The sequence below is a fragment of the Gloeomargarita sp. SRBZ-1_bins_9 genome (assembly GCA_039794565.1).
In the GTDB taxonomy this organism is placed as follows: domain Bacteria; phylum Cyanobacteriota; class Cyanobacteriia; order Gloeomargaritales; family Gloeomargaritaceae; genus Gloeomargarita.
This window is the reverse complement of the sequence record JAUQVX010000003.1, coordinates 115344-173014: the sequence shown is the minus strand read 5'-3', so window position 1 is coordinate 173014 and position 57671 is coordinate 115344. Positions and strand designations below refer to the sequence as shown.

The following is a 57671-nucleotide window of genomic DNA, read 5'->3' as shown; positions in this document are numbered from 1 at the left end:
GGTAGCGATAGCGACTCTCACCCGCTACCTGACCAGACCCTCATTTTTTCCCGGCCCCAGCCTCCTCTAACGGTGGCAGAGACCGAGACGGAGGCAGAAACGATGCCTTTGCCGCAAACGGAGGTTGACGAAGCTGCAGCCTTTGATACCACGGATACCCTGTTGATGGAGGGGGACCGCCCAGGAGCCACCGCCGCGACGACCACCGATGAACAACCGGGGTTGTTTAGTTTTGGAGTTACGACATCGGCGCCGGAGACGGTTGATGCAACGGATGCCCTGGCGATGCAGACGGATCCGGTCGTGACACGTCCCAGCCTGAGGCCAACGCCAACCCCGGCAGCACCCGCTCCTGCTGCGCCACCAGCGCCTGTGCCCAAGTCGTCACCGGGGTTGCCTTCCTCCCTGGTCACCGGGGCAGTTGTGGCGGCTCTGGCGGGTGGGGCGGCTTTTTTGGTACCCAACAAACCCCTGGGTGCGGCGCTGGCAGCGGTCTTGGGGGGAGGCGCAGCCGCGATACTCGGCGGTGGGGGCAGCAGCATCAGGACTCAGCGGGTACGGCAGTTTTGCGAAGAGTTGCGCTTAAGCTGCGAGGCCATCGGGCGGGGGGAATTTCAGTCGGCCTTGAGCGTGGTGGGCCAGGATGAGTTTACCGAGGCGGCGGTGACCTTTAACCAAATGCTGGCTCAAGTTCAGGAGCGGTTCCAGCAGTTGCAGGAGACTGCTGCGGAGGTGGAACGGTCCCGGGAAGATTTGCAACGGCAGGTGATCCGGTTGTTGGATGATGTGGAGGGAGCGGCCCGGGGGGACCTGACGGTCCAGGCGGAGGTGACGGCTGATATCCTAGGGGCGGTGGCGGACTCGTTTAACCTGATCATCCAAAACATCCGTCAGATTGTGCAGCAGGTGAAGACCTCGGCCTTGCAGGTGGGGCGGGGGGCCATGGACAGTGAATACTTCGCCCGGGAGTTGTCGGCCAATGCCCTGCGGCAAGCCCAGGAGTTGGCCAGTACGTTGAACTCGGTGCAGATGATGACGGATTCGATCCAGCGGGTGGCCGAAAGCGCCCGGGAGGCGGCAGAAGTGGCCCGCAAGGCTTCAGAAACGGCACTGCGGGGTGGGGAGGCGGTGGACCAGACGGTGGCCGGGATTCAGAGCATTCGGGAGTCGGTGGCAGAAACCACCCGCAAAGTAAAACGTCTGGCGGAATCCTCCCAGGAGATTAACAAAATCGTGAACTCCATTGGCCAGATTGCCCAGCGGACGAACTTGTTGGCTCTCAATGCCAGTATTGAGGCGGCCAAGGCGGGGGAAGCGGGTCGGGGGTTTGCTATTGTGGCGGACGAGGTGCGGCAGTTGGCTGACCGGACCAGTCGGGCGTCGAAGGAAATTGAGCAGATTGTGTTGCAAATTCAGAGCGAAACGGGCCTGGTGATGACAGCCATGGAGGAGGGGACCCAGGCGGTGATCCGGGGGACCCGGGTGGCGGAACAGGCCAAGCGCGCTCTAGAGGAAATTATCCAGGTGTCGAAACAGATTGATGAGCTGGTGCAATCCATTACCGCTGACACGGTGCGGCAGACGGAGGTGTCCCGGAACGTCACCCAGGTGATGCAGTCGGTGGAACTCACCGCCCAGGAGACCTCCCAGGAGGCCCAACGGGTGTCGGTGTCGCTACAAAATCTGGTGGAAGTTTCCCGGGGCCTACAGGCTTCCGTAGAACGGTTCCGTTTAGGCACGACTGAACCCCTGACCTAGGAGTTGCGCCATGGATGCTGCACAGCGCCAACGAATTCTCGGCTACTTTCTCCAGGAGGCCCGGGAGTATTTGGCCGTCCTCCAGGAGGCCCTTGACGTTTTGGAGCGAGAACAACCGGCATTCCAGGCCTGGGAACAGGTGGCCGATTGGTTCCGGGCGGCCCATTCCCTCAAGGGGGGAGCGGCCATTTTGGAGCTGGAGGGAATACGGCAGTTGGCGTTGCGGCTGGAGAATTGTTTCAAGATTCTGCGGGATCAGGAATCCCGGGAACCGATAGCCCTTGACCCCACCATTGTGCAGCTGTTGCGACAAGGGGTGCAGGCCTTGGAGGGCTTGGTGCAGCAGGTGGAGCAGACGGGAGAGTTGCCGGACGAGATGGGTCAACAGGTGGTCTTGGCCAATGAACCGGCTTTTATCCAGTTGGAGGCGCTGTTACAAATTGCCGTCCAGGGGGCAGGGGTGATGACCACCTGGGAGAGCGTTGCACCGGCCCCAGAAGCACCCGCCGAGGCGGCCACGGCAGAAGATTTGAATTTGGAAGAATTGTTGGCCGAGTTGGAGGTTCCCCAGGCGGCTGTCCCGGAAGCGCCAGCCAACACGCCGGAAGAACTGGCTTCCTTGGCCGAGTTATTCGGGGCGACGGGGGGGGAAGAACCGGCAGGGCCACCTTCAACGGCTGAGGACTTGGGGGCCTTGGAGGACCTGTTCACCATGGCGGCGGAAACGGAGGCCCCCAACGGCATACTGGATGCCCAGTGGCCGCCTTTAGTGGAGGAGTCAGCAGCGCCACCGGAAGAGGTACCGGAGACGGAAGATGTGTCTACCCTGTTGGGGGATGGGGAACTGGGTGAGCTAGGGGAATGGGCCGATTGGGAGAGCTTGGTCGTTGGCGATGGGGATGTCAACGAGGCGACCGGCGAGGCATCACCACCGTCCACGGACCTGGAAATGGACTTGATGGCCTCCTTGGCTGCCCAAGGGGAGGAGCTGGGGGATGGGACGGCGGAGGGAACAGAAGCCGTTGCACCGGAAAGGGAAGACGCCTGGGTGATGGAAATGGAAACCGTCTCCCGTGAGTTGACTCAGGCGGAGGGGGGCGATCCCCTGGGGTTACCCAATCTTGAGGCTGGGGAAGCCGAGATCCCCGATTTGGCAGCACCCAACACGGCCTGGGAACTGGTCACTGATGAGGCAGGGTTGTTGGGGAACACGACGGCTGAGCTGGAGGCTGCTCTGGGGAGTTTTGCCCAAGGGGAGCCGGAAAGCGAACCCACGGAACCAGTGGCGGAACTGGGTGACCTGGATCTGGAACAGGCCTTGACCAACCTGGATGACCTGGTGGCAGCAACGACTCCGGAGGGCACGGAGGCGGAGGACTTTGACTGGGGGGACACGGGTGAATTGGAATTGGCCCTGGCGGCGGATGTTTCCCTACCGGGGGCAGAGGAGGAAGGGGAAGCGACTCCGCTCGAAGACCTGGCGGATTTGCTGGAGGATGTCGAGTTACCCTCGGACCTGCCAGACCTGGAGACCATGGCCCAGGAACTCGGCGCTGTGGCCCCTGATGAACCAGCATCAGCGCTAGCAGAAGAACCCACCAGCCCGATGGTCTTGATGGAACAAACCATGCGGGTGCCGGTGCGTCAGCTCGATAACCTGAGCAATCTGATCGGGGAGTTGGTGGTTTCCCGCAACACCTTGAACGAGGACCAGAACCGGTTGCGGCAGTTTTTAGAGAATTTGTTGCACCAGGCCCACCAGTTGAATGATTTGAGCCAGCGGATGCAGGATTTGTACGAACGGTCGTTACTGGAGGGAGCCTTGCGGGCTGGTCGCACACTAGGGGCCTCGGAGGCAGGGGGGCAACACAGTACGGGTGCGGAGTTCGATGCCCTGGAGATGGACCGGTTTACCGGCTTCCACATTCTGTCCCAGGAAATTGCTGAGCGGGTGCTGCGGGTGCGGGAGGCGGCGGCGGACATCGGCTTTATGGTGGAGGCCATTGATGAGGTGGTCCGCAGCTTCCAACGGATTACCACGGGTTTGCAGGAGGGGATCAACAGTGCCCGGATGGAGCCGTTTTCCCGGGTGACGGACCGGTTGCCGCGGGCGGTGCGCAATGTGGCCCTCAAATGCGGTAAGCAGGTGCAGTTGGAGATTGAGGGGCGGGAAACCCTGATCGACAAGATGATTTTGGAGAAGTTGGTGGACCCGATGACCCACCTGGTGAATAACGCCATTGTCCATGGGATTGGGACACCGGAGCAACGCCGGGCGGCGGGGCAATCCCCCACGGGCCGGATTGTGATTCGGGCGGGTCACCAGGGGAACCAGACGGTGATCACGGTCAGCGACGATGGGGTGGGGATCAATCCGGACCGGGTGAAGGCCAAGGCGATTGAGCGGGGGTTGATCACGCCGGAGCAGGCCCAGGCTATGAGCAAGCAGGAGGTTTACCAATTGCTGTTTATGCCGGGGTTTAGCACCCGGGACCAGACGGATGAATTTGCGGGCCGGGGGGTGGGCCTGGATGTGGTGCGCAAGAACCTGGCGGAAATCCGAGGCACGGTGGTGGTGGACTCGGAGGTGGGTAAGGGGACCACGTTTACTATCCGCCTGCCGTTGACGTTGAGCATTTCCAAGTCGTTGCCCTGCCTGGTGAGCCATGCGCGGGTGGCGTTCCCGATGGACGGGGTGGCAGATGTGCCGGTGGATGTGATGCCGGAGATGATCACCTTAGGGCCGGACGGCAAGCCCTTGCTGGAGTGGGCCGGTCAACGGATCCCCCTGCGGCGGTTGAGCGAGTTGCTGCACTACGGGCGGTTGTTGGGGCGGGGGAACATCTACGGCACCAGTACGCAGGAGGGCCTGGCGGTGGTGGTGGTGCATAGCCTGGGACGGTATGTGGCCTTCCAGGTGGACCAGGTGTTGAGCGAGCAGGAGGTGGTGATTAAGCAATTGAGCGGGCCGGTCCCGAAGCCGCTGGGGATTGCCGGGGCGACGATTTTGGGGGATGGCCGGATCATGATGATTGCCGACGTGTTGGAGTTGGTGGACCTGGCCCTGGGGCAGTTGCGGCCGCCGAGTATGCCCCTGTGGCAAGCGCCCACGATTGTCGAGCCGGAAACCACCGATGAGCCGACGGTGTTGATCGTGGACGATTCGATCACGGTGCGGGAGATGTTGTCCATGACCTTCAGCAACAAGGGGTATCGGGTGGAACAGGCACGGGATGGGTTGGAGGCCTGGGAAAAATTGCAGGACGGCCTGCCCTGCGATTTGATGTTCTGCGATATTGAGATGCCCCGGATGGACGGGCTGGAATTGCTCTCGAAGGTGCGCCGGGATCCCAAACTCAAGGACCTGCCGATTGCCATGCTGACATCCCGGGGGGCGGAACGGCACCGGCAAATGGCGATTCAATTGGGGGCTAACGCCTACTTCACCAAACCCTACCTGGAGGAAACGCTGCTGGAGGCGGCCCGGCGGCTGTTGCAAGGGGAAACTCTGGTGAAACCGAACCGCTAGGGTGTAGAATAGGCTCAATGAGAATCATTATCATAGGTAGGAACGGATGGGCCAAGGGATGGAGGTGACCTTACCCAAGCGGGGTTTGCCGGTGACGATTATCACGGGATTTTTGGGGAGCGGCAAGACGACGTTGCTCAATCACATCCTGCAGAACCGGCAGGATTTGAAGGTGGCGGTGCTGGTGAATGAATTTGGCGACATCAACATTGACAGCCAGTTGCTGGTGGCGGTGGAAGAGGGGATGATCGAGTTGAGCAACGGTTGTATTTGCTGCACCATCAACGACAGCTTGGTGGATGCGGTGTACAACGTGCTGGAGCGGCAGGAACAGGTGGATTATTTGGTGGTGGAAACCACGGGGGTGGCCGACCCGCTGCCCATCGCTCTGACGTTTTTGGGGACGGAATTACGGGATTTGACGCGCCTGGATTCGATTTTGACGGTGGTGGATGCCTCGGCCTTTGCCCCGGATTTATTCAACAGTGAGGCGGCCCTGAGCCAACTGACCTATGGGGATATTATTTTGCTGAATAAAACTGACCTGGTGTCTCCGGAACGGGTGCAGGAATTATCCCAGCGCATCAGCGAAATGAAGGCGGGGGCGCGGATTTTGCCCATGAGCTACGGAAAGGTGCCGCTGCCTTTAATTTTGGGGGTGGAAGCGCCCCATGACCAACTGCTGGCCCAGCCCTATCACCATCACGACCATGACCACGCCCATCATCACCATTCCCATCACCTGGAAAATGACGGTTTTGTGGCGGTGTCTTTTACGAGCGACCGGCCGTTTAACCTGGAGAAGTTTCAGTTTTTCTTGACGGACCAACTGCCGACCAATGTGTTTCGGGCTAAGGGAGTTCTGTGGTTTGACCGGAGTCAGTTGCGCTATATCTTTCAACTGAGCGGCAAACGCTACAGTTTAGATGTGGATGACCGGCCTATCCCGCCCCAAAACCAGTTGGTGTTTATCGGTCAGAACCTGGACCGGGAAGCGCTGTTGCGGGATGTAAACGCCTGTTTGGTTTAGGGGGCAGTTCCAGGGCGATTTGGCCCAGGTGGCCCTGGCGGAAGTCCTGGAGTAGGGTCTGGGCGCTGCGGTGCAGATTGCCGCGAAAGTGTTGTTCGGCCAGGGCGGCGAGGTATCCTTCGGGGGTGTGGGATTGGGGATCGAGGCGGTAGCGCCGTTGTAGGGCATCGGGGGGGTGGTGCGCTGCAGGGGGCAAGGTCCATAGGCGTTCCAGAAACGCCAGGGCCACCAGATAGGGGTCGTAGGCGGCCTCGCTGATGTCATCGCAGATGGCCAGGTGCAGGGCGGCCTGCTGGTCGTCTAAACGCGGGGGCAGGATGCCGGGCGTATCCAGTAGTTCTAAATCCGGGCTGATGCGCACCCATTGGCATTGCCGCGTTACACCAGCTTTGGCAGCACTAGCGACCACCCGCCGACCCAGTAGCCGGTTGATTAGGGCGGATTTGCCTACATTAGGACAACCGACAACAGCCACCCGCACCGCCCGGGGCAGCATGCCTCTTTGTCGGCGCCGTTGATTGACCCGTTCTCCCACTTGGGCTATGGCTTGGTGGAGGTGTCCCAGTCCCTGGCCTTGACGGGCTTCCGTGAGCAGGACCGGTCGTTCCGGGGTCTGGAGGGCCTGTTGCCACTGCTTGCCGATGGCTGGGGGGATTTGATCCCGTCGGTTTAACACAATCAGGCCGTTGGTGGCCCATTGCTGCAACAGGGGATGGGTGCTGCTGGCGGGAATGCGGGCGTCCCGGACTTCAATCACCACATCCACCCGTTGTAAGTGGGTGCGTAGGGCCTGCACTGCCCGCGCCATGTGACCGGGGTACCACTGCACAGGGGGCGACGGCATCGAACAGCAAGGATTTACAATAGACAAAAGCCTAACGCTGTCTATTATCGCGAATTCACACCGGGGGCATGAGTAACGACCGTATCCGCATCTACGACCTATCGCGAGAGCTGAATTTGGATAACAAATCGGTGCTGGAGCTGTGCGACCGTTTACAGGTGCCCTATAAGACCTGTAGCAGTACGATCAGCGAGCAGGATGCGGACCGGATTCGCCAGGCGGCTCGGCAGCAGCGCCCCAGTTCACCGCGTCCCGTGCCCCGTTCCCCAGCGACCAAAGCCCCCGAACCCACGCCCCCCAAGAGCAAAGAATTACAAATCCGTAGTTACAGCTACCGGCAGCAGCCCGAAACACCAACCACTCCTGCGCCCACTAAACCCGAAGCCCCGGTGCGGCGGGAAGGTCGAGACATGCCTCGGCCAACCCCTCCCCAGCGACCCCAACCCCAACGCCCTATCCTGAAGACGCCACCGGAGGCGCCCCGCAAGCCGGAAGCGCCGGTGCGCCGAGAGCCTCAGCCGGAACCGAGCACGGTGGAGGTGGTGGTGTTTCCGCCTAAGGCCAAAACCGACAGTAAGGCTCCTGTGAAGCGCAAGGGTCGGGAAGCGGACCTGATGGATGAGGAGAAGGAAAAGGCCAAGCTGGGGGCAGGTCTCAAGGGCAAGCGGCGGCAACGGGGACGGGATTTTGACGAGGATGACGAACTGGACCTGTTGGAATTGGAAACCAGTAGCAGTAGTAGTGCGGACTCGGCCAACAGCACCGCCAGCATTTACCTGATGCGCCCGCCCAAGCCCAAACCCAGTAGCCCGGTGACGGTGAAACCCCAGCAGCGGACCCAGCGACCCCGGCGGCCAGAACCGGCTCCCACCCGGGCAACGGAACCTGCTCCCCCAGAACCCACCAAGCCGGAATTCATTGAAGTGACCGGTAGTTTGACGGTGCAGCAGTTGGCGGAACAGTTGGCCGTGCCGGCAACCGAGGTCATTAAAACCCTATTCCTCAAGGGCAAGATGGTCACCGTAACCCAGACCCTTGACCTGCCCACCATCGAATTGGTCTGTAAAGAACTAGGGGTCGAGGTCATTACCTCGGAGACGGAGGCCAGCACTGCCGCCCGCAAGGAGGATATGTTGGAGGCGGCTGACTTAGAAAACTTGCAACGGCGGCCACCGGTGGTGACGGTCATGGGCCATGTGGACCACGGTAAAACCACCCTGCTGGATGCTATTCGCAAAACCCGGGTGGCGGCGGGGGAAGCCGGAGGAATCACCCAGCACATCGGGGCCTACCACGTGGATGTTCCCCACGAGGGCACCACTAAACGCATTGTGTTCCTGGATACGCCGGGCCACGAGGCTTTCACGGCCATGCGGGCACGGGGAGCTAAGGTAACGGATATTGCTATTCTGGTGGTGGCGGCGGACGATGGGGTGCGGCCCCAGACGATTGAGGCGATTCGCCATGCCCAGGCGGCTAAGGTGCCTATCATTGTGGCCATCAACAAAATTGACAAGGATGGGGCACAGCCGGAGCGGGTGAAAACGGAGTTGATGAACCACGGGTTGGTGGCGGAGGAATACGGCGGCGACACGATCATGGTGCCGGTGAGCGCCCTCAAGGGCCAAAACCTGGATACGTTGCTGGAGATGGTCCTGCTGGTGGCGGAAATGTCCGACTTGTACGCCAATCCGGACCGGCCCGCCAAGGGAACTGTCATTGAGGCCCATCTGGACCGGACGCGGGGACCGGTGGCCACCTTACTCGTCCAAAACGGCACGTTGCGGGTGGGGGATGTCCTGGTGGCGGGGTCGGTGTTTGGTAAAGTACGGGCGATGGTGGATGACCGGGGACAGCGGCTGGAAACGGCCCCCCCTTCGTCGGCGGTGGAGGTGTGGGGCCTGACGGAGGTGCCCGTCGCTGGGGATGAGTTTGAGGTGTATGCCGATGAGAAACAGGCCCGCGCCATTGCCGAAGAACGGGCTCAGCAGGAGCGCAGTCGGCAGTTGGCCCAGCGGCAGATCACTTTGGGTACGCTTTCGCAGCAGGCCCACGAAGGGAAACTGAAGGAGTTGAATTTGATCATCAAGGCGGATGTGCAGGGGTCGGTGGAGGCGATTGTCAACGCTCTGAAGCAACTGCCGCAACAGGAAGTGCAGTTGGGGATTTTGTTGGCGGCGCCGGGGGAAATCACGGAAACGGATGTGGACTTGGCGGCTGCCAGCAAGGCGGTGATCGTGGGGTTCAATACCACGTTGGCGCCGGGTGCCCGCAAGGCTGCTGACGCCGCAGGGGTGGACATTCGTGAGTACAACATCATTTACAACCTGCTGGAGGACATCCAGGCGGCCATGGAGGGGTTGCTGGAGCCGGAGTTGGTGGAGCAACCGTTGGGCCAGGCGGAGGTGCGGGCGGTGTTCCGGTTGGCCAAGGGGGTGGTGGCCGGGTGCTATGTGCTGTCGGGCAAGTTGCAGCGCAACTGTTTGATGCGGGTGCGGCGTAACGGGCAGGTGATTTGGGAGGGGACGTTGGATTCCCTGCGGCGGCTCAAGGATGACGTGCGGGAGGTGGCCGCGGGATTTGAGTGCGGGGTCGGGTGTCAGGAGTTCCAGGACTGGCAGGAAAAGGACATCATTGAGGCCTACACCCGGGTTACCCAGCGGCGGAAACTTACGGGCGCCCCTGCCTAGCCATGGGTTTGCCGTCTCCCCCCCAGCGTCATCCCCACCACCTGGCAGAAGTGATTGCCACTAGCACGACGGAGTTCTGCGCCCAGTGTCTGGAGCCGCCGGTGCTGGATTTCCCGGCTATGCCGCCGTTTGGGTGCTGGGTGCGGGCCGCCGATAACGAAACCCAAAACCAGATTTACGCTGTGGTCTATCACGTCAGCGCCAGCCCGGTGGACCAGGTGCACCGCACCCGCGCGTTGGGGTTGTCCCTGGAGGAATTGCGGGAGCAACAGCCCCAGATTTTTGCCATGTTGAAAACGGAGTTTCGGGCGGCGATTGTGGGGTTTCAGCCACCGGACCGCCGGGTTTTTTACCACTACCTGCCCCCGCGCCCGCCGCAAATTCACCAGGCAGTGTATCAGTGCACGCCGGAGGAGGTTATCGCCTTTAGCGAGCAGTTGGATTTTTTGCGGACGCTGCTGCAACTGAGCGGTGCGCCGGTGGATAACCTGGTGGGGGCGGTCCTGCGCTACATTTATCAGATTCGCGGGGCGGATACCCAGTGGTTGGTCCAAGCGGGGCGCAAGCTGAGTCTGTTGCTCAAGGATGACTACGACCGGCTGCGGGCCATTCTCGACCAGTGCGCCTATCAATAAGCCGGGCTAATTGCTAAAAGCGCTATGCTAGGGATGCGGGTTGAGGGGGCAGGATGCGGCTGTTGTTGATGACGGGCAAAGGGGGTGTGGGCAAGACGTCGGTGGCGGCGGCGACGGGGTTGCGTTGCGCCGAGTTGGGCTATCGGACGCTGGTGCTGAGTACGGACCCGGCTCATTCGTTGGCGGATAGTTTTGACCGGCCCTTGGACCACGAACCCCGGGAGATTTGCGCGAATCTGTGGGGTGCGGAACTGGATGCCCTGCGGGAGTTGGAACTGAACTGGGGGGCGGTCAAGCGCTATGTCACGGAGGTGTTGCAGGCGCGGGGCCTAGATGGGGTGCAGGCGGAGGAATTGGCGGTGCTGCCGGGGATGGATGAAATTTTTGCCCTGGTGCGGGTTAAACGCCACTACGATGAAAGCACCTATGATGTGTTGATCATTGATTCGGCCCCCACCGGCACGGCCCTGCGGCTGTTGAGTATTCCCGAAGTAGCCGGCTGGTACATGCGTCGTTTTTACAAACCCCTGCAGGGGATGGCCAAGGTGCTCACTCCGGTATTTGAACCCCTGTTTAAGCGGGTGATGGGCTTTTCGCTGCCGGACCAGGCGGTGATGGACGCCCCTTACGAGTTCTACGAGCAAATCGAGCAGTTGGAGCGGGTGTTGACGGATAATGCGGTGACGTCGGTGCGCCTGGTGACCAATCCGGAAAAGATGGTGATTAAGGAATCTTTGCGGGCGCATGCCTATTTGAGTCTGTATAACGTGGCGACGGACCTGGTGATCATCAACCGCGTGTTGCCCCCCACCCTCCAAGACCCTTTCTTTCAAAAGTGGCTGGTCAGTCAGGAGCATTACCGCCAAGACATCCGGGCCAGTTTTCATCCCCTGCCGGTTAAGGAGGTGCCCCTGTATCCCGAGGAACTCTGCGGTCTGGCGGCCCTGGAGCGGTTGAAAGACACCCTGTATCCCCAGGAGGACCCCACCCAAATCTACTACCGGGAACAGACGGTTAAGGTCAGCGAAACGCCCCAGGGTTATTGTCTCGAGCTATACCTGCCGGGTGTGCCCAAGGAACAAATCCAGCTCACCAAAACGGGGGATGAGTTGAACATTCGCATCGGCAACCACCGGCGCAATATGGTCCTGCCCCAGGCGTTGGCCGGCCTGCAACCCCGCAAAGCTACCATGGAAAATGACTATTTGAAGATTGAATTTCCCCTGGCGGAGGTGGTCTCGGCGTGAGCGTTCCCCAGGTGGCCTTGGGCCATAGCGATGTGAAAATTACGCCGCTGATTATCGGTACCTGGCAGGCGGGGAAACGGGGCTGGGTGGGCATTGACGACCGGGAAGTGATTGCCGCGATCCAAACGGCCCTGGAACGGGGGATCACCACCATTGATACGGCGGAAATTTATGGGGATGGCTACAGCGAGGAATTGGTGGGTCAGGCCATCAAACCCTACCGGGACCAGGCGGTGATTGCTACCAAGGTGTTTGCCAACCATTTGGCCTATGACCAGGTGATCACGGCCTGCGAAAACTCCCTGCGGCGGTTGCAGGTGGAGGTGATTGACCTGTACCAGATTCATTGGCCGAGTGGGTCCTGGAACAGTCCGGTGGTGCCCATTGCCGAGACGATGCGGGCGTTGGTGAAGCTGAAGGAGGAAGGCAAAATTCGGGCGATTGGGGTGTCGAATTTTTCTTTAGCCCAACTGCAGGAGGCCCAACAGTACGGCCCCATTGACAGTGTGCAGCCCCCCTATTCCCTGTTTTGGCGGGTGGTGGAAAAGGACTTGTTGCCCTACTGTGTGGCGCAGGGGATTTCGGTGCTGGCTTACTCCCCCTTGGCCCAGGGGTTGCTCACGGGTAAATTCACCCTGAATCACCAATTTCCCCCGGACGATGTGCGGGCGAAAAATATCCTGTTTCAGGGGGAGCTGTACCAACGGGCGCAGGCGGCTCTGGCTCAGTTGCGGCCCATTGCCGAGGCCTATCACATTTCCCTGGCGAATCTGGCGCTGGCGTGGGTGTTGCACCAACCCCGGATGTGTGCGATTGTGGGGGTGCGCAACCGGGAGCAGGTGTTGGGGAATTTGCCGGCGCTGCAGGTGCGTTTGCGACCGGAAACCCTGGCGGAACTGGATGAAATCAGCCGCCCGGTGAACGAGTTGATCCCGCCGGGGGCCTTGTTGTGGACGTTCTAGCGCCGATGGTGCCTGTGGGTTCCCAGCGACAACACGCCCTGGCGAAGTTATTGCAGCGGTTGGGGGTGGATCCCCAGGGGATGGATTGGGGGTTGCTGGACCAGGCATTGACCCACAGCAGCTTTGACCCCCAACGCAACTACGAGACCCTGGAGTTTGTTGGGGATGGGGTGCTGCGGCTACTGGCGGCGGATTTCCTGTGGCAGCACTATCCGGGGCAGTCGGTGGGGGAGTACACGGCCCTGCGCTCGGTGCTGGTCAGTAACCGGTTGTTGCAGCGTTTGGCCCATAGCTATGGCCTGGCTTCGTTGGTTCTGGTGGGGCAGCGTTTGGCAACGCCGGGGCTGTGGTTGGCGGACGTTCTGGAGGCGGTGGCCGGGGCGATTTACTTGAGCAAACGGACCTTGGCGGCTCTACAACCCTGCTTTTATCCCTACTGGCAACGGGAAGCCGAACGCATCCGCCAGGACCCGGCCCGCTTCAATTACAAAAACGCCCTGCAGGAGTGGACCCAGGCCCATTACCGCAGTCTGCCCATTTATCAGACGGAAATCTTGGCAGGAACACCGGAGCGATTTAGGGCGCGGGTGTATGTCCAGAACCAACTGGTGGGGATAGGTCACGGGGAATCGGCCAAGGCAGCGCAACAGGCGGCAGCCCGGGAAGCTTGGGGCACGCTAACCGGTCAATCGGCGGCCTTATCCCTCTAGGGACTTTACTACTGTCACAACCGCCCGGTCATGGGAAGGGGGAGAAGCTGGAGGAACTTGGTCAACTGCCTAGCAATTGCCTAATGCCTCTGGCCTGCGTCACCATAAATCTATCAAATTTCTAAACTGGAACAGCGATGTTCACGTCATCCCCCCAGGCGTCTTCCCCAGAACAGCTATCTCAAGCTTGGTTGGTAACCGTACTGAACAGCATTGCCGATGGGGTGATCGTTACGGATGGGCAGGGCCAAGTCACAGCTATTAACCGGGCGGCTTTACAGTTGACGGGTCTGACGACCGAACAGGCGGTCGGGCGTCCGTTGCCGGAAGTGTTGCGTTTGTCCCATCCTGAGCAGGAAGGGGTACTGGCGGAGTTGATGCAGCAGGTGTTGCAACAGGGGGTAACGACGGGGTTGCCCCGGGATACGCGCCTGGTGCGCCCTGATGGCTTGGATTACCTATCGGCGACCTTGACGCCTTTGACGCCACCGGCCCAGGGGATGGTGGTGACGTTTCGGGAAATTAATCGGCACCGGCAATTGGAGGATTCCCTGCGGGAGCAGGTTCGGCGGGAGCATTTGCTGGGGGAAATTGCCAGCCGGATTCATCGCTCCCTGGAGCTGACTACCGTTTTGCAAACGGCGGTGACGGAGATTCGTCTGTGCCTACAGGTGGAACGGGTGTGGGTCTGTCGGCTGGGGCTGGAGGGCTGGGTAGAAGTCGTGCACGAAGCAGTGGCACCAAGCAGCCCTTCCCTGTTGGGCCAACGGTGGCAATTGCTACCCGCAGAACCCCTGGCGTGCCTGTACCGGGGCGAATCGGTAATCTTGGCAGATATGGAGGCCTTGGTCCAGTCCACCCCCTGGGCAGAGGCTTGGCGGGCAATGGGCGTGGCGTCGGCCCTGTTGACACCCATTAGTCAGGGGGAGCGGTTGTGGGGCGTTTTGGTGGCCACCGATGGCCTACGGGGACGGACCTGGACCGCCGCTGAACGACAGTTGGTGGAACGCCTGGCGGTGCAGTTGGGCATCGGTATTGAACGGGCCCAGTTGGTGCAACAGTTGCGCAGTCTCAACAGCACTCTAGAGATGCAGGTGGCCGAACGGACGCGGGAATTGCAGCAGGCGTTGCAGGTAGCTCAGGTGCTGTACGCGGTGACCGAACAGGTGCGCTGCAGCCTGGACGAGGGGCAAATTTTTCGTACCGCTTTAGATTGCCTTGGCCAAACCCTGGGCGCGGATTACTGTTGGGCAGCCCTGTACGACGAAACCCAACAACAAGCCACCATTACCTACGAATATGTCGCCGGGACGTGGCCTACGGCCCTATCCACCCTGGGGACGACGGTGGAGTTGCGGCAGTACCCGGAACTCTACGACCACCTACTCAAGGGCCAGGTGTGGCACGCTCCCCCGGTCACGGTGCTACCGCCGGTCTATGCCCAGTTTTGGACCCCAGGCGGCCAGATGCTGATTGCCCCTATCACAGACGACCAGGGGGTGATGGGGGAGTTGGGCGTGGCCCTGACCCGACCCCAGACCCAAGTATCGCTGGATTTGGTCCCCCACGTGGCCAATCAATGCGCCATTGCCATCCGTCAAGCCCGTTTATATCAACAGGCCCAGGCCCAGGTTGTGGAATTGGAACGGCTAAACCGGCTCAAGGATGATTTCCTGAGTACCGTCTCCCATGAACTGCGCACCCCCCTGTCCAACATGAAACTGGCGCTCAAGATGTTGGGGCTAACCCTGCGCCGGGGAGGGGCGTCGGCCAAATCGGCCAAACTGCTGCAATATCTGGAAATTCTGGAGCGGGAATACGAGCGGGAGACCCAGTTGATTCAGGATTTGCTCCAGTTGCGCCAGTTAGACACTGCCCAGCCGTCCCTACCCCGGGTCACGGTTGACCTGCACCAATGGCTACCGGCGGTCCTGCGTCCCTTGCAACTCCAGGCGAACCAAAAAAACCTCGGGTTGACCTACACCCTAGACCCGGCCTTGACCCAGGTCAGCGTCCACACCTTCAGCCTAGAGCGCATCATCGCCGAACTGCTAACCAACGCCATCAAGTACACGCCCGCCGGCGGCACGATTCATCTGAGCACCCGTAAACTGGGGGATTTTTGGCAACTGGAGGTGGCCAATACCGGTGTAGAGATTCCCCCGGCAGAACTCCGGCGCATTTTTGAGCCGTTCTACCGCGTTCCCCGCAGTGACCGCTGGCAACCAGGAGGTATGGGTTTGGGGTTAGCCCTGGTGCAACGCTTGGTCGGTCACTTGGGGGGAACCATCACCGCCGACAGTGAACGCGGGCACATCCGATTCCGTGTGATTTTACCCCTGTATTCTGACGAAGCCCGTTGAGGTGTTAAAATGGCGGATTAAGATTGAGATAGTAAGCAAGTTGGCCCCCGCGGCCAGGGATTGTATGTCGCAACCGACCCAACCCGACTCATTAACCCCTCTACAAGCCCATCAGCTCCGATTGGTGCATGTACGGACGGGAACGGTTGTCCCCATTCCTCAGCATCGGAACGTCCTACTGGTGGGTAAACCCAACGATCACCTGCCGCCGGATATTGATGTGGCCGGTTTTCCCGACGCCGATATTGTCTCGCGCATCCACGCCCGCTTGATTGTCCAGGACAACCAGGTGGCCATTGAAGACATGGGCAGCACCAACGGTACCTACGTCAATGGCCAACGGTTGCGCGTCGGCCAGCGTTGCACCCTAAAAGCCGGGGACTGGATTGCTCTTGGGAAGGAGGATAAGGTGACGTTTTTACTCCAACAGGATTGATGCGATGGATACTGCCCCGCCCATGGACCGCCTGACCACTCAAGCGCCCCCCCGGTTGATCAACCTGGAGGTAGCCGGTCTGACGGACGTGGGCTGCCAGCGGGAATATAACCAGGATTATTTCTATGCCCACACGGTCATCCAGCGCCGCCTAAGCCCCCAGGGGGAAGTGGTCCAAGGCAGGGGGTTGTATATTCTGTGCGACGGCATGGGGGGGCACGCCGGGGGTGATGAAGCCAGCCAGTTGGCGACTCACAAGCTGGCAACCTATTTGCTGGAGCATTGGACGGAGGGGGAACTGCCGGGGCCAGAGGTGATCCAGGCGGGGGTGGGGGTGGCCAACCAGGCCATTTACCTGCGCAATGAGGAGGAATATCGGCGGGGCAAGGGCCGCATGGGGACAACCCTGGTGGCGGTTCTGGTGCAGGACAACCAGGTGGCGGTGACCCACGTGGGCGACAGCCGGGTGTACCGGATCAATCAATCGGAGGGGTTAAAGCAGCTCACCCAAGACCACGAGGTGGGGCAGTGGGAAATTCAGCGGGGGACGGACCCGGCGATTGCCTACAGCCGCCCCGATGCTTACCAACTCACCCAAGCTCTGGGTCCCCGCCACGAACAAACCCTAGAGGTGGATGTGGAGTATTTTTCCGTTACGGAAGACACGGTGTTGCTGCTTTGCTCCGACGGGTTATCGGACAACGGCCTAGTGGAGGCGCACTGGCAGCAATATATCAAGCCCTTGTTGTTGCCCCAGGCGGGGTTGATTCACCTACAGGCGGCCACCAAGCAATTGATTGACCTGGCCAATCAACTCAACGGCCACGACAACATCACCGTGGTATTGGTCAAGATGCAAGTGCAACCGGCGTCCCCGGCGAATGGATGACCCTGTCCCCTGTTCCGGTATTCCACGTCAGCGAGCTAGAGGCGCAAGGGATTTTCTATCATCAGGGGGACTGTTTTACGTTTCAGAACCACCGGTTGCGCAAGGGGCAGGTCTTCGCCGCCCATTTACGGGAACAGGCGGTGGCCCTGGCGGAGCAATACCAAGCCCAAGGGCGCTTTTGTCTGCTGGTGGAGCAGGAGGGCATGTTGACCCTCTGCCGGGAGGATGCGCCCACTCCCCCTGTCCAGGAGGAGCAGGTCCCTAAGCCCTCCTTGTTGACCGTTCCCCAGCTCCGGCCGGTTTCCCTTGGCGAACCCTACCGGCATCTGTCCTCTGCAGACCGACAACTCGCGGAAACCCTGGCCCAGGTGCGGCAGACGTTTGCGCGGCGGCAGGTGCAGGCGGTGGGGTTGACCTGGCACTACTGGGTTGGGGGCGCCGGCACCCAGGCCATCCTGTTTTTGCCGGGGACGGTGCATTGGGGCGACCTGTGGTTTCGCTATCTACAGGCCTGGCAGGGGGAGTTTCGGGTCATAGCCCCCACCTATCCGCCGGCAACCCGCATCGAGCACTTGGTGGCAGGTTTGCGGCAGATGCTGAAACAGGAGCAGGTAGGGCGGGTGCATCTGCTAGGGCATTCCCTAGGGGGGATGGTGGCCCTGGCGCTGGTGCGGCTGTATCCCGAGCTGGTGGGGCATTTGGTGCTGTCCCACACGGGCATCGGAGCGCCAGGACCAGAGCGGGTGCAACGGGCGCGGGCCACGGAACGCTACTTACAACGGCTGACAGCCTCCCAGATCGCCCAGCAGTTATATCCGCGCATTGCCGAGAAACACCTGGCGGCTGTCCCCCAACGGCATTTCTGGCAGGCCTACATCCGGGAGGTCCTACAGGGCACCAGCAAAACCGAATTTCTCCATCTCCACTGCCGGGTGGTGGCCGACTTTTTCCAGAACTATCGCTTTGGTCCCCAGGAATTGGCTTCCTTCCCTGGCCGGGTATTGCTGGTGAGCGCCGATAACGACACCACCTTTACCCCAGCTGAACAAGCCGCGCTGCAAGCCCTATTTCCCCAAGCCACAACCCATATCTGTCAGGGCACGGGGCATTACAGCGTGGTGGTGGCCTTTGACCAACTTTACCCCCGCCTGACGGCTTTTTGGCAGGGTTAGGTATCAACATCGTTCTTGGCCGATCTGCCGGCTGGCGATAGCCCTAGCTTCGTCTACAATAGAAAAACTGTTGAAGCAAATGACGGCAGCCATGCGGGTTTACGTCCTGATCTACAATCCGGGGACCGACAACGAGGGCATTCACAGCCTGAAGGTGGGGGGGGAAGAGACTATCTTGATGTTTGAGGACCAGGACGACGCGGCCCGCTTTGCCGACTATCTGGAGGCCCAGGATTTTCCCGTACCCACGGTGCAGGCCATTGACCCGGAAGAAATCCGCCAGTTTTGCCAGGAAAACGGGTTTCATTACCAACTGGTACCGGCGGGAACCTTGCTGTTGCCCCCGGAACGGAACGTCGAACGCACCGACTGGCAACCGGACGCAACCCCAGCCGGTGATGGGTTAGACGAGATTCGCCGGCGCTTGGAGCGATTGCTGTAGGTCATGACCCAGCGCACCGGGGAGGAACTGCGCCAGCAACGCCTGGAAAAAGCCCACCAATGGCGCCAGGTCGGTGTCAATCCCTACCCCTACCGCTACGACCGCACCCATTCGTCGGCAGCTCTCCAGGAAACCTACCGGGACCTGTCGCCGGGGGCAGAGGTGGCCGTTACGGTGCGGGTGGCGGGGCGGATCAGGGCGCGGCGGGTCTTTGGCAAACTGGCTTTTTTTACCCTGCAGGATGAACAGGGCACGATCCAGTTGTATTTGGAAAAGCAGCGTATCCAGGCGGTGATGGGGGAGGCAGCCTTTGAGCAGCTCAAGCAGTGGACGGATGTGGGAGATTTCCTGGGGGCCGAAGGAACTATCAAGCGCACGGAAAAGGGGGAGCTGTCGGTCTATGTGCAGCGCTATGAGTTGCTCTGTAAATCTCTGCTGCCCCTGCCGGATAAATGGCACGGCCTGACGGATGTGGAAAAACGCTACCGCCAGCGCTATGTGGATTTGATCGTCAACCCTGAGGTGCGGGAAATCTTCCGGCGGCGGGCCAAACTGGTGCAACTGACGCGCCGGTACCTGGATGAACGGGGCTTTTTGGAGATGGAGACGCCGGTGCTGCAACCACAAGCGGGGGGAGCGGAAGCCCGTCCTTTTATCACCCACCACAACGCCCTGGACATGGACCTCTACCTGCGCATTGCTACGGAGTTGCACCTGAAGCGTCTGCTGGTGGGCGGCTTTGAGCGGGTATACGAATTGGGGCGTATCTTTCGCAATGAGGGCATCTCCACCCGCCACAACCCAGAATTCACCTCCATCGAGGTCTATCAGGCCTATGCCGACTACACCGACATGATGGCCCTCACCCAGGACTTAATCACCACTGTCACCCAGGAGTTGCTGGGCACGCTGCAGGTGACCTACCAGGGGCAGGTGATCGATTTGACCCCCCCCTGGCGCCAAGTGACCATGGTGGACCTGGTGCGGGAAAAAACGGGGTGGGACTTCTACGGGTTTGATACCCTGGCCCGGGGGCAGCAGATGGCCGAAAAGTGTGGCCTGACCAACGCCCAGGACTACGACAGCCTAGGACGCTTGCTCAATGCCCTGTTTGAGGAATTCTGTGAAGCGGACTTGGTGCAGCCTACGTTTGTGCTGGACTTTCCGGTGGAGATTTCTCCCCTGGCGAAAAAACACCGCACCCAATCGGGATTGGTGGAGCGCTTCGAACTATTTATTGCCGGGCGGGAATTGGCCAACAGTTTTTCCGAACTGACCGACCCTGTTGACCAGCGGGAGCGGTTTGAGCAACAGGCGGCCCGCAAAGCTGCCGGGGAGGCGGAGGCCCACGGGATGGATGAGGACTTTTTGACCGCCCTGGAGTACGGGATGCCGCCGACGGGGGGGATGGGTTTGGGGATTGACCGCTGGGTGATGTTGGTGACGGATGCAGCCAGTATTCGCGAGGTGATTCCCTTTCCGCTGCTCAAGCCGGAGCATGCTTAAGCGCTGGGGGTACTGGGCGCTGTGGGGGGGACTGTGGGGCGTCAGTTTGGGGTTGCGCTTTGCCGACCTGGACCGCTTGCACGAACTGGTGTTTGACGAGGTCTATTTCGCTAAGTTTGCCTACAACTACCTGCACAACGTCCCTTTTTTCGACGGTCACCCGCCCTTGGGCAAGTACTTCATTGCCCTGGGGATGTGGGTTGCCGGGGGCTTCCATCCCTGGAGCTATCGCTGGGTGAACGCTTTGGTGGGGTCCGCGCTGCCCCTACTGGTGGGATTACTCACCTACGAATTGAGCCGCCACCGCTGGCTGGCCCTGGTTGCCGGTTATCTGGTGGCCACCGACGGCCTGTTGCTGGTGGAGTCCCGCTACGCCCTAATCAACGTGCACCTAATGGCGTTGGGACTGCTGGGGCAATGGCTGGTGTTGCGTCGACAGGTGTGGGCAGGGGTGTTGCTGGGCGCCAGTGCTGCTGTGAAATGGAATGGCCTAGCCTATTGGTTCGGGGGTCTGCTGGCCGCCGGCAAACTGCGCTGGCGTTGGGGAGCGCTCCTGCTGGGCCTGGTGCTCCTGCCCTTGGGAACCTACTGGCTCACCTGGTGGCCCCACCTGCAGCAGAACCCCCAACAGGATGTGCTCACCCTGCATCGGGAGATGGTGCGCGCCCACACCCGCATCGGCTCCGGTCCCGAGGTGCATCCCTACTGTTCTGCTTGGTGGTCCTGGCCCCTGCTGCTGCGCCCTGTAAGCTACTACTACCGGAGTGAGCAGGGACTGATTACCCACGTCCAGGCCATGGGCAATCCCTTGCTGTGGTGGTTGGTGCTGGGGGCGGTCCTGGTGTACTTACCCCAACTCCGGCACCGAAATCCCCCTTGGCCGTTGCAATTTGCCCTGGGGAACTACCTGCTCCACTGGCTGCCCTGGGCCTTGGTGCCGCGTTGCCTGTTCATCTACCACTACCTGCCGGCCCTGGGGTTTGGGTGTGTGGTGTTGGCGTGGGGGCTGGTCACCCTTTGGCAACAGGGGTACCGACGGCTGGCCGCCACTTTGCTAGCGTTACCCACCCTGGCCCTGGTGTTTTGGTTACCCGTGTACCTGGGGTGGCCCTTGACCCCCACCACCTGGCGTTGGCGTTTTTGGCTGCCCAGTTGGATTTAGGCCCTAGACTACCGCCAATTGCCGCTGGAACAGTTGCGCCAGTTTACGAGGTTGCCGGTGGCGCCAGTGGCCCTTGCCATACACATAACCCGCCAGCAAGGGAAACGCCAGGGTCGCTTCGGCAAAGACCATCTGTTCCGTGCTCCTGTCCACCTTACCCCAGGAGTGGGCCTCCTGCAGGGTGGAACCCGACAGCGCCCCATCCCGCTCATCCGCCACCGTGATTTGGATGGCATAGCGGTGCATCGTCGTCTCGAACCCCAGCAGTTCCGCCGCCACCACCGTATCCTGGGCAAAGTTTTTGGGCACACCGCCCCCGATCATCACCAACCCCGTCGCCGGGCTAGCCAGCTTGCACTGGGTCAGTTCCCGGAAATCCCGCACCGAATCAATCGTCACATGCCGGTCCGGCGAATACCACTGGTGATAGACCAGGCCAAACCCCGCCGAACAGTCGCTAAAGGCCGGCACAAAAATGGGCACCTGGTGACGGTAGGCCGCCAGCACCACCGACGGTTCCGTAACCCCCCGCTGCTCCAAATAGACCCCCATCTGCTCGATAAACTCCCGGGATGAGTAGGGGCGCGGCGCCAACCCATCAGCAATCTCAGCGATCACATGGTCACACACCCGCAACTCCCGCTCATCAATGTAGGTGTCATAGATGCGGTCAATCTGGTGCTGGCGCAGCAGTTCATCATCCGCCCGCGGGTCGCCCACATAGTGCCGGAACCCCAGCGCCTCAAAGAAATCCTGGTCCACAATGTTGGCCCCCGTGGACACGATCACATCCACCATGTGGTGGGTAATCAAATCCACCACCACCTGCTTGAGTCCGGCGCTAAACAGCGACCCCGCCAGACACAGGATAATCGTGCATTCCGGGTCTTGGATCATCTGGTCGTAGATATGGGCCGCCCGTCCCAGGTTGCGCGCCTGAAACGCCATGCCCGCCATCGCCTCCACCAGGCCCACCACATCAAATTGCTTGATGTCAATGGCCTCCACCGTCTTTTGCAAAAGCTGACGACGTTCCATCTTTCGACCTCCTAGTCCCAAAGTCCAAAGTTTGTGATAAGCAGCGTGATGACAACGGCATTACCTTCCACGGGGAAGGTTACCGGGGACTAGGCGCTTCACAACGGTCATGCCAAAACAGACCAGGGTTGGATTCTCGCCGCTTCTCCAACTGGGTTTCCAGATACCAGAGACCAGCTTTTTGCCACCCCTTCGGCATTTGCCCTGCACCAAGCACGGAGACCCTACCTATAAATCATAGCACTCCAGGCCGCTAACGGTGACCCACCAGGGGTGGAAGCCTTGATCCCCGTAGGGAAATTCGGTGTTGTGAGCCGTTACCGCTTCTGTTACAATCGTCGCATCAGTAATTTTGACGACAAATTATGTCCAATCGTGTCGAGCCGATCGTTGTCATTGGAGTCGCGGGGGATTCCGGCTGCGGTAAGTCCACTTTTTTACGGCGTCTGACGGATTTGTTCGGGGCCGACCTGATGACGGTCATCTGCCTGGACGACTACCACAGCCTGGACCGTAAGCAGCGCAAGATCGCCGGGGTGACGGCCCTGAACCCCAAAGCTAATAATTTTGACCTGATGTACGAGCAGATCAAGGCCCTCAAGGAGGGCAAGCCCATCGAAAAGCCCATCTACAACCACGAAACCGGCACCATTGACCCACCGGAAACGGTTTATCCCCGTCCCATTGTGGTGATCGAGGGCCTGCATCCTTTCTACGACGAGCGGGTGCGCAATCTGGTGGATTTTGGCGTTTATTTAGACCTGGACGACGCGGTAAAGATCGCCTGGAAAATCCAGCGAGACATGGCCGAGCGGGGCCACACCTATGAGGATGTGATTCGCTCCATTGAAGCCCGCCGCCCCGATTTCATGGCCTACATTGACCCGCAAAAACAGTACGCCGATGTAGTGATTCAAATCCTGCCGACCCAATTGATTCCCAACGACACCGAGCGCAAGATTCTGCGGGTGCGGATGATCCAAAAAGAGGGTCGTCCCGGCTTTACGCCCGTTTATTTGTTCGACGAAGGCTCCACCATCACCTGGATTCCCTGTGGCCGGAAATTGACCTGCTCCTATCCGGGCATTCGCCTGTACTACGGCCCCGAAGAGTACTACGGCCATCCAGTTTCGGTGCTGGAAATTGACGGCCAATTTGATAAGTTGGAGGAGATTATTTACATCGAGCAGCACCTGAGCAACACCTCCACCCAGCACTACGGGGAACTGACCGAACTGTTGCGCAAGCACCCAGAGTATCCCGGCTCTAACAACGGTACCGGCCTGTTCCAGGTGCTGGTGGGGCTGAAGATGCGGGCCATGTATCAGTACATCCGTTCCCAGCACAGCCCCTTGCCGGCGGCGGTTTAATCATCCAAGGGGATCAAGTCCACCAGGCGGGGGTCAATCATTTTGGGGTGCGGGTGACGCTCAAAGCGGATACCCAGATGGATGCGGGGTTCCTGACCGAAGATATGGGTGACCTGGCCGATGCCGAACTGGTGATGCCGGCAACGATCCCCCACCCGCCAGCGATGGCCCTTGCGACCCGGCGAGGGATTTTTTGGGGGTAGCCAGTACCGTCCCCGGTCAATTTCCACCACATGGGGGGGCAATTCCTGCAAAAACATCGAAGCAATGGCCGGTTCCCGCTGGCTGCCGTACAGACGCCGGGAGGTGGCATGGGTGAGAAACAGCCGCTCCTTGGCCCGGGTCATGCCGACGTAACACAAACGCCGTTCCTCCTCCAGGGCTGCCGGGTCGTGGAGGGCGCGGAAGTTGGGGAACAATCCCTGTTCTAGCCCCACCAAAAACACCACCGGAAACTCCAACCCCTTAGAGGCGTGTAGGGTCATCAGCGTCACCCGGTCCACCCCCTCCTGCAGGTCATCCACGTCCGACGCTAGGGAGGCATTGGCCAAAAATCCCGCCAGGGAGGGGTCCTCCTGTTCTTCCCCATACTGGATGGCCGCATTCACCAGCTCCTGCAGGTTTTGCAACCGCTCTAGGGCCTCATCCGTGCCCGCCAGCTCCAGTTCCCGTCGGTAACCAGACTCCGTGAGGATTCCCTGGATAATTTCCGGTGCCGTTTTTTGCTCCAATTCCTGCTGCCATCGCTCAATCAGTTGCACAAATTCCTGGAGCGCTTTGAGGGTCTTCCCTTTGAAATTCGCCAGGTAACTCTCATCGGTAATGATCTGCCAAAGGGAGACATCGTGGTCGGCTGCCAATTGGACAATTTGGTCCACGGTGGCCTTGCCCAAACCCCGTTTTGGCGTATTGATAACCCGGAGGAAACTCAGGTTATCGGCAGGGTTAATGAGCAGGCGTAAATAGGCCAGAGCGTCCTTGATTTCTTTGCGGTCATAGAAACGCACACCCCCAACAACCCGGTAGGGGACATTGCCTTGTACCAACACCTCCTCCAAAACCCGGGACTGGGCATTGGTGCGATATAAAATGGCGAAACTCTGCCAGGTGTACTCCGGGTGCTGTTGGCGTAAAAGCCGCAATTGCCGCAGGATATAGTCCGCCTCGTCCCGCTCATCGGTCGCCTCGAAGGTGTAAATTTTATGCCCCGCTTCTCGGGTAGGGCGGAGAATTTTGTCAATCCGTTCTTGGTTATGTTGGATCAGATGGTTGGCTGCCTCTAATATGTTGGCCACCGAACGATAGTTTTCCTCTAACTTCACCATGGTGCGGGTGTCATCGTCCGGTAGGCGGTCGCCAAAATCCTTTTGGAAATTCAGGAGAATGGTAAAATCGGCGCCCCGGAAACGATAAATGGATTGATCCGCATCCCCGACCACAAAAATCGAGCGATTCTCCCACACCACATCTTGAATATCGGCGCCTTGGGTCACCAGGAGGCGAATAAGTTCATATTGGGTGTGGTTGGTATCCTGATACTCATCAACGGCGATATGGCGAAATTTTTGGTGCCAGTAGGCCAATACTTGCTCGTTTTGCCGGAATAGACGCACCGGTACCAACAGCAAATCATCGAAGTCCAAGCTATTGTTTTTCGCCAGTTCCTGCTGGTAACGACTATAGACTTCGGCGATGACCCGCCCTCGGTAATTCGGTTCCTCTCGTTCGTATTGACTAGGGGATTTGCCTGCATTTTTGATGCGACTAATGGTGTAGCGCACTTGCCGGGGTTCAAACCGCCGCTCATCCAGATTCATCTCATCCACCACAATTTTTTTGATTAAAGTTTGCGCATCATTTTCATCCAGGATGGTGAAGTTTTTAGTCCACTTGCGCCCCTGTTCGTCCTGGTATTTCTCTATGTCATATCGTAAGATGCGAGCGCATAAACTGTGAAACGTTCCCATCCACAGATGGCGGGTGAATCGTTGATAGACCTGGGAGCGATACCGGTTTTGTTCGGCAATAGGTAATCGTCCAAAATCATCACCCGATTGCCGGGCCAAATGGCGAGCTAATAACTCTTCAACCCGAGTTTTTATTTCCCGGGCGGCCTTGTTGGTAAAGGTCACAGCCAGGATGTTTTCCGGGTCCACACGATAGTGCTCCACTAGGTAGGCAATACGGTAGGTCAAGGTGCGAGTTTTGCCGGAACCAGCGCCGGCGACCACCAGCAGCGGCCCGCAGAAATGTTGTACAGCTTGCCGTTGTGCCGGGTTGAGACCTGATAAAAGGAAATCATCCATGGGGAAGTCCATGGGGAACCGTCAGATGGTATTTTAGCATTAGAACTTCGACAAGATTAACCGGGGATGATTCGTTCACCACTTCTGCCATGGTTGTTATTAGCGCCGGCATTGATCATCTTGGGATTGTTTACCTTCTGGCCGATGCTGTTTCTGCTGGGGTTGAGTTTTACCCAGGGAACCTTGACCCGCAGGGGCAGCTATTGGGTGGGTTTGGCTAATTATGCCCGTTTGCTCAGCGACCCTGATTTTGGTCAAGTTTTGGTCAATACCCTCATCTACACGGTGGGAACCGTTATTCCGGCTGTTATTTTACCGCTGTTACTAGCAGTATTGTTGAGCCAGGTTTTACCGGGACGAGAATTGTGGCGATTACTTTATTTTTTGCCTTCGGTAATTTCCTTGGTAGCGGCCGGGTTAGCCTTTCGTTGGCTGTTTCAAACTGATGGGCCGTTGAACCAGTTATTACACCTCAATATCTCTTGGCTAAGTGAACCTGGGAGTGCTATGTTGGCCTTGATAACCGTCAGTGTTTGGCACCAATTGGGATTTAACTTGGTGGTTTTTCTGGCTGGTTTGCAAATGATTCCTCCCACCCAGTATGAGGCTGCTCTGTTAGACGGCGCTCGCGCCTGGCAGCGTTTTTGGTATATCACCTTACCTAACCTACGCCCCATTTTGGTTTTGGTGACGGTGACGACCACCCTTTTCACCTTACGCAATTTTGAACCGGTTTATGTGTTGACGGGCGGGGGGCCGCTCAATCGTACCAATATCTTAGTTTATTACATTTATGACCAGGCATTTAATCAATTTGATTTGGGCTATGCAGCGGCGGCGGCGGTGGTGTTGTTTACAGCAGTACTAGGGCTGTTGGTCTGGCGCTGGAAAAGCACCAATTAGCGCAGGACTTGGCGATAGTATTGCCATAGTAAACGGGCGGCAACGGCACGCCAGGGTCGCCAAGGGGCGGTCAGGTCTGTCCAGGTGCGGGCGGGTAATCGTTCTGGTAATTGATAGAGCTTTTTAACGGTTGATTCTAGGGCTAAATCACCGGTGGGCCAGACGTCGGGACGACCTAGGGCCATGAGGAGGTAAAGGTTGGCCGTCCAGACGCCAATACCCCGAATCTGGGTAAGTTGTTCGGAAACCTGTTGGTCATCCAGGCTACTCAAACTATCTAGGTCTAACTGACGATGGCTAATGGCCGTGGCCAAGTGTCGAATGTAGGTCTGTTTAGGCCGGCTGACACCACACAGACGCCATTGTTCGGGGGTGAGGGTGAGCAATTGTTCCGCACAAAAAGGTTGGCAAATCTTTTGCAAACGGTTGAAGATGGCTTGGGCAGAAGACAAGGACACTTGCTGTTCCAGGATGATTTGCACCAATGTGGCCAAGCCCGGCGGTCGTAACCACAGGGGCGGCATTTTTACCTGGTCATAGACACGGGCTAGTATTGGGTCTGTTGCGCTAAGGAAGGCAATACCTTGGGCCAGGGTTAAGGGGTTAATGGTGAGATGGGCACCAGTTGCCATGTACCTGACCGAACTGCTCCTAGAGTTATTCCCAATCTTAGAGTGGAAACGTCCAAAGCAGGAGTTCATCGCCACCCCCATTGCGGCTAGCGGGGCACCAGGCAGGGGGTGAAAGCATATCCTATCTGCGCACTCTGGCACTATGCAATTGGCAATTGGGTCTGGGGGCTAGGGTCAGCCCACGCCGTAGATAGGATTTGAACCTATGACCGACCGCTTAGAAGGCGGTTGCTCTATCCCCTGAGCTACTACGGCCTGACTCCCAGTTTACAAACTTTGCAGGATAAACCAAGCATCTAAGGGTAACAGGATCAGCACGCATAACCCGATAGCCGCGTACATCCAAGGTTGCGCCAGGGGTTTGATGTGGGTGGTGGGCAGGCCGGTGTAATGGGTAATCGTATCCAGCAAACGCCCAAAACCGGCAATGCGCATGGGGATCAAGTAGGCTTGGCCGCTATGGGTAACCAAGTAGTGCACCCGGCCGCCCTGACCGGTGGGTCGCGTCTGGATACACTGAATATCCCGCCACTGAACCTGCCAACCGGCGGCCAGCCAGGAGGGAACCCATGCCGGATAGGTGACCTGTAGTCCTTCGGGGTCGGCCTGGACTTGCTGGCTTAACAACCCATGCAACAGGATCCAGCCAACCGGCAAAGCGATGCCCAAAGCACCAGCAACCAAGGGTTGCCCCTGCATGTGTGCCAGCAAGGGTAAGGGCGCCAACAGGGCTATGTACAGCCCGTACAGGGGATAACGCACCAACGCAGATACTTGCCAGGTTTGCCCAAGAGAAGTCACGCTGGAATTTCCCCGATAACCACCCCTTCCTAGGTTAACTGGCCATGGCGTGATGCAGCCAGCCCACCAATGCTCGGCGCAGAGTATCTAAACCAATCCGTTCCCGGGCCGCTACGTACAACGCATGGGGATAGTGCCGGCGGGCCTCTAGGATGGTTTCACTATCAACCTGGTCAATCTTGTTGAACACAATCCACGCCGGGGGAGGGACAGGGGTCATCCGCTCCAGACAGGCTTCAACCGCGTGAATTTGGGCTGGCCAATCGGGATGGGACAAATCCACCACGTGCAACAGCAAATCGGCTTCGGTGAGTTCCTCCAGCGTTGCCTGAAAGGCATCCCATAGGGTAGGGGGCAGATTTTCGATAAATCCCACCGTGTCGGTCAGAACTATCGGCTGGGGGCAGTCCGCAAGCACAATCCGCCGACTGGTGGGGTCCAAGGTGGCAAACAACTGGTCGGATGCATAAACATCGGCGCGGGTCAGGGCATTGAACAGGGTGGATTTTCCGGCGTTGGTATAACCCACCAGGGCAATGGTCGGCACTTGTTGCCGTAGCCGCTGCTGGCGTAACCGCCCCCGGTGCTGGCGCAACTGTTCCACCTGCTTTTTAAGATGGGCAATCCGCCGCTGAATGGTACGCCGTTCGGTTTCCAGGCGCGTTTCCCCCGGTCCTCGCGTCCCAATGCCGCCCCCCAAGCGCGACAGGGCCTGTCCTTGACCGGTCAAACGGGTGAGCCGGTACTGCAATTGGGCCAACTCCACCTGCAACTTCCCCGCCTGGGAGCGCGCCCGCTGGGCAAAGATATCCAGGATTAACTCGGTGCGGTCCACCACCCGCATTTCTAGGGCCTGTTCTAGGTTACGCACCTGGGCCGGGGATAAATCTCCGTTAAAAACCACCACATTCACCCCGTGCAAACGCCCGGCCCGCCGCACCTCCTGGATTTTGCCCGCCCCCAGTTCCGGTCGCCCCTGCACAATCGTCGCTGCCACCGTCGCACCGGCGCTGGTAATCAGATGCTGCATTTCCTGCAACCCCGCCTGGAACGCCCAGTTGGTCATACCTGCCGGTCGCACTCCCACCAGAATCACCCGCTGGGCATCTGTTTCCAGTGGGGTAGCTGATTCGGCCTGCTGGCGGGCTTGTTCGGTCTCCTGCAAGTGGGCCAACCAGTTTTCCTGCGCCAGGGCTGTTATGGTCACGGGTCCGGTCAGCACCCAAGTGCCAGGTCCCGGGTAGGCCCAATAGGCAAAACGGTCATGCAGGGATACTAGGGCATCCCACCGCTGTTCCATCAGGGTGGTCAAATCGGCGGTGCTGGGGACGTCGGGGGACCAACGGGTACTCAAACAGCGCCACCCGGATAAACGCCCGGACCCGTAACGCGGCAATTCATACAACGGCACCCGGGTCGTCTCCGGCGTCCCGACGGCTACCCGCAACACCTGCCCCCGCCGGTTGACATAGACGCACAAGGGGGATTCGATCAACAGGGTTACCTGCCACAAGCGTTGAGCAAACTCGGGAGTAATCAAAACATTCTGGGGCAGGCGCACCCGGTATAACCGCTGTAACTGACGCAACTGGGCGGGCTTGAGACCCCGTAAATCTCCGTAAAGACGTGCTCCTGCCAACAGCAACTACCCTGGAGGGAGTATTAAGGTTAAATATAGTCAATCCCTGGCCAGAGCGGCAAGGTCAGCCCGCCATGACCGCTGAAGTCAGTCCCGAATTTGTCACCCTGTGTCAAGCGCAACTGGAACTGCTAGGACGCGTCTTTCAGTTGACCCGCTGCACAGTCTATGTCCGGCAACCCGGGGATGCATGGTCCTTTTGGCCCGTCGCCACTTACCCCCAAACCCAGACGGCTTTGCCGGATAGTCCCCAGTTGCACACCAACCGACCCGAGCAACTAGTCCTGCCCCTGATCCAGGGGGAAATGCTGCTGGGGTTGCTGGTGCTGTTGCGCCCGGGCATGGGTTGGCATCCTTGGGAACAGGAACAACTGCAACGGGCCGCCCAGGCCTTGGCCGCCGCCTGGCACTTGGAGCAACAACGGCAACGGTGGCAGCAGCACGGTCAAGCCCTTGCCCAGGAACAAACCCAAACCCGAGAACTCCTGGCGACGGTGTTGCACCAGTTGCGCAGTCCCCTGAGCGCTCTGAAAACCTTTGCCAAGCTCCTAGGCAAGCGTTTGACCAACCCCAAGGACCAGGAGGTGGTCGCCGGCATTCTCGCCCAGACGGAACGGATTGAGGAACTGTTGCTGCGCCTGGAACCCACCCCCTCCCCGCCCTTGTTGCCTGGCCAGGCGACCCCCTTGCTCTTACCCGCTTTGACCCTGGAACCCGTCCAGGTCCGGTCGGTTTTACAGCCCCTCATCACGGCGGCCGCCTGTACGGCTCAGGAGCGAGATTTAACCCTGGTGACCCAACCCATCGCCCCGGATTTGACCGTTCGTGCTGATGCCCATGCCCTGCGGGAAGTGATTAGCAACCTGCTGGACAACAGCTTGAAATACACCCCCGCCGGGGGACGCATCGAAGTGGGGGCCGAGGCCGTGGGGGACCGGGTGGTGATTTGGGTGGCCGACAACGGGCCGGGGATTCCGCCGGAGGAACAGGAGCGGGTGTTTGAACGGCATTACCGGGGCAAAGCCCTGGCCCAGACCACCCCCGGCAACGGTTTGGGGCTAGCGGTGGTCAAGGAATTGGTGACCCAAATGGGGGGACGGGTGGTGCTGGTCAGTCCACCGGGAACCCGGATGGAAATTTGGTTGCCTAGCGCCGGTCAAAGTTGAACTTGCGGGGACGGGCAGGGCGTTCCTTCTCCCCCTCAGGACGACCGGGACGATCCCAACGGGGGCGCTGGCGTTCCGTCCGCTGGGCCTGTTCCGCTTCCGCTGCTTTGCGGGCTTCCCGGGCTTGGGCGATTTTATCGAGCACCTCTTGGGGGACTTTTTCCAACAACAGAGCCGGCAGGGCATACTGTTCGTCCCCCCAAGCCTTGCGGCAGCTCAAGGTGGCCATGGGTTGCCCGTTGGACTTGATATACAGAGACTTCACGGTAAAAATGAATTTGGCCCCCTTTTCGTTGCGGAACCAGACGGGGTCTCCCTCCTGAATCCCCAATTGGTCCAGTGATAGTGGTTTTTTGGGCATGTAAACACAGCTTAAGTCCCTTACTTCAGCATTTTAACCGACTAGGCCAATGGAAATAAACGCTGCCGATACCCTGATCAAGGAGCTGCTCGACCAAGCCCAAGCTGCCGGCGCAACCGCTGTACACATCCACCTAGAGCACCACATTTCGCAACCGGTGCAGTTGGAGGCCAACCGCTGGAAATCAGTAGAACGTAGCAGCTCCCAAACTCTGGCGCTGTGGCTTTGGCAAGGGGAACGACCAGGCGTGGCTGTTGCTAGCGGCCCGGTATCGCCTGCGCAACTGGTGGCAAAGGCCCTGGCTGTAGCAGCTTTGCAATCTCCAGACCCGCCACGCTTGGTCCCAGGCGGCACACGCCAGTTTCAGGAGCTACACCCAGAACCGGACTTGGGGGACTTAATGGCCTGGGGGGACGCGGTGATGGCCGGGGTGCGCCAGGGGTTTCCCCAGGTCCTGTGCAGCGGCGGGTTGAGCTGGCAGCAATCCCTAACCCGACTGGTGAATTCCCAAGGGCTGGATTACACCTACCGTACCAATGCCCTCGAAGTGGGTTTGGTGTGCGAGTGGGTGCGGGGGGATGATTTTCTGGCGGTGGGCGAACAGATGCGCCTGGCGACCCTAGCTGACCCCCAACCCCTGGTGGACCGCCTCCACCAAGCCCTGACCTGGGCGCAGCGTAATGTCGCCCTGCCTAGGGGAAACTGGCCGGTGTTGCTCACCCCTAAGGCGGCGGATTTGCTCTGGGAACCGGTGCAGGCGGCCCTCAACGGACGACAGGTCCTGGAGGGAGCCTCCCCCTGGGCCGGTAAACGGGGGCAACAGGTGGTGCATTCCTGTCTCACCTGCCGCCAGGACCCCCGTATTCCCCTGCACGGTTGTCCTTTCGACGATGAAGGGGTGCTAACCCAACCCTTGACGCTCATTGATCAGGGGGTGTTGACCGGTTTCTACACCGACCAGTACACGGCGGCCCACTGGGGCGAACCCAGCACCGGCAACGGCTTGCGTCCCGGTTTGACCCGCGCCCCTTTTCCCTCCCTGGTCAACTGGTGCGTGCAACCGGGAACCCTCAGCGACGCCGAACTGTTGCAGCAACTGGATACGGGACTTTTGGTGGACCAGGTGCTGGGGGGCGGAGCCGACATCTCAGGGGATTTTTCCGTCAATGTGGATTTGGGCTATTGGGTGCAAGGGGGGGTGGTGCAGGGCCGCGTCAAAGACACGATGATCGCCGGGAATGTGTACGATATTTTACGGGGGGAGGTGCTGTTGGGGGCCAACGCCCAGTGGCAGGACGACACCTGGACCCCGCCGTTGGCTGTGGAACGGATAGCTATAACAACTGGGGCATGACATGACCCTGGACCTACGCTTAACCCCGGCGGCCATCGGCGCCATTCACCAGTGGCAACTGCGCACCGGCCAACTGGGTACCCGCTTACGGGTGGGCGTGCTGCCGGGGGGGTGTGCCGGTTATGCCTACGACCTGGCCCTGGAACCCCTGGACCATCCGCTCGGAGATGAGGACCTACTGGCGGAAATCAGCGGGATCACGGTGGTGATACGGCGGGACCAGCAACCCCTGCTGACGGGTCTAGCCCTGGACTACACGGAAGACCTAGTGGGGGGTAGTTTCCGCTTCCAAAATCCCCAGGCCCAGCGCACTTGCAACTGCGGCCATTCCTTCAGCCTGACACCCGAATCACCATGAGGGAGAAGTAGGCAAGCGCCAAGTCGGGATAGGGGGTCAAATCCCGGTAGATACGCTGCTGGGGCCAGCCAACCCACTCCACCACGTAGCTGCGGTGCAACAACCCCCGCGCCTGGAGCCATTGCCAAATCGGACGGTAGAGGCGGGCCATTTTCAACAGCACCACCACCTCCGCCTGGTCACAGGCCTGGGCCAATTGCTCCAGGTGATACAGGGCCGGGAGCACCAAGAGCCGTTCCTGCTGCTGGACCAGGGGCAACCCCACCGCCGCCGCCGCCGCACAGGGGGAACACACGCCAGGCAGCCACTGCCGGGGAATCTCCGGGGGCAAATAGCGGGTCAGCATGCCGAACGTGCTGTAGAAAGTACTATCACCCTCGCACACAAACGCCACGTCCAATCCCTGTTGCAATGGCACCAATAGTTGGGCGATCGCCCGTTGCCAGCACTGGTCGGTCAAGCGTGCGTCATAACTAAAGGCCAGTTCCACCGGCAGCACCTGGGTCGTGGGAGGCAACCAGGGTTGGATGATCTGGGCCGCCACACCAGGAGACCCCGAAGGTCCCCGAGGGAACGCCACCACCGGTACCCGCTGCAACAATTTCCAGGCCTGTAGCGTAATTTGTTCTGGATCGCCGGGGCCGCAGCCCACCCCATACAACGTGCCCGGCATCTAGGCTATCCAGCCCCACCACACCAGCAGCAAGAGTAAGGCCCCCAGGACCAGGGGGACAAAGCCATTACTCTGCGCCACTGGACCGGGCGGCGATACATCCTCCTGCGGCACCGGCTGCGGTTTCCTAGGGGTACCCACCCGCCAAGGGGGCGTAATGTCCTCCGTTAGCAAAGGGATTTGGTTCAACCATTCGGGGCGGCGACGCAACCGGGGCGCCTCCAGAATATACAAAACCTGTTGACTTTGCTGGCGGATTTGCGGGTCCGGGTGGGTGGTCAACTCCCGACACAGGTCCCGCGCCAGGCCCCATTCCTGCAAAGCCTCGTAGGCCATCGCCAGCCAGAGTTTGATGTGGGGGTCCTGGGGTTGGGCGTCCATAGCCTGTTTAAGGGCCGCCACCGCCTCTCGATACCGCCCCGCCTCCATGGCCCGCAGCCCCTGCCGGTAGGCGTCCGTCATGGACTAAAACCCATTGCGCCCCCAGACCACCAGAGCAATGGAAAAGGTAAAACTCACCGCTGCCGCTACCCAGGCCAAGGTAATGATGTCCATCCCCTACTCAGTCGCAATGCCATTTGCTCCCCAGTGTACCAAAAACGAATACCGTAGCAGCGAGAAGCCACCGACTCCCCACCACTACGGTATCCCAGGAATTTAGAACAACCCCAGGGTCAGGGCCTTATCCAAGGGCAATGTTGCCCCGATCCCCAGCCACAGGGTCACCAGCGTCCCCAACAGGAACACCGTCGTCGCCACGGGCCGCCGGAAGGGGTTTTGGAATTTATTGACGTTTTCGATAAAGGGCACCAGGGCCAACCCCACCGGCACCGAGGCCATCGCCAGCACCCCCAGCAGTTTGTTCGGCAGGATGCGCAGCAACTGGAATGTGGGGTAGAAATACCACTCCGGCAGGATTTCCAGGGGCGTGGCAAAGGGGTCCCCCGGCTCCCCGATCATGCTGGGGTCCAACACCGCCAGACTGACGATGCAGGCAAAGGTCCCCATGATCACAATGGGGAAGATGTAGAGCAGGTCATTGGGCCAGGCCGGTTCCCCATAGGAACTGTGCCCCAGCCCCTTGGCCAGCTTCATCCGCAGCTTGGGGTCCGACAAATCGGGTTTCTTGATGTTGGACATGGGATTCTCCTCGCAGATGATATGCAGCGTAACACCAGGTCAGCTTACAGGGGGCCAGAGATGCCCTGCTTGCGGATCATCAAAAAGTGCATCAGCATGAAGACCGCCGTCAGCCAGGGCAACACGAAGGTATGGGCGCTGTAAAAGCGGGTGAGGGTCCCTTGACCCACGGCTACACCCCCGCGCAGCAGTTCCACCAGCAGCGGACCCACCACCGGGATCGCTTCCGGCACCCCCGTCACAATCTTGGCCGCCCAGTAGCCCACCTGGTCCCAGGGGAGGGAATAGCCCGTCACCCCAAACGACACCGTGAGCACCGCCAGCACCACGCCCGTAACCCAGGTCAATTCGCGGGGCTTTTTGAAACCGCCCGTGAGATAGACCCGAAACACGTGCAGGATCATCATCAGCACCATCATGCTGGCCGACCAGCGGTGAATCGAGCGGATCAGCCACCCGAAATTCACTTCGGTCATGATATAGGCCACCGAGTTGAAGGCCTCCGCCACCGTGGGCCGGTAGTAGAAGGTCATGGCAAAGCCGGTGGCGAACTGGATCAAAAAGCACGTCAGGGTAATGCCACCCAAGCAATAAAAGATATTGACATGGGGGGGGACGTACTTGCTGGCTACATCGTCGGAAATCGCCGTCAAGTCCAAGCGCTCGTCAAACCACTTGAACAGGGGCGAGTCAGTCACTTGCTTGGTGAACATAAGTGCAGTTTCTCAAAAGCCATTGGCCGGGGTAAACCCCCCGTTTACATCCTTTAATGTACCGCAAATTCCCGGGGTCGGCTATGCGTTAAGATAGGCCCAATAGCACGCATCCCTGGATGATCCCATGTCGATCCTGGCCGCCATTGCCGTTTTAGCCCTGCTGATCCTGGTGCACGAGTGGGGGCACTTTATCGCTGCCCGTTGGTTGGGGATACGGGTGAGCCAGTTTTCCCTGGGTTTCGGGCCGCCTCTATGGTCCTACCAGGGCAAGGAGGTGCTCTATGCCGTGCGGGCCATTCCCTTGGGGGGTTATGTGGGCTTTCCCGACGATGACCCGGACAGTCCCATTCCCAGCACGGACCCCAATTTGCTGCGCAACCGACCGCTGCGGGACCGCGCTTGGGTGATGAGCGCCGGGGTGCTGGCCAATCTGGTTTTTGCCTACCTGGTGTTGACCCTGCAGGTGGTAACGGCGGGGATACCCCAGGCGGTATATCAACCGGGGGTGCGGGTGCCCCAGATAGCGGCGGAGATGAGCGCAGTGGCCCAGCGGGCCGGGATCCAAGCCGGGGATGTGATTGTAGCGATCAACGGTCAGCCCCTATCGCCGGGGAAAACGGCGGTCAACCAGGTGGTGGCAACCATCCAATCCCACCCCAACCGGCCTGTGCGTTTGCAGATTCAGCGCCAGGATGAGATTTTGAACGTCACTGTAATCCCGGAACGGGGGCCGGATGGGCGGGGACGGATCGGCGTGCAACTCCAGGAGAATGTCCAGATCGCAACCCGCCGTGCCCGGCATGGACTGGAGGGGCTGGTGCTGGGGGCCCAGGAGTTTTACCGGCTTTTAAGCAGCACCCTGCGGGGCTATGGAGAGCTGTTACGCAATTTTCAACAAACCGCCGACCAGGTGGCCGGGCCAGTGGCGATTGTGGCTATGGGGGCCGGGATTGCTCGCGCCGGTTGGGTCAATCTCCTGCAATTTTCCGCCTTGATCAGCATCAACCTGGCCGTCATTAACATCCTGCCTTTGCCGGCCCTGGATGGGGGGCAACTGTTACTGCTGGGGATCGAGGCGCTGCGGGGACGTCCTTTACCCCCCAAAGTGCAAGAGGGGGTCATGCAGACCGGCCTACTGCTGCTGTTGGGCCTGGGGATGTTTTTGATCATCCGGGACACGGTGCGGTTGGTGGGTTCCTAGCCCAGTAAAAAGCCCCGTAACCAGTGCCAAAAATCCCGCAGCTTGCACTCCCAGAAATACAAGGTCTCGTCCAGCCAGCGCAACAACTGCTCTAACCAATGGGATTCGTAACTTTCCACCACCGACGGTACTTCTAGGGTTGGCTCAGGCAACACAGGCGCCGGCAGCACCACGGGCAAATGGGGCGGGGGTGTGGCTCCAGGTAGGGATTCGCGCTTGGGGGCACCGCCCAAGAGGGGAAACCGGCGCAGCTTTCGCCAGAGTTGCTTTAGCCATTGCCACCAGCCGGGTTTGGAGGAAGTGGCTGTGGGGGTACTCGTGGCCAGGGCTGGGGGGGAGGGGGGACGCAACCACAACCAGCGCAACCAGTGCCAGAGTTGGTACCAGCCTTGGCCTAGCCGTTGTTGCCACCGCAATAACCAGGTCAACAGCCAACTGCGGTACACCATTGGCGTCGTTTTCCCTAGCCCATCCTTTCATTATAGGAGCCGCTAGGGGGTCAACCGTTGTCGTCTGGATCACCCTTTCAGGCCGGTGGTGGCTATGCCTTGGAGCAGCGCCCGTTGTCCCAGCAAAAACAACCCGATCACCGGTAGCGTCGCCAGGACAATCGCCGCCATCAATAGCGCCCAATCGCTGGTGAACTGCTCCTGCAAACCCGCCAGGGCCAATTGCACGGTGCGCAGCTCCGGACGGGTGGTAAACACCAACGGTTTGAACAGGTCATTCCACTCCCCGATAAAGGCCAGCAGGCCGACCGTGACCAGGGCAGGACGGGACAGAGGTAAGATGATTTCCCACAAAATTTGCCAGGGGCGGGCGCCGTCAACCATCGCCTGGGCTTCTAGTTCCACCGGCAGCGTCCGAAAGTACTGGCGCAGTAAAAAGATGCTAAAGCCACTGGCGCTGCTAGGCAGAATCAGGGCGCCGATGGTGTTGAGTAGCCCCAGGGTTTTCAGGGTCAAAAATACGGGGATCACCAGCACGGGCAAAGGCACCACAATACTGGCGATGACCAGGGCCAAAATCAATTGTTTTCCCCGGAATTGATAACGGGCCAGGGCGTAACCGGCGAGCACCGCAGTAAACCCCTGGGTGATGACTACCCCCACCGCCACCAGCACCGACACCATAAACGCCGGCCAAAGTTGGGCTTGCTGCCAGGCCAATACATAGTTTTGCCAGTGCCAGCCAGGGCGCAATGAGGTCTCCAAAACCACCCACCCCGGCCAGAGCACCACTAACGCCCCAACCCCCAACAGGCAGGTGCTGAGCCACACAGGGGCCGGTGTTCGTTCCCGTTGGATTGCCCTAGACCAGGGGGTATTCATCCGGTGAAATCTGGAGCCGCAGTCCCTAGGATAACCGAATCACCAGGGCTGCTCCCAGGGGTTTTCTGGTCATTACAGTCAAAAAACGCCCTGTTTGCGCCTGTGTTAGATTAGGTTTAGCAATCAGGCAATCACACCTGCGATGGGACAAAAGCGGCAATTGCTGGGGTTGCGGGCGGAGCAGTTTCGCCATCCCTGGGACCAGGAGGCTACACGGGCGCTCCAGCAAATTCCCGGCCTGGATATGTTGCTCCGCCTGACCCTGGGTACGGCGGCTCAGGAGTGGTTTTATCTGGAAAACATGGCCGGGGCGGTGCAGGTGGGGCCTAGGCAGTTGTCCTGGTTGTACGAACTGTTGCTGGAGGCCTGCCGCATTTTGGACATGGAGGTCCCCCAGTTGTATGTCCGGCAACATCCCCAGCCCAATGCCTATACTTTGGCGGTGCGGGGTCACAAGCCGTTTATTGTCCTGCACACCAGCCTGGTGGAGTTGCTGACGCCGGCGGAGATTCAGGCGGTCCTGGCCCATGAGTTGGGGCATTTGAAGTGCGAGCACGGAGTGTATTTGACCTTAGCGAATTTGCTGGTGCTGGCAGCGGGTCAGATTCCCAACTGGGGGTTGTGGCTGGCCCAGGGGTTGCAGGCGTCCTTGCTCCAGTGGCTGCGCTGCGCGGAGTTAAGTTGTGACCGGGCGGCGTTGCTGGTGGCCCAGGATGTCCAGGTGGTGCTGAGTGTGCTGATGAAACTGGCGGGGGGGTCCCCCAAACTGGTGCCGGATTTGCATGTGGAGGCTTTTTTGGCCCAGGCGCGGGCTTATGACCAGCAGGGCTGGAACTGGCTGAAGCTGACGCGGGTGTTGCCTTTGACCCATCCGGTGCCAGTGTTACGCGCCCAGGAAATTGACCGCTGGAGCCAAAGCCCGGCGTACCGGCAGTTGCTGGCGCAGGGTTGCTGAGCAAACAGGTGGCGGCCATGAATGTGCGTTATTTCTACCGAGGGCTGAGCGGTTCGGATGTGCCCCAGTGGCCCTTGGCCCTGCAACAGGCCTTGGGGAGGCGGTTGGGTCCTTGGCTGGAACGGCATGGGGCAGCTACGGCGCCGGTGCACGTGGTGTTGCAACGCCAAGCTCCCCACGGCTTTCGGGCTATGGCCCATGTCTATCTTCCCGGCAAACGCATCGTGGCGGTGACGGTGGAGCAGGAGGAACTCTTGGCTTTAGCGCAACACCTGGCCAAGGCGTTGTTTCAGGAGGTCAAACGGCACTTTGCCCGCTTGCAGGTCCAGGACCAGTACAAACGGCGGGTAAGACGGGAACGGCTGCGGCAGCTCAAGACTCAGGTCACGGAGCAGGTAATCCGGCCCCAGGCCCAGGGGATGCTGGTGTCGCTCCTGCCCCAGGTGGAGGTGATCCTGCGGCGGGAGATAGCCTACCTGCGAGCGGCGGGTGACCTGCCCAAGGATGACCCCAGCTTGCATGACGTGGTGGATGAGGCGTTTTTGGTGACCCAGGCCGCTTGGCAGCCGGATTGGTCCCGGGAACAGGCGTTTCGTCACCTGCTGCGCCAGGGATTCCATATCTTGGACCGGGAACGGCGGGCCAGTCGCCACTACGGCCAAACGGTACCCCTGGAAATGCCCGTCGAATGGCACGAACCCAAGGACGAGGCGGAGGCCATGGTGGAGGAGGAGTTTTACGCGTTCTACCAGCCGGATGACACCCTGTGCCTGGCGGATGTGTTAAGTGTTAAGGAACCATTGCCGGCGCTGCTGGAATTGGGGCCTGGTCCGGGGCTGTCTTTGGCGCAAACGGGGGAGCAGGCCTACGCCCTGGATGTGCTCAAGGATTTGCCGGTGTTGTGGCGACGGGCGTTTCAACTGGTGCACCTGGATGGGTTGACTCTGGAGGCAGTGGCCGACATCCTTGATCAGCCGGAAAGTCAGGTCAAGCTGGGGTTGGAGCGGGCGGAAAGTTTTGTGCTGGCGCGGCTACAGGATGCAGGTATTGTGCGCGAGGGGGACACGCTGCCGGATTTAGCTCAGTTGGCTCCCCCGCCGGCGTCATCGTGAAAATGTGCTCTAATAGAAAATTACGGCGTTGCCGGTGGAGGGAAAGGGATGCTGGCGGTAGAGACGCAATTGGCTCGGTTGCGGCAGTGGTCGGCCCAGGTGACGGATGGGGTGTTGTCTCTGTATGCCAATGTGAATCCGGCCAAACCGGAAAACGCCAACGGTGCCTGGTTCAAGCGCATTGACCAGACATTGAAACATCTGCCGGAGATCCGGGACCGTCACGGCAAACGGGACCAGCCCCTGTACGACCAGGTGTATGCCCTGCTGGAAGCGGAACGGCCCCAGGCCCAGACGTTGGTGCTATTTGCCCATCGGGACGCCCATGGCACCCTGTACACGGAACGGCTGGATTTGCAGGTGGAGCTGCCGGTGGTGGACCTGCGCCGGGGACGGGTGGAGGCCCGCTATGGTGCGCCCTATTTGACGCCTTTGTGGTTTGCGGTGGATGAGTACGAACGTACGGGGATTCTGTTGCTGGAGGGGGCGCGCTGGCGCTTTTTTGAGGTGTTTTTGGATGAGATTCGGGAAGTGGAGGATTTGCTGACAGACATTTCCCCAGCCGAATGGCAGCAACTCCAGACCCTAAGCCAGCAGATTACGGCGACGTGGCGGGCGCGGTCGGCTACGCCAGGGGGACGTTGCGATAAGTTGTCGCTGCAGGAGCGCACGGCGGCGCGGGTGGATGCCTGGCTGCACACGTTCTATCGGCGGCTGGCGCACATGGTGGATCAGGCGGTGGAACGGTTGGGTATCGGCCGGCTGGTGCTGATTGGGGAGCAGTGGCAGACGGGACATTTCGAGGGTTATCTGAGCCGACGGGTGCAACAGCGGGTGGTGAGCCGCTTACCCCTGTGGCCGGAAGCGCATCAGGAAGCCGTTGGACAGATCTGGCGGCGGGTGCAACCGGTGCTGGATGAGGCGGAACGGCAGCAGGAACTGGCGCTTTTGCAGCAGGTCCAGGAGCAACCAGGGCTGTGGGGGATTGACCCGGTGCTGGATGCATTGCAATTGGGGCGGGTGCGGCGCTGGATTGTGCCCTGGTCTCTGGATATGACTATCTGGCGCTGCCCGGAGGAGGGGTTTGTGGCGGCAACGCTGGAGGTGGCTCAGGTGGTGTGCCCGGAACCCCAAGCAGTCCCCCTGCGGGACCATGTTCTTGATCTGGCGGCCAGTTACGGGGCGGAATTGGAGTTTGTGCGGGGACCTGCTGAGGAACGGTTGCTCCAGGAGATGGGAGGTATGGCGGCGCTCCTGCGCTGGTAACTGGCAACGACGGGGAGTTAAGCTAGACTTAAATAAATGTAAAAATTTTTCAGCTAGGGGCAGGGGTCGTGGGCCAGCGCTTGGGTGTTTTATTGCTCAATCTGGGGGGGCCGGAGCGGTTGGAGGATGTGCGGCCTTTCCTGTATAACTTGTTTGCCGACCCGGAGATCATCCGGTTGCCGTTTCCCTGGTTGCAAAAGCCCCTGGCCTGGTTGATTGCGACGCTGCGGCACCGGCGCTCCAGTGAAAATTACCGACGGATTGGGGGGGGGTCTCCAATTCGACGCATCACGGAACAGCAGGCCCAGGCCCTTGAGCAACAGTTACACCAGATGGGGCAGCCGGCGCGGGTGTATGTGGGGATGCGTTACTGGCACCCTTTTACGGAGGAGGCGCTGGCGCAAATCGAGCGGGATGGGATTGATAAGTTGGTGATTTTGCCTTTGTATCCCCAGTACTCCATCAGCACCAGTGGGTCGAGTTTGCGCTTGTTGGAGCGCCTGCGGCGGTCAGGGGGGTATCTGGCTCAGATCGAGCACACGGTGATTCCCTACTGGTACCAGCGCCGGGGTTATATCGAAGCGATGGTGGATTTGATTCAACAGGCGCTCGCTGCTTTACCGGACCCCGACTGCGTCCATCTGTTGTTTAGCGCCCATGGGGTGCCCCGCAGCTATGTGGACCAGGAGGGGGACCCCTACCAGGAGCAGATCGAGGTCTGTGTGGCTTTGATCGTGCGGGCGTTGAACCGTCCCAATCGCTATACGTTGGCCTATCAGAGTCGGGTGGGGCCGGTGGAGTGGCTCAAACCCTATACAGAGGAGGTGATTCCGGCGCTGGCAGCCCAAGGGGTGCGGGATTTGCTGGTGATTCCCATCAGTTTTGTGTCGGAACACATTGAGACGTTGCAGGAAATTGACCAGGAGTACCGGGAGCTAGCGCACCAGAGCGGCATAACTCACTTTCACCGGGTGCCGGCACTCAATACCCACCCCCGCTTTATCCAGGACTTGGCCGAGGCGGTCATGGAAGCGGCTATGGCCCCGCCGGTGTTGCTCAACCAGGTCATCAACATCCAAAAGCCGGTGAAGATTTACCCACAGGAGCGCTGGGCCTGGGGACTGACACCGACGGCGGAGGTGTGGAACGGGCGCTTGGCCATGCTGGGCTTTTTGGCGCTGCTGGTGGAATGGATGACCGGCTGGGGACCGCTGCACTTGGTGGGCTTGATGCACTGAGTCGGGCGGGGGTGATGGGTCAGCGTTGGGGCATGACCGGCTGGTTATCATGACAGGGGGAGCGATTATTGGCGCGGTAGAATGACGGGCGCTTCTCTGGTTCAGTACCTGGCGCAGCGACCTTTGGTGCAGCAGTGGGCACAGCAGTTGTCACCGGGGCAACCCTTGGTGCTGGCCGGCATCCCCCGCCTGGCTAAGGTTCTGCTGGTGAGTGCGATTAGCCGCCTGACGGGTCAACCGGTCCTGGTGATCACCGCCAATTTAGAAGAGGCGGCCCAGTGGATGGCGCTGGCGGAACCGATGGCCGATGCACCGGTGGCCCACTATCCCACGACGGAGGCGTCCCCCTACGAACCCTTTGACCCGGAGCCGGAGCTGCTGTGGGGGCAATGGCAGGTGCTGCGGGACCTGACCCAAGGACAACCCCCCCCTGTTCTGGTGACCACCGACCGGGCGTTGCAACCCCATTTACCCCCACCGGCGGTCTGGTCGGCCCTGGGTCTGACATTGACCCCGGCGGATGGTCTGTCACCGGAGCACCTGGGGGAGAAGCTGACGGCGCTGGGGTATGAACGGGTGGAGCAGGTGACCGCTGAAGGGCAATGGGGTCGGCGGGGGGACATTGTGGATGTGTATCCGGTGACAGCGGAGTGGCCGGTGCGTCTGGAGTGGTGGGGCGACACCCTCGAAAGCCTACGGGAATTGGACCCCCAGACCCAACGCCCCCGTGCGCCGGTGGAACAGGTATGGGTGGGGCCGGTGGACTATCGGGCCTTGGTGCGCTGGCAACTCCCCCATTTGCCCCCCGATCTAACCGGCTACCGGCAGTTTTTGGGGCAGGCGTTTGCTGAAGTGGCGTCCCTGCTGGCCTACTTACCTGGCCACACCCTGGTTGTTCTCGATGAACCGCTCCAGTGCCGGCAGCATCACCAGCGCTGGTGGGAGCACGCCCAGGAGCAGTGGCCCGGCCACTCCCCCGCCCTACATCTGAATTGGGAGGCCCTACAGGAACAACTGGCCGCCTATTTCCAAATCCACTGCTACGAATGGAGCGCAGGTGTGGGCTTAGAACTGGAGGCGCGTCCCCTTCCCCGCCATCCCCACCAATTTGGCCCCATCGCCGAGTTCATTCGTCAACAACGGGAACACTGTCGCACCTGGATTTTATCGGCGCAACCGGCCCGCTGTGCTGCCGTTTTACAGGAACACGATTGTCCGGTGCAGGTGGTGCCCAATGCCCAGGACTTGGCTGCCATCGAACGCTTGGGTCGCGAGGGCATCCCCGTCGCCTTGAAATACAGTGGCTTGGCGGACCTCCAGGGGGTGTGGTTGCCCCGGTTACATCTCCTGGTGCTCACTGACCGGGAATTGTTTGGCCAACACCGGGTGGGTACTCCGACGCTGCTATCCCGCCGCCGTTCAACCCAGGCGCTGGCGCTGGACCCCAACCGGCTGCAACCGGGGGACTACGTCATTCACCGGCATCATGGCTGCGGGCGTTTCCTGGGCTTGGAGCGCCTGGAGGTGGGGGGGCAAACGCGAGAGTACCTGGTGTTGCAGTACGCCGATGGGCAATTGCGGGTGGCGGTGGACCAGGTGGGGGTGCTGTCGCCCTATCGGGGGGGGGGAAGTCAACCGGAACTCCACCGTCTGGCCAGCAAAACCTGGGAAAAAACCCGGGAAAAGGTGCGCAAAAGTCTGAAGAAATTGGCCGTCAATTTGCTGGAGCTATATGCCAAGCGCGCCCAGCAGACCCGCCCCCCCTATCCCCCCGATACTCCCTGGCAGCAGGAGCTGGAGGATTCCTTCCCCTATCCCCTGACCCCCGACCAGGCCAAGGCCATCCAAGCGGTCAAGGCCGATTTGGCATCTCCCCGTCCCATGGACCGGCTCATTTGCGGCGATGTGGGCTTTGGCAAAACCGAGGTGGCGATTCGGGCCATTTTCAAGGTGTTAATGGCGGGCAAACAGGTGGCTTTTTTGGCGCCGACGACCATTCTGGCCCAGCAGCACTACCACACCTTAAAGGAGCGCTTTGCCCCCTATCCGATTCACATTGCCCTGCTCAACCGGTTTCGCAGTCCCCAGGAGCGCCAACAGATCATCGCCAAGTTGAAAACGGGGGAAATTGACTGTGTGGTGGGCACGCATTTGTTGCTGGGTTCCCAGGTGCAGTTTCGGGACTTGGGGTTGCTGGTGGTGGACGAAGAGCAACGCTTCGGGGTCAACCACAAGGAAAAAATCAAGGCCCTGAAGACGTCCGTGGATGTGTTGACCCTGACGGCGACGCCGATTCCCCGTACCCTTTCGATGGCTCTGTCGGGATTGCGGGAGATGAGTTTAATTACGACGCCGCCCCCGACCCGCCGCCCGATTAAGACACGTTTGGTGCCCTACCAACCGGAGACGGTACGGGCTGCCATCGCCCAGGAGTTGGACCGGGGGGGGCAGGTGTTTTACGTGGTGCCGCGCATTGAGGGCATGGGAGCCAGGGTGACCCTGTTGCAGCAGATGTTCCCGGACGCCAAAATCCTGGTGGCCCACGGGCAATTGCCCCCGGAGGAGCTGGAGGTGACCATGCTGGCTTTTAGCAATGGGGAGGCGGATATTTTGGTCTGCACCACCATTGTGGAATCGGGGTTGGACATTCCCCGCGTCAACACCATCGTTGTGGAGGATGCCCACCGGTTTGGCCTGGCGCAACTTTATCAACTGCGGGGGCGAGTGGGGCGCACGGGTATCCAAGCCTATGCCTGGTTGACCTATCCGGCTGAGGAGGTGCTCACCGATGAAGCCAAAGCTCGCCTGCAGGCCATTCAGGAATTCACGCATCTGGGGTCGGGGTATCAGTTGGCGCTGCGGGATTTGGACATTCGCGGGGCCGGGGATATTCTGGGGCCGGAGCAGTCGGGACACATGGCCGCCGTCGGGTTTGATTTGTACTTAGAAATGCTGCAGGAGGCCATCGAGGAAGTGCGCGGGCGCCAGATTCCTACCGTCAATGACACGCAAATTGACTTGAATCTCACGGCCTTTATTCCCGCCAGTTACATGCCCAATTTGGAGTTGAAGCTGCAAGCCTATCGGGATTTGGCCACCGCCGACAGCCAGGCCCACATTGACCAACTGGTTGCTCAATGGCAGCAGGTGTATGGGGAGCTACCGCCGCCGGTGCAGCAGTTGGTGTTGGTTATGCGGGTGAAATTGCTGGCCAAACAAATCGGTATTCAGCGCATTCGTCCCGAGACCCCCCATGTGGTGTGGGAAACGGCGATGGCGGAACCGGCATGGCAGGAATTGCGGCAGCGACTATCCCCCAAACTCCACTCCCGTTTTGTGTACAGTCCGGGGAAGATTCTTGTGCGGGGGTTGGCGACGCTGCCTCCTGGTCAACAATTGGAACAGCTCTATGGATGGCTCCAGCAGATGGTGCCGCAATAGGGTCATCGGTCCTTGACAGCCTACCCTAGGTGGGGATACGGAGCGAGACCAATGGGTGAACCGACCTATTGGCCACCAAGATTGATTGAGGCACTGGACAAGAAAGCTGAAAGAAGAAATCAACGCCCTAGGACGTCTGGATGAGCGCGGGTGCGGATCAGCGGATTGCTAACGAGGAACTCATCAGTCGGGGAGCCTTTGGCGCCACTGGGGCAGGTATGTTGGTGGTTTTTCTCAGACCAGCTTTAGGACCGACCGGTAGCCATCCCAGCCAAGGTTTCAGAACACGAAGATGGCCGTAAACTATATGTCTGTAATTAGTGTAACACACTATTGAGTCGGCAAAGGAATACTCCCTCCGACCCGGCGGCAAACAAGATTAAGCTAATCTTGTAAACTTAAACCAATCTTTATTTTTTTTAATTAACAGTCCCCTTGTGATAGGTATATTTACGGGAACCAGCAACCTTGGGCCTCTATCCTAGCCAAGATATTGCCGATAGGATGGTTGTCAAAGATGCCGCAATCTACCATGAAAGGGCCTATCTCCAACGCCAGGTAAGTCAATGAGTGTAGATCGCCGAGACCTTGGCCTCTTGCTGGAGCGGTCAGCCCAAGCCTTGGTGCTCACCAACGACCACGGACGCTGGCTCTGGGTGAACCAGGCAGCGGTAGAACTCTTGGGGCGCTCGCGTCGTGTACTCGTGACGACCAACCGGAGTGATTGGTTCCCCGACTGGCCGGCTGTCAACAACGGTCGTCTGACGCGGACGGTTTATCGCCGACCGGATGGGGTGGAACGGCCCCTATGGATTGAGCGGTTACCCCTGTGGCTAGAGCATCCCTACCAGCTCTGGGCCATTTATGCCCTGCCGCCCCATCATTTCTATCCCCAACCGGTGGACCCGGAGAGCCTGTACTACCGCACCCTGTTTGAGCTGCTGCCAGTGGGGGTAGGGATTATTGATGCCAATGGCAAAATCACCGCCTCTAACCCCGCCTCGGAACTCATTTTAGGTATCCCGGTCAGTGAACTGGTGAAATACCGCATTGATGACCCGGGTTTATGTAGTCTGCCCCCTGACGAACGACCGGTGGTGCGCGCCTGGAAAAACCGGCAGGTGGTGACCAATCAAACGCTCCATTTTGTGCGCCCGGATGGTTCGGAGTGTTGCCTGTCGGTTAATGCTGCCCCCTTGCCCAACGGTGGCGTCATCGTGGCCTATGTGGACATTACCGAGCAGGAACAGGCGAAAGCGGCCCTGCGTCAAAGCCAAGTCAGATTCCAGCGCATTGCCGACATGTTTCCAGGTGTCATCTACACCGTGGTCGAAGATGAACAGGGTCCCCAAGCCTATGAATATCTCAGTCCGGCGTTTACGACAATTTATGGCTTAGCTGTGGAACAGGCCTATCAAAATCCTTTCCTGGTGTATGGGCAAATTCATCCCGACGACCGCATCGGCTATCAGCGCGCCCTGCGAGAAGCCCTCATGCACAACGAACTCTTTCAGCATGAATGGCGCATTGTGACCCCCAATGGGCAGGTGAAATGGTTGCGAGGGTTTGCCCAGGCGGAATGGTCACAAAAGGGGGCAGTGCGCTGGCATGGCCTTGCCTTGGATATTACCGACCGCAAACAGGCTGAACTGGCCCTGGAACGGCAAATGGCCACGGAAAGAAGTCTCTGTCGGGTCATGCAGGCCATGCGCTCCAGCTTGGATTTAGATGGAATTTTTCGCATTGCCGCCACGACCATCAGCCAAGAATTTCAGTTAGAAGTACACATCGTAGAGTACGTCCCCCAAGACCGGTGCTGGCGCTTTCGCGTGAACTGCAACAAAAATGGTGAGTTATTTACCCCGGCTGTGCAGGAAATTCGTGCTGCAGACAATCCCTTCAGCGCCGAACTGCTGGCCAACCGTATTGTCCAGGTGGATGACACCAACACCATTTCAGACCCGGTGAATCAACGGCTGGGGCAGGATTTTCCGGGGGCTTGGTTGTTGGTGCCGATTGTGGTGAATTCCCAGGTGTGGGGCAGTTTGTCGCTCATGCGCTTAGGAACCGATGCCCAGCCCTGGTCAGCGGATACAATCGCCTTGGGTCAACGGCTGAGCCAGCACTTAGGATTAGCCATAGAACAAGCCCAAATGCACCGACAACTCCAGACCTCCCAACAGGAATTGCAATGGCTGTTGGAAAACAGTCCATCGGTGACGGTGCGCCTGCGTCTCTACCCCAATTACCAGGTGGTTTATGAATATATTTCTCCCCAGTGCGAGCAGGTGATGGGTTACCGGCCCGAGGAATTCCTGGCCAACCCCAAACTCTGGTATCAGCGGATTCCCCCGGAAGATGTGAGCAATATCGTTCTACCAGTGCATGAACGGATTTACCAGGGGGAAACGGACCACCATTTTTGTTACCGGTTTCGGGATCGGGATGGACACATGCGCTGGATTCAACAGAGTGTGCGCGTCCTCCCCAAAGGCCCGGAACCCTACTGGTCCCTGATCATCAGTGCCCTTGATGTCACCGACTTGTATTCCGCCCGCGCCCAGATTGAGGAACTGGCCCGGCTCAACCAAATGAAGGATGACTTTGTCAGTACCGTTTCCCATGAGTTGCGCACCCCCTTGAGCAGTATTCGCATGGCGACACGTATGATTGAAATGAACCTGCAGCGCCGGGGACTCCTGAGCGACGACCCCAACGACTCCCTGGTGAAATACCTCAACATCCTCAAGCAACAAACAGAGCAGGAAGTCAACTTGATCAACGATCTCTTGGACCTGGCGCGTTTGCAAGCCGGTGCCCGTTGCCCCACCTTGGTCTCCATCAACTTGGCCACCTTTCTCCCACCGCTGGTCGCGCCCTTTCAGGAGCAGGCCAGGCAGCAGCAGCAAACCCTGCAACTGGACATAGCCGACGATGTCCCCCCGGTGCTAGTCCACATCCCCTACCTCGAGCGCATCGTCAATGAATTGCTGACCAACGCCTGCAAATACACGCCCCCTGGAGAGACCATCACGTTGCGGGTTAATCAAGACGAGCAGGGTGTTTATTTACAGGTCATCAACACCGGTGTCGAAATTCCCGAAGCGGAGCAGGCGCGGGTTTTTGAGCGTTTTTATCGTCTTTCCCAACACGACCGCTGGAAGCACGGCGGGACGGGTTTAGGGCTGGCATTGGTCAAGGAATTGGTGGAGCGGTTAGGGGGCCGGATAACGCTAGAAAGCGGCCAGGGGCAAGTCAGTTTTACGGTTTGGCTGCGGGGTAACCGCTCTGCATCCACCGATCCACAAAATGGGTATCAATCTCTGCCCGCACAAAGGCCGGATGATCCAGTAAATGCTGATGAAACTCCAGAGTCGTCTTTACCCCCGTAATGGCACATTCCTGGAGGGCACGTTTCATCCGGGCAATGGCATGGTCCCGGTTTTCCCCCCAGACGATGACCTTGGCAATGAGGGAGTCGTAATAGGGGGGGATTTCGTAGTCGGGATACACGTGGGAGTCCACCCGCACCCCCGGTCCCCCCGGCGGTAAATAGGCCAGGATCCGTCCCGGACAGGGCCGAAATTGATGCTCTGGGTCCTCCGCATTGATTCGGCATTCCATGGCGTGCCCGTGCCAGCGGATGTCCTCTTGGCGAAAGGGCAACCGTTCCCCTTGGGCGATGCGAATTTGCCAGGCGATCAAATCCAGACCCGTGATCATTTCCGTCACCGGATGCTCCACCTGGATGCGGGTGTTCATTTCCATGAAGTAAAAGCGCCCGTGCTTATCCACCAAAAATTCCACTGTTCCCGCCCCTACATAACCAATGGCCTGGGCTGCTCGCACTGCCTGGCGACCCATGTCTTCCCGCAGTTCGGGGGTAAGGATGGGGCTGGGGGCTTCCTCTAGCAGTTTTTGGTGTCGCCGCTGCACCGAACAGTCCCGCTCCCCCAAATGCACCACATTGCCGTACTGGTCCGCCAGGATTTGGATTTCCACATGGCGCGGGTGCTCGATGAACTTTTCCAGATACACCCCCCCATGACCAAAAGCCGCCTCCGCCTCCCCCTGCGCCGCCATAAAAGCCCGACTGAAATCTTCCGGTTGCCGCACCACCCGCATGCCGCGCCCACCCCCGCCGGCTGTCGCCTTGATGATCACCGGAAAGCCAATTTCGTGGGCCAGCCGCAGGGCCGTCGTTTCCTCCGTCACCAGCCCATCACTTCCAGGAATCACCGGCACCCCCACCTGCTGCATCGTGCGCTTGGCATTGGCTTTGTCCCCCATGGCGCGGATGGCTTGGGGCGTCGGGCCAACGAAAATGAGATTGTGGTCGGCGCAGATTTCCGCAAAGCGGGCGTTTTCTGCCAAAAACCCATAGCCCGGATGAATCGCTGTAGCGTTGCGAGTCAAGGCCGCGGCAATGATGTTGGGGACATTCAGATAGCTTTTGGCGCTGGGGGCTTCTCCGATACAAACCGTCTCATCCGCCAGTTGCACATGCAGACAAGGCCGGTCCACCGTGGAGTGCACCGCCACCGTTTGGATGCCCAACTCCACACAGGAACGCAAAATGCGCACTGCAATCTCGCCCCGGTTGGCGATCAGTAGTTTAGAGATGGTGCCCATCGTGACCGCGGCAGTTTAGGTTTTGATCCTACCACGGGGCCTTACCATGGGCGGAGCGAGACTCGAACTCGCAAGGTGTTGCCACCGGCAGATTTTGAGTCTGCTGCGTCTACCAATTCCGCCATCCACCCAATTTACTAGGATACCACGCCCAGAGCGCGATTTTAACCCAAGCGCGAGTTCCCCAGTAGAAGTCGCCCGTGCCTTTCCGCTTCTTTGCTCTCTTCATCCGACTGGCCTTGCACCCTTCAGACCCAAAATTCCGTGACACGGTACAGTTCACAACACATCCCGAGCCCATCGGCCTTTCTGGGGGGTTTGGCGTTTTTACCGGGGAAGCGGGCAGCGGGAATCGAACCCGCGACAACAGTTTGGAAGACTGTGGTTTTACCACTAAACTATGCCCGCATTCCCTACTTAGTATAGTCAATCGGCGGGCCGTTCTATCGCCGCTGTCTGCCCAGGAAAGCTATGATCAGCTCTGGCAAGCCAAGAAAAAGCGGGGCGATGACGATTACACAGCGGCTGACATTCCCTCTGACAGCCGTCGTTGGCCAGGAGCGGGTTAAACGGGCGCTTTTGCTGGGGGCCGTGGATACCGGTATTGGTGGTATCTTGCTGGCGGGACCCAAGGGAACAGCCAAGTCGGTGTTGGCGCGGGCCATCCATGCCTTGATGCCCCCCATCGAAGTGGTGCGCGGTTCTCCGTACCAGGACGACCCCCAACACCCGGAAGAGTGGCCCTTCCCCCCTGCTGAGCTGGAAACCCAGGTGGTGCCGCCGCCGTTTGTGCAGATTCCCCTTGGGGTCACCGAGGACCGCCTGGTGGGTGCTGTGGATGTGGCTGCTTCCCTCAAGCAGGGGACGCCAGTGTTCCAACCGGGACTGCTGGCCCAGGCCCATCGCGGCATTTTGTACGTGGACGAGCTGAACCTCCTGGAAGATAGCCTAGTCAACCTCTTGCTGACGGTGCTGGCGGAGGGGGTCAACCGGGTGGAACGGGAAGGTATTAGCGTCGTGCATCCCTGTCGCCCACTGCTTATTGCCACCTATAACCCCGAGGAAGGAGAGGTGCGCAGCCATTTGCGGGACCGGTTTGCCATGCAAGTGGTGATGGACCCGCTGACGGAACTCCCGGACCGGGTGGCGGCTGTGACCCAGGCGGTGCGGTATGGGGATGACCCCCAAAGCCTGTGGGCAGAACACCAGTCCGACCTAGAGGCCCTGCGCACGCAACTGTTGCTGGCCCGGGAATGGCTGCCGACGGTGACTTTGAGTCGGGAACAGATGGGCTATTTGGTGGAGGAGGCACTGCGGGCAGGTGTCCAGGGCCATCGGGGGGAATTGTTTGCCGCCCGAGTAGCCCGCGCCCATGCCGCCTTGGAGGGACGCAGCCGAGTCAATGCTGAGGATTTGCGGGTAGCGGTGGAGTTGGTGATTGTTCCCCGGGCCACCACGGTCCCTGCCAGTTCTCCACCCCCCCCCCCTTCGCCCCAGACGGAGAACGCCCCCGAACCGGAAACACCGGACCAAGACCAGCCGGAGACCACTGATACCCCCAGCATCCCCGAAGAGTTTGTCTTTGACCCAGAGGGGGTGATTTTGGACCCCCAGCTGTTGGCGTTTGCCCAGAAATGTCGCCCCCGCGCCCGGGCCGGCCAACGCAACCAGACCCTGTCTCTGACCCGCGGGCGTTATGTCAAGCCAGTGTTGCCCCAGGGGCCCCATCCCCGCATCGCCGTTGATGCCACTTTGCGGGCGGCAGCTCCCTACCAGAAACAGCGGCGCCAGCGCCAACCCCATCGCCGTGTAATTGTGACTGCCGAGGACGTGCGGGCCAAACGTCTGGTGCGCAAAGCAGGGGCCTTGATCATTTTCGTGGTGGATGCGTCGGGTTCCATGGCCCTGAATCGCATGCAGGCGGCCAAGGGTGCCGTTTTACGCCTGTTGACAGCGGCCTACCAGAACCGGGACCAGGTGGCGTTGATTCCTTTTCGGGGAGAACAAGCGGAGGTGTTGTTGCCCCCCACGCGCTCGGTGGAGGCGGCCCGCCGTCGGCTGGAACAACTGCCCTGTGGAGGCGGCTCCCCCTTGGCCCATGGACTCACCCAAGCGGTGCGGGTCGGACTCAATGCCCAGCAAAGCGGCGACATTGGTCAGGTGATCATTGTGGCCATTACCGATGGTCGGGGAAATGTACCGTTGGCCCGTTCTCTGGGACAACCTACGGAGACACCCACGGACATCAAGGCCGAACTGCTGGACATTGCTGCCAAAATCCGGGCGTTGGATTTTCGCCTGTTGGTGATCAATACGGAAAATCGGTTTGTTTCGACGGGCTTTGCCAAGGAACTGGCAGAAAAAGCGGGGGGCAGCTACTACCACCTACCCCGGGCCAACGAACAGGCCCTGGCCCAAGTCACCCAAAACGCCCTGCATACCCTGCGACAGGGCTAGGCGCTGCTTTGCAACCTCCCCCCCGGTTGAATGGCCAGCCAGCGGCCCCGCCAGTACACCCGCCGCCCGACGGCACCCGCCAGCCACACCCCAAAACTCAAAACATCCCGCAGTGGCAGGACCCACAGCCAGCGGTAGAGGCTCGGGCAGCGAAAGACTTGGATAGCGGCCACGGCTTGTCCCAGCCGGAGCAGGTACATCCCCAGCACCAACGCCAAGGACCACCCTGCCCCGCCGCTGACCAACAGCAACAGCCCCCCGTACACCAGGCCAAAGGTCGCGCCCAAACCGTAGTAGGGCCAGCCCCGATTGACCCGGATGGTTCTTGCCCAGCGTAACTCCCGCTGTAATACCTGCCCCACCGACTCCCGGCCACAACAGTTATCCAGCACATAAGGGGACATTTCCACCCGGTAACCCGCCGCCCGGGCCAAACGCCCCATGTGGAAATCCGAACCGATGCGATTGACCACCTGTTCCAGCCCCCCCCAGGCGCGGATGACCTCTTTACGGGTGGCAATCGTCGGCCCCAGGGCATAGCGCAAGCCCCCATCCAGCACCCGTCCCAGCAAAAATGCCGGCAAAAATTCCACGCAGCGATTCAGGGACGCCAGGGCAGCCCCCAAAAATTGTGGGTGATGGTCCATGTACCCACAAGTCACCAGGCCAATTTCTGGTTGGTGCAAAGGGGCAGTCACGGTCCGTAAATAATCGGGCGTCACCCGGATATCGCTGTCGGCAAACACCACCAGTTCGTAACGGGCCACCTGTAGCAGATGCATCAAATTACTGACCTGGTGGTTCACCCCATAGGCCGGTAAACCGTAGATCAAAAAAACATGGGGATACGCTGCGACCAACTGCCGCAACAAAGGTAGCGCTGGGTCCGCCGGGTCCATCACCCCAAAAATTACTTCGTACTGGGGATGGTTTTGTTCACAAAAGGAGCGCCAGTTCTCGGCCGCACCTTCATCTAAACCCCGCACGGGAATGAGCAAAGAAACCCCCGCCACTTTTTCGGGTAACACCAAACCCTTTTGCTCCCGGGCAAATGCCAGGGTCACCCCCCAAGTGGACAAATAGAAAATTGCACTACAAACGACCAACAACGTTAGGACGATTTCCAGGGCTAATCGCACCATGGGCAGTTTGGGACTGAGTCTGTGTTTTTCAAGGTACCACGGGTGGATAAGGTACGGTTGCAGGGGTCAGATTCTGTGGTAGGGTAGGAAAGGTTGCTTTTAGGTTCGATACATGACCACGACGACAGCGCCGCGCTTGCCGCTGGATTGGGTAACGATTTTTTTCATCGGAGCGATTCACGGGGGTGCCCTGGTGGCCCTGGTGCCGGGGATGACTAACCCGGGTGCGGTGGGGGTAATGCTGCTGCTGTATTTCATCACCGGCGGGCTGGGGATTACTTTGGGGTTTCACCGGCTGATTACCCACCGCAGTTTTGTGGTGCCCAAATGGTTGGAGTATTTCCTGGCGTTTTGCGGGACGCTGGCCTGTCAAGGGGGGCCGATCGATTGGGTGGGCTTGCATCGGTTGCATCATCTGTATTCTGACCAGGAGGGCGACCCCCATGACTCGAATCGGGGATTTTGGTGGAGCCATATGGGCTGGATGTTGCACCGTTTGCCCCAGGATCAGGAGATTCCTAAGTACACGAAAGACATTAACCAGGATGGGGTGTACCGGTTTTTGCAAAATTGGATGTTGCCCCTGCAAATTGGGCTGGGATTGTTGTTGTTTGCCCTGGGGGGTTGGCCCTGGGTGATTTGGGGGATTTTTGTGCGCTTGGTCCTGGTCTATCACGCTACTTGGTTTGTGAATAGTGCTACGCATAAATATGGCTATCGCACCTATGACAGCAAGGACCGCTCGACCAATTGCTGGTGGGTGGCGCTGCTGGCGTTTGGGGAGGGGTGGCACAACAATCACCATGCGTTTCCCCACTCGGCCCGGCACGGCTTGCGCTGGTGGGAAATTGATGTGACCTGGATGATGATCTGGACGCTGCAGAAGTTGGGGTTGGCGACGAAGGTGCGTCTGCCCCAGGAGTCAACCAACTAGGAATTGCCTGTGCTAGGGTGGCTTCATGCATGTCCTGTCGTGGCCAACTTGGGTGATCCATATCGCCAGTGTGCTGGAGTGGGGGACGGCAATGGTGCTGTTTTGGCAGTACGGCTGGCGGCAGTTCACTTGGGCGATGGTGCCGGCGTTGGGAGGGGCAATGTGTGCGATAACCTGGCATTTTTTTGACAATGACCCGGCGCTGCACTGGCTGGTGATGGGACAGGCGGGGTTGACGTTGGTGGGCAATTGCGCGCTCTGGTGGGCGGCCTGGGATTTGATGCGCACGCCATGACGGAAAATGTCCTGTTTGCTCTGTCGCTGTTTCCCTACCTGGGGTTTCTCTGGTGCCTGGCCCGGGCGAAAGCGCCACGAGGGATTCAAATAGGGTTCGGTCTGACGCTCCTGTTTGTGGCGATTAGTATTCCGGCGGGGGTGGCGGCGCAGCGGTTCTATGGGCGTTCCTTAGCAGATGTGGACTGGCTGCATGGGGGGGCGGAGTTCTGGCTGACGGTGGCCAATGCCAGTTTGGTGATCGGGCTGCGGCGGGCACTGCGGCAAAAGGTGGGGACGCCATGAGGGAGGCGGTTTGGGTCACGGGGGCAGCGGGGTTTATCGGGTTTCACCTGGCGCGGGCGCTGCTGCAGCAAGGGCGGCGGGTCATCGGCATTGACAATCTCAACCCCTACTACGATGTGCAGCTGAAGCGGGACCGGCTGGCGCAGCTTAAGGATGACCCCCGGTTCACGTTTGTGTATTTGGACCTAGCCGACCGGCAGGGGGTGGAGCAGTTGTTTGCCCAATCTCCTCCGGATGTGCTGGTGCATCTGGCGGCCCAGGCAGGGGTGCGCTATTCCCTGGACCAGCCCCACACCTACATCCAAAGCAATGTGGTGGGCTTTTTGCACATCCTGGAGGGGTGCCGCCAACATGGAGTGCGCCATCTGGTGTTTGCGTCTTCCAGTTCGGTGTACGGCCTAAATACCAAAATGCCCTTTTCGGTGCGGGACCCGGTGGACCACCCCATCAGCCTATATGCGGCTACGAAAAAGGCCAATGAGTTGATGGCCCACACCTACAGCTATCTGTTTGGGTTACCGGTGACAGGGTTGCGCTTTTTTACGGTCTATGGCCCCTGGGGACGCCCGGATATGGCCCTGTTTAAGTTCACCAGCGCTATCTTAGAAGGCCGGCCCATCCAGGTCTATAACTATGGCCAGATGGAACGGGATTTCACCTACATCGATGATGTGGTGCAGGGGTTGTTGGGGGTGCTGGAGCATATCCCCACGCCGCAACCCCAGGGCACGACGTTGCATCCCGGGGTGAGTGTGGCACCCTACCGGCTCTACAACATTGGCAATCACCAGCCGGTCAATTTGCTGCGGTTTATCGAGGTATTGGAACAGGCCCTAGGACGGCCGGCTGTGAAGGAATTTCTGCCATTGCAACCGGGGGATGTGCCGGCAACCTACGCGGATATTGCGGATTTAACCGCAGCGGTGGGGTTTCTCCCCCAAACTCCCATCGAGGAAGGTATCCCCCGATTTGTGGCCTGGTATCGGGATTACTATCGCATTGCCTAATGCGCATTCTGTTTGTGGTGACGCGGGGGGATGCCATCGGCGGGGCGCAAATTCATGTAAAGGATTTGGCGGTGCAGTTGCGGCAACGGGGTCATACGGTGCTGGTGGCCTCGGGGGCGGGGGAAGCTTTCCAACAATTGCTGGCCCAACAGGGGATTCCCCACCAGGTCCTGCCGTCGTTGGTACGTCCGGTGCATCCCTGGCAGGATGGATGGGCCTATTGGGCGCTGCAGGGGCTGTTGAAAAGCTGGCAACCGGATTTGGTTTCGATTCACTCCAGCAAGGCGGGGGTTTTGGCCCGGTTGGCCTGTTACCGGCGGGGGATACCGTTTGTGTTTACGGTGCACGGGTGGTCGTTTGCCGCGCCGAGTCGTTGGGCTGGGGTCTATCGCATCCTGGAGCGCCGGTTGGCCGCCATCACCCCCAAAATCATCTGCGTTGCCGCTGCCATCTGCAAGCAGGGCCTGGCCATTGGCATTCCCCCCACCAAGCTGGTGACCATTTACAACGCCATGCCGGATATTCAGCCGGAGTTGCGGGCGCA

The 57671-nt window shown here is 59.7% G+C and carries 48 protein-coding genes, 3 tRNA genes and 1 pseudogene (2 of these 52 cut by a window edge); 33 read left to right on the top strand and 19 right to left on the bottom strand.

The features are described from left to right. The 3 genes in view from Q6L55_05035 to Q6L55_05025 are tightly spaced (at most 58 nt apart) and all read left to right on the top strand, a layout consistent with a single transcriptional unit that may run on beyond the window. Positions 1 to 1758, top strand: partial view of a methyl-accepting chemotaxis protein gene (locus Q6L55_05035; protein MEN9258082.1) — the 3' portion only. The gene continues 441 nt to the left of window position 1, outside the view; the window shows 1758 of its 2199 coding nt (coding positions 442–2199); the start codon falls outside the window, past its left edge; its stop codon occupies positions 1756 to 1758. Between the two features lie 10 nt (positions 1759 to 1768). Then, the gene (locus Q6L55_05030) at positions 1769 to 5287 is read left to right on the top strand and encodes a response regulator (GenBank protein MEN9258081.1); all 3519 of its coding nucleotides are present in this window, start codon (positions 1769 to 1771) and stop codon (positions 5285 to 5287) included. 58 nt (positions 5288 to 5345) lie between these two features. Continuing rightward, positions 5346 to 6317, top strand: a complete 972-nt coding sequence (locus tag Q6L55_05025) for a GTP-binding protein (protein MEN9258080.1) — start codon at positions 5346 to 5348, stop codon at positions 6315 to 6317. Here the strand turns inward: Q6L55_05025 and ylqF are convergent. Continuing rightward, on the bottom strand, positions 6256 to 7161 hold the full coding sequence (gene ylqF / locus Q6L55_05020; protein MEN9258079.1) for a ribosome biogenesis GTPase YlqF: 906 nt from the start codon (positions 7159 to 7161) through the stop codon (positions 6256 to 6258). The two genes, Q6L55_05025 and ylqF, sit on opposite strands and share 62 nt — an antisense overlap. Before the next feature lie 68 nt (positions 7162 to 7229). On the opposite strand from ylqF, the gene infB reads away from it, so the two are divergent. From infB to Q6L55_04960, 12 genes are all read left to right on the top strand, one after another. After that, entirely contained in the window at positions 7230 to 9851 is a 2622-nt protein-coding gene (gene infB, locus Q6L55_05015) for a translation initiation factor IF-2 (GenBank protein ID MEN9258078.1), read from the top strand. A 2-nt stretch (positions 9852 to 9853) separates the two neighbouring features. After that, positions 9854 to 10486: an HAS-barrel domain-containing protein gene (locus Q6L55_05010; GenBank protein ID MEN9258077.1), complete on the top strand. Its 633-nt coding sequence runs from the start codon at positions 9854 to 9856 to the stop codon at positions 10484 to 10486. A gap of 53 nt (positions 10487 to 10539) precedes the next feature. Beyond that, positions 10540 to 11733 (top strand): TRC40/GET3/ArsA family transport-energizing ATPase, encoded by a 1194-nt coding sequence (locus Q6L55_05005; protein ID MEN9258076.1) that lies wholly within the window; start codon positions 10540 to 10542, stop codon positions 11731 to 11733. Next, positions 11730 to 12695 (top strand): aldo/keto reductase, encoded by a 966-nt coding sequence (locus Q6L55_05000; protein MEN9258075.1) that lies wholly within the window; start codon positions 11730 to 11732, stop codon positions 12693 to 12695. The genes Q6L55_05005 and Q6L55_05000 overlap by 4 nt, the downstream gene beginning before the upstream one ends. A 5-nt stretch (positions 12696 to 12700) precedes the next feature. Next, positions 12701 to 13405: a ribonuclease III gene (gene rnc / locus Q6L55_04995; GenBank protein MEN9258074.1), complete on the top strand. Its 705-nt coding sequence runs from the start codon at positions 12701 to 12703 to the stop codon at positions 13403 to 13405. Positions 13406 to 13542: 137 nt separating this feature from the next. Next, positions 13543 to 15768, top strand: a complete 2226-nt coding sequence (locus Q6L55_04990; GenBank protein ID MEN9258073.1) for a GAF domain-containing protein — start codon at positions 13543 to 13545, stop codon at positions 15766 to 15768. Between the two features lie 64 nt (positions 15769 to 15832). Continuing rightward, positions 15833 to 16204: an FHA domain-containing protein gene (locus Q6L55_04985; GenBank protein ID MEN9258072.1), complete on the top strand. Its 372-nt coding sequence runs from the start codon at positions 15833 to 15835 to the stop codon at positions 16202 to 16204. A 4-nt stretch (positions 16205 to 16208) separates the two neighbouring features. Further along, a complete protein-coding gene (locus tag Q6L55_04980; GenBank protein ID MEN9258071.1) occupies positions 16209 to 17093 on the top strand; it encodes a serine/threonine phosphatase in 885 nt (294 codons plus the stop codon). Further along, complete coding sequence (locus Q6L55_04975) at positions 17090 to 18265, top strand: alpha/beta hydrolase (protein MEN9258070.1); 1176 nt, start codon at positions 17090 to 17092, stop codon at positions 18263 to 18265. Before Q6L55_04980 ends, Q6L55_04975 begins: the two co-directional genes overlap by 4 nt. A 91-nt stretch (positions 18266 to 18356) precedes the next feature. Further along, entirely contained in the window at positions 18357 to 18707 is a 351-nt protein-coding gene (locus Q6L55_04970; GenBank protein ID MEN9258069.1) for a DUF3110 domain-containing protein, read from the top strand. Positions 18708 to 18710: 3 nt separating this feature from the next. Then, positions 18711 to 20213, top strand: a complete 1503-nt coding sequence (gene lysS / locus Q6L55_04965; protein MEN9258068.1) for a lysine--tRNA ligase — start codon at positions 18711 to 18713, stop codon at positions 20211 to 20213. Then, positions 20206 to 21375, top strand: coding sequence for a phospholipid carrier-dependent glycosyltransferase (locus tag Q6L55_04960; protein MEN9258067.1), 1170 nt, complete (start codon positions 20206 to 20208; stop codon positions 21373 to 21375). The genes lysS and Q6L55_04960 overlap by 8 nt, the downstream gene beginning before the upstream one ends. 3 nt (positions 21376 to 21378) lie before the next feature. Here the strand turns inward: Q6L55_04960 and Q6L55_04955 are convergent, their stop codons facing one another. After that, positions 21379 to 22413, bottom strand: a complete 1035-nt coding sequence (locus Q6L55_04955; GenBank protein ID MEN9258066.1) for a deoxyhypusine synthase — start codon at positions 22411 to 22413, stop codon at positions 21379 to 21381. Positions 22414 to 22778: 365 nt separating this feature from the next. On the opposite strand from Q6L55_04955, the gene Q6L55_04950 reads away from it, so the two are divergent. Further along, complete coding sequence (locus tag Q6L55_04950) at positions 22779 to 23783, top strand: phosphoribulokinase (protein ID MEN9258065.1); 1005 nt, start codon at positions 22779 to 22781, stop codon at positions 23781 to 23783. Here the strand turns inward: Q6L55_04950 and pcrA are convergent. After that, on the bottom strand, positions 23780 to 26089 hold the full coding sequence (gene pcrA / locus Q6L55_04945; protein ID MEN9258064.1) for a DNA helicase PcrA: 2310 nt from the start codon (positions 26087 to 26089) through the stop codon (positions 23780 to 23782). The genes Q6L55_04950 and pcrA overlap by 4 nt on opposite strands. A 66-nt stretch (positions 26090 to 26155) precedes the next feature. On the opposite strand from pcrA, the gene Q6L55_04940 reads away from it, so the two are divergent. Beyond that, positions 26156 to 26992, top strand: a complete 837-nt coding sequence (locus Q6L55_04940; GenBank protein MEN9258063.1) for a sugar ABC transporter permease — start codon at positions 26156 to 26158, stop codon at positions 26990 to 26992. Here the strand turns inward: Q6L55_04940 and Q6L55_04935 are convergent. The 4 genes from Q6L55_04935 to hflX all read right to left on the bottom strand — a co-directional run bounded on the left by Q6L55_04935 (position 26989) and on the right by hflX (position 30064). Next, on the bottom strand, positions 26989 to 27624 hold the full coding sequence (locus Q6L55_04935) for a hypothetical protein (protein MEN9258062.1): 636 nt from the start codon (positions 27622 to 27624) through the stop codon (positions 26989 to 26991). The two genes, Q6L55_04940 and Q6L55_04935, sit on opposite strands and share 4 nt — an antisense overlap. 182 nt (positions 27625 to 27806) lie before the next feature. Further along, a tRNA-Arg gene (locus tag Q6L55_04930) sits at positions 27807 to 27879 on the bottom strand. A gap of 12 nt (positions 27880 to 27891) precedes the next feature. Further along, positions 27892 to 28425, bottom strand: coding sequence for a hypothetical protein (locus tag Q6L55_04925; GenBank protein ID MEN9258061.1), 534 nt, complete (start codon positions 28423 to 28425; stop codon positions 27892 to 27894). Between the two features lie 34 nt (positions 28426 to 28459). Continuing rightward, positions 28460 to 30064: a GTPase HflX gene (gene hflX, locus Q6L55_04920; GenBank protein MEN9258060.1), complete on the bottom strand. Its 1605-nt coding sequence runs from the start codon at positions 30062 to 30064 to the stop codon at positions 28460 to 28462. A gap of 74 nt (positions 30065 to 30138) precedes the next feature. Here hflX and Q6L55_04915 point away from each other — a divergent pair, with 74 nt between their 5' ends. Then, on the top strand, positions 30139 to 31230 hold the full coding sequence (locus Q6L55_04915) for a HAMP domain-containing sensor histidine kinase (GenBank protein ID MEN9258059.1): 1092 nt from the start codon (positions 30139 to 30141) through the stop codon (positions 31228 to 31230). Here Q6L55_04915 and Q6L55_04910 read toward each other — a convergent pair. After that, entirely contained in the window at positions 31211 to 31591 is a 381-nt protein-coding gene (locus Q6L55_04910) for a hypothetical protein (GenBank protein MEN9258058.1), read from the bottom strand. The two genes, Q6L55_04915 and Q6L55_04910, sit on opposite strands and share 20 nt — an antisense overlap. Before the next feature lie 49 nt (positions 31592 to 31640). On the opposite strand from Q6L55_04910, the gene Q6L55_04905 reads away from it, so the two are divergent. Together Q6L55_04905 and Q6L55_04900 are read left to right on the top strand one after the other, a co-directional pair. Then, positions 31641 to 32945: a metallopeptidase TldD-related protein gene (locus Q6L55_04905; GenBank protein MEN9258057.1), complete on the top strand. Its 1305-nt coding sequence runs from the start codon at positions 31641 to 31643 to the stop codon at positions 32943 to 32945. A gap of 1 nt (position 32946) precedes the next feature. Further along, entirely contained in the window at positions 32947 to 33303 is a 357-nt protein-coding gene (locus Q6L55_04900) for an iron-sulfur cluster assembly accessory protein (GenBank protein MEN9258056.1), read from the top strand. On the opposite strand, the gene Q6L55_04895 is transcribed toward Q6L55_04900, so the two are convergent. The 5 genes from Q6L55_04895 to Q6L55_04875 all read right to left on the bottom strand — a co-directional run bounded on the left by Q6L55_04895 (position 33278) and on the right by Q6L55_04875 (position 35829). Then, entirely contained in the window at positions 33278 to 33976 is a 699-nt protein-coding gene (locus Q6L55_04895) for a precorrin-2 C(20)-methyltransferase (protein MEN9258055.1), read from the bottom strand. The two genes, Q6L55_04900 and Q6L55_04895, sit on opposite strands and share 26 nt — an antisense overlap. Further along, positions 33977 to 34438 (bottom strand): tetratricopeptide repeat protein, encoded by a 462-nt coding sequence (locus Q6L55_04890; GenBank protein MEN9258054.1) that lies wholly within the window; start codon positions 34436 to 34438, stop codon positions 33977 to 33979. It lies immediately after the preceding gene. 3 nt (positions 34439 to 34441) lie between these two features. Beyond that, complete coding sequence (locus Q6L55_04885) at positions 34442 to 34531, bottom strand: cytochrome b6-f complex subunit PetN (protein MEN9258053.1); 90 nt, start codon at positions 34529 to 34531, stop codon at positions 34442 to 34444. 102 nt (positions 34532 to 34633) lie between these two features. After that, complete coding sequence (petD, locus tag Q6L55_04880) at positions 34634 to 35116, bottom strand: cytochrome b6-f complex subunit IV (protein ID MEN9258052.1); 483 nt, start codon at positions 35114 to 35116, stop codon at positions 34634 to 34636. A gap of 44 nt (positions 35117 to 35160) precedes the next feature. Then, entirely contained in the window at positions 35161 to 35829 is a 669-nt protein-coding gene (locus tag Q6L55_04875) for a cytochrome b6 (protein ID MEN9258051.1), read from the bottom strand. A gap of 127 nt (positions 35830 to 35956) precedes the next feature. Between Q6L55_04875 and rseP the strand changes: the two genes are divergently transcribed. Beyond that, positions 35957 to 37033: an RIP metalloprotease RseP gene (gene rseP / locus Q6L55_04870; GenBank protein ID MEN9258050.1), complete on the top strand. Its 1077-nt coding sequence runs from the start codon at positions 35957 to 35959 to the stop codon at positions 37031 to 37033. Here rseP and Q6L55_04865 read toward each other — a convergent pair. Next, positions 37030 to 37482 (bottom strand): hypothetical protein, encoded by a 453-nt coding sequence (locus Q6L55_04865; protein ID MEN9258049.1) that lies wholly within the window; start codon positions 37480 to 37482, stop codon positions 37030 to 37032. The genes rseP and Q6L55_04865 overlap by 4 nt on opposite strands. Before the next feature lie 69 nt (positions 37483 to 37551). Continuing rightward, a complete protein-coding gene (locus Q6L55_04860; protein MEN9258048.1) occupies positions 37552 to 38364 on the bottom strand; it encodes a carbohydrate ABC transporter permease in 813 nt (270 codons plus the stop codon). 142 nt (positions 38365 to 38506) lie between these two features. Between Q6L55_04860 and Q6L55_04855 the strand changes: the two genes are divergently transcribed. The 6 genes and pseudogenes from Q6L55_04855 (at position 38507) to Q6L55_04830 (ending at position 49591) form a co-directional block, all read left to right on the top strand. Beyond that, positions 38507 to 39319 carry a M48 family metallopeptidase gene (locus Q6L55_04855; GenBank protein ID MEN9258047.1) on the top strand — a complete coding sequence of 271 codons (813 nt, stop codon included), beginning with the start codon at positions 38507 to 38509 and terminating at the stop codon, positions 39317 to 39319. Then, positions 39313 to 40431, top strand: a complete 1119-nt coding sequence (locus Q6L55_04850; GenBank protein ID MEN9258046.1) for a hypothetical protein — start codon at positions 39313 to 39315, stop codon at positions 40429 to 40431. Before Q6L55_04855 ends, Q6L55_04850 begins: the two co-directional genes overlap by 7 nt. A 48-nt stretch (positions 40432 to 40479) precedes the next feature. Then, the gene (locus Q6L55_04845) at positions 40480 to 41697 is read left to right on the top strand and encodes a VLRF1 family aeRF1-type release factor (GenBank protein MEN9258045.1); all 1218 of its coding nucleotides are present in this window, start codon (positions 40480 to 40482) and stop codon (positions 41695 to 41697) included. 68 nt (positions 41698 to 41765) lie between these two features. Then, positions 41766 to 42935: a ferrochelatase gene (gene hemH, locus Q6L55_04840; GenBank protein MEN9258044.1), complete on the top strand. Its 1170-nt coding sequence runs from the start codon at positions 41766 to 41768 to the stop codon at positions 42933 to 42935. A gap of 81 nt (positions 42936 to 43016) precedes the next feature. Then, positions 43017 to 46376 carry a transcription-repair coupling factor gene (mfd, locus tag Q6L55_04835; GenBank protein ID MEN9258043.1) on the top strand — a complete coding sequence of 1120 codons (3360 nt, stop codon included), beginning with the start codon at positions 43017 to 43019 and terminating at the stop codon, positions 46374 to 46376. Positions 46377 to 46942: 566 nt separating this feature from the next. Then, positions 46943 to 49591: pseudogene (locus Q6L55_04830) on the top strand (PAS domain-containing protein). Positions 49592 to 49637: 46 nt separating this feature from the next. On the opposite strand, the gene accC reads toward Q6L55_04830, so the two are convergent. The 3 genes from accC to Q6L55_04815 form a co-directional block, all read right to left on the bottom strand. Continuing rightward, positions 49638 to 51008: an acetyl-CoA carboxylase biotin carboxylase subunit gene (gene accC / locus Q6L55_04825; protein MEN9258042.1), complete on the bottom strand. Its 1371-nt coding sequence runs from the start codon at positions 51006 to 51008 to the stop codon at positions 49638 to 49640. Between the two features lie 47 nt (positions 51009 to 51055). Then, a tRNA-Leu gene (locus tag Q6L55_04820) sits at positions 51056 to 51139 on the bottom strand. A gap of 206 nt (positions 51140 to 51345) precedes the next feature. Further along, positions 51346 to 51416 (bottom strand) — tRNA-Gly (locus Q6L55_04815). Between the two features lie 99 nt (positions 51417 to 51515). Between Q6L55_04815 and bchD the strand changes: the two genes are divergently transcribed. Further along, the gene (gene bchD / locus Q6L55_04810; GenBank protein ID MEN9258041.1) at positions 51516 to 53465 is read left to right on the top strand and encodes a magnesium chelatase ATPase subunit D; all 1950 of its coding nucleotides are present in this window, start codon (positions 51516 to 51518) and stop codon (positions 53463 to 53465) included. Here bchD and Q6L55_04805 read toward each other — a convergent pair. Next, on the bottom strand, positions 53462 to 54607 hold the full coding sequence (locus Q6L55_04805) for a glycosyltransferase (GenBank protein MEN9258040.1): 1146 nt from the start codon (positions 54605 to 54607) through the stop codon (positions 53462 to 53464). The genes bchD and Q6L55_04805 overlap by 4 nt on opposite strands. Positions 54608 to 54719: 112 nt before the next feature. Between Q6L55_04805 and Q6L55_04800 the strand changes: the two genes are divergently transcribed. The 5 genes in view from Q6L55_04800 to Q6L55_04780 are tightly spaced (at most 25 nt apart) and all read left to right on the top strand, a layout consistent with a single transcriptional unit that may run on beyond the window. After that, positions 54720 to 55541: a fatty acid desaturase gene (locus Q6L55_04800; protein MEN9258039.1), complete on the top strand. Its 822-nt coding sequence runs from the start codon at positions 54720 to 54722 to the stop codon at positions 55539 to 55541. A gap of 25 nt (positions 55542 to 55566) precedes the next feature. Then, on the top strand, positions 55567 to 55836 hold the full coding sequence (locus Q6L55_04795) for a DUF2499 domain-containing protein (protein ID MEN9258038.1): 270 nt from the start codon (positions 55567 to 55569) through the stop codon (positions 55834 to 55836). Next, positions 55833 to 56120, top strand: coding sequence for a DUF3593 domain-containing protein (locus Q6L55_04790; protein MEN9258037.1), 288 nt, complete (start codon positions 55833 to 55835; stop codon positions 56118 to 56120). The genes Q6L55_04795 and Q6L55_04790 overlap by 4 nt, the downstream gene beginning before the upstream one ends. Continuing rightward, positions 56117 to 57127: an NAD-dependent epimerase gene (locus Q6L55_04785; protein ID MEN9258036.1), complete on the top strand. Its 1011-nt coding sequence runs from the start codon at positions 56117 to 56119 to the stop codon at positions 57125 to 57127. The genes Q6L55_04790 and Q6L55_04785 overlap by 4 nt, the downstream gene beginning before the upstream one ends. Then, a protein-coding gene (locus Q6L55_04780) for a glycosyltransferase family 4 protein (protein ID MEN9258035.1) crosses the window boundary here: on the top strand, positions 57127 to 57671 show its 5' end (the start). 556 nt of this gene lie beyond the right edge of the window; the window shows 545 of its 1101 coding nt (coding positions 1–545); its start codon is at positions 57127 to 57129; its stop codon lies beyond the right edge, outside the window. The genes Q6L55_04785 and Q6L55_04780 overlap by 1 nt, the downstream gene beginning before the upstream one ends.

Excerpts from the sequence above, each read along its gene's own strand:
- Q6L55_04895 (MEN9258055.1), bottom strand. The coding sequence starts at position 33,976 with ATGCCGGGCACGTTGTATGGGGTGGGCTGCGGCCCCGGCGATCCAGAA.
- Q6L55_04785 (MEN9258036.1), top strand. The coding sequence starts at position 56,117 with ATGAGGGAGGCGGTTTGGGTCACGGGGGCAGCGGGGTTTATCGGGTTT.
- Q6L55_05005 (MEN9258076.1), top strand. The coding sequence starts at position 10,540 with ATGCGGCTGTTGTTGATGACGGGCAAAGGGGGTGTGGGCAAGACGTCG.
- Q6L55_04890 (MEN9258054.1), bottom strand. The coding sequence starts at position 34,438 with ATGACGGACGCCTACCGGCAGGGGCTGCGGGCCATGGAGGCGGGGCGG.
- lysS (MEN9258068.1), top strand. The coding sequence starts at position 18,711 with ATGACCCAGCGCACCGGGGAGGAACTGCGCCAGCAACGCCTGGAAAAA.
- Q6L55_04990 (MEN9258073.1), top strand. The coding sequence starts at position 13,543 with ATGTTCACGTCATCCCCCCAGGCGTCTTCCCCAGAACAGCTATCTCAA.
- Q6L55_04885 (MEN9258053.1), bottom strand. The coding sequence starts at position 34,531 with ATGGACATCATTACCTTGGCCTGGGTAGCGGCAGCGGTGAGTTTTACC.
- accC (MEN9258042.1), bottom strand. The coding sequence starts at position 51,008 with ATGGGCACCATCTCTAAACTACTGATCGCCAACCGGGGCGAGATTGCA.
- Q6L55_04970 (MEN9258069.1), top strand. The coding sequence starts at position 18,357 with ATGCGGGTTTACGTCCTGATCTACAATCCGGGGACCGACAACGAGGGC.
- Q6L55_04800 (MEN9258039.1), top strand. The coding sequence starts at position 54,720 with ATGACCACGACGACAGCGCCGCGCTTGCCGCTGGATTGGGTAACGATT.
- Q6L55_04935 (MEN9258062.1), bottom strand. The coding sequence starts at position 27,624 with ATGGCAACTGGTGCCCATCTCACCATTAACCCCTTAACCCTGGCCCAA.
- Q6L55_05030 (MEN9258081.1), top strand. The coding sequence starts at position 1,769 with ATGGATGCTGCACAGCGCCAACGAATTCTCGGCTACTTTCTCCAGGAG.
- Q6L55_04865 (MEN9258049.1), bottom strand. The coding sequence starts at position 37,482 with ATGGTGTACCGCAGTTGGCTGTTGACCTGGTTATTGCGGTGGCAACAA.
- Q6L55_04915 (MEN9258059.1), top strand. The coding sequence starts at position 30,139 with ATGACCGCTGAAGTCAGTCCCGAATTTGTCACCCTGTGTCAAGCGCAA.
- Q6L55_04875 (MEN9258051.1), bottom strand. The coding sequence starts at position 35,829 with ATGTTCACCAAGCAAGTGACTGACTCGCCCCTGTTCAAGTGGTTTGAC.
- pcrA (MEN9258064.1), bottom strand. The coding sequence starts at position 26,089 with ATGGATGATTTCCTTTTATCAGGTCTCAACCCGGCACAACGGCAAGCT.
- Q6L55_04950 (MEN9258065.1), top strand. The coding sequence starts at position 22,779 with ATGTCCAATCGTGTCGAGCCGATCGTTGTCATTGGAGTCGCGGGGGAT.
- Q6L55_04855 (MEN9258047.1), top strand. The coding sequence starts at position 38,507 with ATGGGACAAAAGCGGCAATTGCTGGGGTTGCGGGCGGAGCAGTTTCGC.
- rseP (MEN9258050.1), top strand. The coding sequence starts at position 35,957 with ATGTCGATCCTGGCCGCCATTGCCGTTTTAGCCCTGCTGATCCTGGTG.
- Q6L55_04905 (MEN9258057.1), top strand. The coding sequence starts at position 31,641 with ATGGAAATAAACGCTGCCGATACCCTGATCAAGGAGCTGCTCGACCAA.
- ylqF (MEN9258079.1), bottom strand. The coding sequence starts at position 7,161 with ATGCCGTCGCCCCCTGTGCAGTGGTACCCCGGTCACATGGCGCGGGCA.
- infB (MEN9258078.1), top strand. The coding sequence starts at position 7,230 with ATGAGTAACGACCGTATCCGCATCTACGACCTATCGCGAGAGCTGAAT.
- Q6L55_04940 (MEN9258063.1), top strand. The coding sequence starts at position 26,156 with ATGATTCGTTCACCACTTCTGCCATGGTTGTTATTAGCGCCGGCATTG.
- Q6L55_04960 (MEN9258067.1), top strand. The coding sequence starts at position 20,206 with ATGCTTAAGCGCTGGGGGTACTGGGCGCTGTGGGGGGGACTGTGGGGC.
- Q6L55_04980 (MEN9258071.1), top strand. The coding sequence starts at position 16,209 with ATGGATACTGCCCCGCCCATGGACCGCCTGACCACTCAAGCGCCCCCC.
- Q6L55_04805 (MEN9258040.1), bottom strand. The coding sequence starts at position 54,607 with ATGGTGCGATTAGCCCTGGAAATCGTCCTAACGTTGTTGGTCGTTTGT.
- bchD (MEN9258041.1), top strand. The coding sequence starts at position 51,516 with ATGACGATTACACAGCGGCTGACATTCCCTCTGACAGCCGTCGTTGGC.
- Q6L55_04860 (MEN9258048.1), bottom strand. The coding sequence starts at position 38,364 with ATGAATACCCCCTGGTCTAGGGCAATCCAACGGGAACGAACACCGGCC.
- Q6L55_05025 (MEN9258080.1), top strand. The coding sequence starts at position 5,346 with ATGGAGGTGACCTTACCCAAGCGGGGTTTGCCGGTGACGATTATCACG.
- Q6L55_05010 (MEN9258077.1), top strand. The coding sequence starts at position 9,854 with ATGGGTTTGCCGTCTCCCCCCCAGCGTCATCCCCACCACCTGGCAGAA.
- Q6L55_04845 (MEN9258045.1), top strand. The coding sequence starts at position 40,480 with ATGCTGGCGGTAGAGACGCAATTGGCTCGGTTGCGGCAGTGGTCGGCC.
- Q6L55_04910 (MEN9258058.1), bottom strand. The coding sequence starts at position 31,591 with ATGCCCAAAAAACCACTATCACTGGACCAATTGGGGATTCAGGAGGGA.
- Q6L55_04955 (MEN9258066.1), bottom strand. The coding sequence starts at position 22,413 with ATGGAACGTCGTCAGCTTTTGCAAAAGACGGTGGAGGCCATTGACATC.
- petD (MEN9258052.1), bottom strand. The coding sequence starts at position 35,116 with ATGTCCAACATCAAGAAACCCGATTTGTCGGACCCCAAGCTGCGGATG.
- mfd (MEN9258043.1), top strand. The coding sequence starts at position 43,017 with ATGACGGGCGCTTCTCTGGTTCAGTACCTGGCGCAGCGACCTTTGGTG.
- Q6L55_04790 (MEN9258037.1), top strand. The coding sequence starts at position 55,833 with ATGACGGAAAATGTCCTGTTTGCTCTGTCGCTGTTTCCCTACCTGGGG.
- Q6L55_04900 (MEN9258056.1), top strand. The coding sequence starts at position 32,947 with ATGACCCTGGACCTACGCTTAACCCCGGCGGCCATCGGCGCCATTCAC.
- Q6L55_04795 (MEN9258038.1), top strand. The coding sequence starts at position 55,567 with ATGCATGTCCTGTCGTGGCCAACTTGGGTGATCCATATCGCCAGTGTG.
- rnc (MEN9258074.1), top strand. The coding sequence starts at position 12,701 with ATGGTGCCTGTGGGTTCCCAGCGACAACACGCCCTGGCGAAGTTATTG.
- Q6L55_04985 (MEN9258072.1), top strand. The coding sequence starts at position 15,833 with ATGTCGCAACCGACCCAACCCGACTCATTAACCCCTCTACAAGCCCAT.
- Q6L55_04975 (MEN9258070.1), top strand. The coding sequence starts at position 17,090 with ATGACCCTGTCCCCTGTTCCGGTATTCCACGTCAGCGAGCTAGAGGCG.